Source organism: Campylobacter concisus, from assembly GCF_003049065.1.
Lineage (GTDB): Bacteria > Campylobacterota > Campylobacteria > Campylobacterales > Campylobacteraceae > Campylobacter_A > Campylobacter_A concisus_BE.
Genome location: NZ_PISC01000010.1, coordinates 1 through 57671 on the forward strand (window position 1 = coordinate 1; position 57671 = coordinate 57671).

The 57671-nt window shown below is 38.0% G+C and carries 53 protein-coding genes (1 of these 53 running past the window's edge); 6 read left to right on the top strand and 47 right to left on the bottom strand.

Annotated features, from left to right (window positions below; translation table 11 throughout):
* Positions 1–429 precede the first annotated feature (429 nt).
* From CVS81_RS08330 to rpsU, 26 genes are all read right to left on the bottom strand, one after another.
* Positions 430–1038: a HEAT repeat domain-containing protein gene (locus CVS81_RS08330; protein WP_234399545.1), complete on the bottom strand. Its 609-nt coding sequence runs from the start codon at positions 1036–1038 to the stop codon at positions 430–432.
* Positions 1039–1044: 6 nt separating this feature from the next.
* On the bottom strand, positions 1045–3414 hold the full coding sequence (locus tag CVS81_RS08335) for a tetratricopeptide repeat protein (protein WP_107965704.1): 2370 nt from the start codon (positions 3412–3414) through the stop codon (positions 1045–1047).
* 22 nt (positions 3415–3436) lie between these two features.
* Positions 3437–4927, bottom strand: coding sequence for an NADH-quinone oxidoreductase subunit NuoN (nuoN, locus tag CVS81_RS08340; RefSeq protein WP_107965669.1), 1491 nt, complete (start codon positions 4925–4927; stop codon positions 3437–3439).
* Positions 4924–6435 (bottom strand): NADH-quinone oxidoreductase subunit M, encoded by a 1512-nt coding sequence (locus tag CVS81_RS08345; protein ID WP_107965670.1) that lies wholly within the window; start codon positions 6433–6435, stop codon positions 4924–4926. Before CVS81_RS08345 ends, nuoN begins: the two co-directional genes overlap by 4 nt.
* Entirely contained in the window at positions 6435–8273 is a 1839-nt protein-coding gene (nuoL, locus tag CVS81_RS08350; RefSeq protein WP_107965671.1) for an NADH-quinone oxidoreductase subunit L, read from the bottom strand. The genes CVS81_RS08345 and nuoL overlap by 1 nt, the downstream gene beginning before the upstream one ends.
* Before the next feature lie 3 nt (positions 8274–8276).
* Positions 8277–8579 (bottom strand): NADH-quinone oxidoreductase subunit NuoK, encoded by a 303-nt coding sequence (gene nuoK / locus CVS81_RS08355; protein ID WP_004317991.1) that lies wholly within the window; start codon positions 8577–8579, stop codon positions 8277–8279.
* Positions 8576–9112 (bottom strand): NADH-quinone oxidoreductase subunit J, encoded by a 537-nt coding sequence (locus tag CVS81_RS08360; RefSeq protein WP_107965672.1) that lies wholly within the window; start codon positions 9110–9112, stop codon positions 8576–8578. The genes nuoK and CVS81_RS08360 overlap by 4 nt, the downstream gene beginning before the upstream one ends.
* Positions 9105–9743, bottom strand: a complete 639-nt coding sequence (gene nuoI, locus CVS81_RS08365; protein ID WP_107965673.1) for an NADH-quinone oxidoreductase subunit NuoI — start codon at positions 9741–9743, stop codon at positions 9105–9107. The genes CVS81_RS08360 and nuoI overlap by 8 nt, the downstream gene beginning before the upstream one ends.
* 8 nt (positions 9744–9751) lie before the next feature.
* Positions 9752–10747 carry an NADH-quinone oxidoreductase subunit NuoH gene (gene nuoH / locus CVS81_RS08370; protein WP_107965674.1) on the bottom strand — a complete coding sequence of 332 codons (996 nt, stop codon included), beginning with the start codon at positions 10745–10747 and terminating at the stop codon, positions 9752–9754.
* Complete coding sequence (locus CVS81_RS08375; protein ID WP_107965675.1) at positions 10740–13040, bottom strand: NADH-quinone oxidoreductase subunit G; 2301 nt, start codon at positions 13038–13040, stop codon at positions 10740–10742. Before CVS81_RS08375 ends, nuoH begins: the two co-directional genes overlap by 8 nt.
* On the bottom strand, positions 13037–13747 hold the full coding sequence (locus CVS81_RS08380; protein ID WP_107965676.1) for a hypothetical protein: 711 nt from the start codon (positions 13745–13747) through the stop codon (positions 13037–13039). The genes CVS81_RS08375 and CVS81_RS08380 overlap by 4 nt, the downstream gene beginning before the upstream one ends.
* Entirely contained in the window at positions 13744–13974 is a 231-nt protein-coding gene (locus CVS81_RS08385; protein ID WP_107965677.1) for an NADH-ubiquinone oxidoreductase subunit E family protein, read from the bottom strand. The genes CVS81_RS08380 and CVS81_RS08385 overlap by 4 nt, the downstream gene beginning before the upstream one ends.
* Positions 13971–15200: an NADH dehydrogenase (quinone) subunit D gene (gene nuoD, locus CVS81_RS08390; RefSeq protein WP_103570107.1), complete on the bottom strand. Its 1230-nt coding sequence runs from the start codon at positions 15198–15200 to the stop codon at positions 13971–13973. Before nuoD ends, CVS81_RS08385 begins: the two co-directional genes overlap by 4 nt.
* The gene (locus tag CVS81_RS08395) at positions 15197–15961 is read right to left on the bottom strand and encodes an NADH-quinone oxidoreductase subunit C (protein WP_107965678.1); all 765 of its coding nucleotides are present in this window, start codon (positions 15959–15961) and stop codon (positions 15197–15199) included. Before CVS81_RS08395 ends, nuoD begins: the two co-directional genes overlap by 4 nt.
* Positions 15958–16470 carry a NuoB/complex I 20 kDa subunit family protein gene (locus tag CVS81_RS08400; RefSeq protein WP_021083979.1) on the bottom strand — a complete coding sequence of 171 codons (513 nt, stop codon included), beginning with the start codon at positions 16468–16470 and terminating at the stop codon, positions 15958–15960. Before CVS81_RS08400 ends, CVS81_RS08395 begins: the two co-directional genes overlap by 4 nt.
* A complete protein-coding gene (locus CVS81_RS08405) occupies positions 16452–16841 on the bottom strand; it encodes an NAD(P)H-quinone oxidoreductase subunit 3 (RefSeq protein ID WP_004318039.1) in 390 nt (129 codons plus the stop codon). Before CVS81_RS08405 ends, CVS81_RS08400 begins: the two co-directional genes overlap by 19 nt.
* 107 nt (positions 16842–16948) lie before the next feature.
* Entirely contained in the window at positions 16949–18583 is a 1635-nt protein-coding gene (locus CVS81_RS08410; RefSeq protein WP_107965679.1) for a multidrug ABC transporter permease/ATP-binding protein, read from the bottom strand.
* On the bottom strand, positions 18583–19947 hold the full coding sequence (locus tag CVS81_RS08415; RefSeq protein WP_107937447.1) for a coproporphyrinogen III oxidase family protein: 1365 nt from the start codon (positions 19945–19947) through the stop codon (positions 18583–18585). The genes CVS81_RS08410 and CVS81_RS08415 overlap by 1 nt, the downstream gene beginning before the upstream one ends.
* 191 nt (positions 19948–20138) lie before the next feature.
* Positions 20139–21455: a hypothetical protein gene (locus CVS81_RS08420; protein ID WP_107965680.1), complete on the bottom strand. Its 1317-nt coding sequence runs from the start codon at positions 21453–21455 to the stop codon at positions 20139–20141.
* Between the two features lie 29 nt (positions 21456–21484).
* The gene (locus CVS81_RS08425; protein ID WP_107965681.1) at positions 21485–22276 is read right to left on the bottom strand and encodes a DUF2314 domain-containing protein; all 792 of its coding nucleotides are present in this window, start codon (positions 22274–22276) and stop codon (positions 21485–21487) included.
* A 312-nt stretch (positions 22277–22588) separates the two neighbouring features.
* Positions 22589–23086, bottom strand: coding sequence for a YajQ family cyclic di-GMP-binding protein (locus CVS81_RS08430; RefSeq protein ID WP_107965682.1), 498 nt, complete (start codon positions 23084–23086; stop codon positions 22589–22591).
* Between the two features lie 3 nt (positions 23087–23089).
* Positions 23090–24019, bottom strand: coding sequence for a D-2-hydroxyacid dehydrogenase (locus tag CVS81_RS08435; protein WP_107965683.1), 930 nt, complete (start codon positions 24017–24019; stop codon positions 23090–23092).
* Between the two features lie 2 nt (positions 24020–24021).
* Positions 24022–25203 (bottom strand): glutathionylspermidine synthase family protein, encoded by a 1182-nt coding sequence (locus CVS81_RS08440; protein ID WP_107965684.1) that lies wholly within the window; start codon positions 25201–25203, stop codon positions 24022–24024.
* Between the two features lie 2 nt (positions 25204–25205).
* Positions 25206–25823, bottom strand: a complete 618-nt coding sequence (locus CVS81_RS08445) for a UPF0323 family lipoprotein (RefSeq protein ID WP_107965685.1) — start codon at positions 25821–25823, stop codon at positions 25206–25208.
* Positions 25820–26452, bottom strand: coding sequence for a DNA-binding protein (locus tag CVS81_RS08450; RefSeq protein ID WP_107847934.1), 633 nt, complete (start codon positions 26450–26452; stop codon positions 25820–25822). The genes CVS81_RS08445 and CVS81_RS08450 overlap by 4 nt, the downstream gene beginning before the upstream one ends.
* Positions 26453–26555: 103 nt before the next feature.
* Complete coding sequence (gene rpsU, locus CVS81_RS08455) at positions 26556–26768, bottom strand: 30S ribosomal protein S21 (protein WP_009294994.1); 213 nt, start codon at positions 26766–26768, stop codon at positions 26556–26558.
* A gap of 143 nt (positions 26769–26911) precedes the next feature.
* Here rpsU and ccoG point away from each other — a divergent pair, with 143 nt between their 5' ends.
* The 6 genes from ccoG (at position 26912) to CVS81_RS08485 (ending at position 34919) form a co-directional block, all read left to right on the top strand.
* Positions 26912–28237, top strand: a complete 1326-nt coding sequence (gene ccoG, locus CVS81_RS08460; RefSeq protein ID WP_107965686.1) for a cytochrome c oxidase accessory protein CcoG — start codon at positions 26912–26914, stop codon at positions 28235–28237.
* A gap of 30 nt (positions 28238–28267) precedes the next feature.
* Positions 28268–28894, top strand: coding sequence for a TetR/AcrR family transcriptional regulator (locus tag CVS81_RS08465; RefSeq protein WP_107965687.1), 627 nt, complete (start codon positions 28268–28270; stop codon positions 28892–28894).
* A gap of 107 nt (positions 28895–29001) precedes the next feature.
* Positions 29002–30162 (top strand): efflux RND transporter periplasmic adaptor subunit, encoded by a 1161-nt coding sequence (locus tag CVS81_RS08470; RefSeq protein ID WP_107965688.1) that lies wholly within the window; start codon positions 29002–29004, stop codon positions 30160–30162.
* Positions 30163–30172: 10 nt separating this feature from the next.
* Positions 30173–33298 (top strand): efflux RND transporter permease subunit, encoded by a 3126-nt coding sequence (locus CVS81_RS08475; RefSeq protein WP_107965689.1) that lies wholly within the window; start codon positions 30173–30175, stop codon positions 33296–33298.
* Entirely contained in the window at positions 33288–34670 is a 1383-nt protein-coding gene (locus CVS81_RS08480) for an efflux transporter outer membrane subunit (protein ID WP_107965690.1), read from the top strand. Before CVS81_RS08475 ends, CVS81_RS08480 begins: the two co-directional genes overlap by 11 nt.
* 21 nt (positions 34671–34691) lie before the next feature.
* The gene (locus CVS81_RS08485; protein ID WP_004318043.1) at positions 34692–34919 is read left to right on the top strand and encodes a hypothetical protein; all 228 of its coding nucleotides are present in this window, start codon (positions 34692–34694) and stop codon (positions 34917–34919) included.
* A 128-nt stretch (positions 34920–35047) separates the two neighbouring features.
* Here CVS81_RS08485 and aqpZ read toward each other — a convergent pair whose 3' ends face one another.
* From aqpZ to CVS81_RS08590, 21 genes are all read right to left on the bottom strand, one after another.
* A complete protein-coding gene (aqpZ, locus tag CVS81_RS08490; protein WP_107965691.1) occupies positions 35048–35755 on the bottom strand; it encodes an aquaporin Z in 708 nt (235 codons plus the stop codon).
* 300 nt (positions 35756–36055) lie between these two features.
* Positions 36056–36508, bottom strand: coding sequence for a hypothetical protein (locus tag CVS81_RS08495; RefSeq protein WP_107965692.1), 453 nt, complete (start codon positions 36506–36508; stop codon positions 36056–36058).
* Between the two features lie 88 nt (positions 36509–36596).
* Positions 36597–37199 carry a hypothetical protein gene (locus CVS81_RS08500; RefSeq protein WP_107965693.1) on the bottom strand — a complete coding sequence of 201 codons (603 nt, stop codon included), beginning with the start codon at positions 37197–37199 and terminating at the stop codon, positions 36597–36599.
* Positions 37200–37770: 571 nt separating this feature from the next.
* Positions 37771–38097 carry a hypothetical protein gene (locus tag CVS81_RS08505; protein ID WP_107965694.1) on the bottom strand — a complete coding sequence of 109 codons (327 nt, stop codon included), beginning with the start codon at positions 38095–38097 and terminating at the stop codon, positions 37771–37773.
* Between the two features lie 33 nt (positions 38098–38130).
* Entirely contained in the window at positions 38131–40146 is a 2016-nt protein-coding gene (locus CVS81_RS08510; RefSeq protein WP_159070977.1) for a hypothetical protein, read from the bottom strand.
* Between the two features lie 121 nt (positions 40147–40267).
* Positions 40268–40894 carry a hypothetical protein gene (locus CVS81_RS08515; protein ID WP_107796807.1) on the bottom strand — a complete coding sequence of 209 codons (627 nt, stop codon included), beginning with the start codon at positions 40892–40894 and terminating at the stop codon, positions 40268–40270.
* Between the two features lie 2 nt (positions 40895–40896).
* A complete protein-coding gene (locus CVS81_RS08520) occupies positions 40897–41469 on the bottom strand; it encodes a hypothetical protein (RefSeq protein WP_107965696.1) in 573 nt (190 codons plus the stop codon).
* 60 nt (positions 41470–41529) lie between these two features.
* Entirely contained in the window at positions 41530–44322 is a 2793-nt protein-coding gene (locus CVS81_RS08525) for a type VI secretion system Vgr family protein (protein WP_199907170.1), read from the bottom strand.
* A 50-nt stretch (positions 44323–44372) separates the two neighbouring features.
* Positions 44373–44918: a hypothetical protein gene (locus CVS81_RS08530; RefSeq protein WP_234399547.1), complete on the bottom strand. Its 546-nt coding sequence runs from the start codon at positions 44916–44918 to the stop codon at positions 44373–44375.
* Positions 44915–45475 carry a hypothetical protein gene (locus CVS81_RS08535; RefSeq protein WP_234399548.1) on the bottom strand — a complete coding sequence of 187 codons (561 nt, stop codon included), beginning with the start codon at positions 45473–45475 and terminating at the stop codon, positions 44915–44917. The genes CVS81_RS08530 and CVS81_RS08535 overlap by 4 nt, the downstream gene beginning before the upstream one ends.
* Positions 45472–45966, bottom strand: coding sequence for a hypothetical protein (locus CVS81_RS08540; RefSeq protein WP_107965708.1), 495 nt, complete (start codon positions 45964–45966; stop codon positions 45472–45474). The genes CVS81_RS08535 and CVS81_RS08540 overlap by 4 nt, the downstream gene beginning before the upstream one ends.
* A 74-nt stretch (positions 45967–46040) precedes the next feature.
* A complete protein-coding gene (locus tag CVS81_RS08545; RefSeq protein ID WP_234399549.1) occupies positions 46041–46532 on the bottom strand; it encodes a hypothetical protein in 492 nt (163 codons plus the stop codon).
* 178 nt (positions 46533–46710) lie between these two features.
* Positions 46711–47232, bottom strand: a complete 522-nt coding sequence (locus tag CVS81_RS08550; protein WP_012001093.1) for an Hcp family type VI secretion system effector — start codon at positions 47230–47232, stop codon at positions 46711–46713.
* Positions 47233–47296: 64 nt separating this feature from the next.
* Positions 47297–48214: a hypothetical protein gene (locus CVS81_RS08555; RefSeq protein ID WP_107965698.1), complete on the bottom strand. Its 918-nt coding sequence runs from the start codon at positions 48212–48214 to the stop codon at positions 47297–47299.
* Between the two features lie 9 nt (positions 48215–48223).
* A complete protein-coding gene (gene tssM, locus CVS81_RS08560; protein WP_107965699.1) occupies positions 48224–51712 on the bottom strand; it encodes a type VI secretion system membrane subunit TssM in 3489 nt (1162 codons plus the stop codon).
* A 77-nt stretch (positions 51713–51789) separates the two neighbouring features.
* Positions 51790–52686: a type VI secretion system baseplate subunit TssG gene (locus tag CVS81_RS08565; RefSeq protein WP_107965700.1), complete on the bottom strand. Its 897-nt coding sequence runs from the start codon at positions 52684–52686 to the stop codon at positions 51790–51792.
* Positions 52683–54401, bottom strand: coding sequence for a type VI secretion system baseplate subunit TssF (gene tssF / locus CVS81_RS08570; RefSeq protein ID WP_107965701.1), 1719 nt, complete (start codon positions 54399–54401; stop codon positions 52683–52685). Before tssF ends, CVS81_RS08565 begins: the two co-directional genes overlap by 4 nt.
* A complete protein-coding gene (locus CVS81_RS08575) occupies positions 54401–54790 on the bottom strand; it encodes a hypothetical protein (protein WP_012001091.1) in 390 nt (129 codons plus the stop codon). The genes tssF and CVS81_RS08575 overlap by 1 nt, the downstream gene beginning before the upstream one ends.
* An 8-nt stretch (positions 54791–54798) precedes the next feature.
* A complete protein-coding gene (gene tssC, locus CVS81_RS08580; protein WP_021086376.1) occupies positions 54799–56247 on the bottom strand; it encodes a type VI secretion system contractile sheath large subunit in 1449 nt (482 codons plus the stop codon).
* Positions 56248–56249: 2 nt separating this feature from the next.
* Positions 56250–56735: a type VI secretion system contractile sheath small subunit gene (gene tssB / locus CVS81_RS08585; protein ID WP_012001089.1), complete on the bottom strand. Its 486-nt coding sequence runs from the start codon at positions 56733–56735 to the stop codon at positions 56250–56252.
* Between the two features lie 80 nt (positions 56736–56815).
* Positions 56816–57671, bottom strand: partial view of a type VI secretion system domain-containing protein gene (locus CVS81_RS08590; protein WP_107965702.1) — the 3' portion only. Its footprint extends 428 nt past the window's final position; only the last 856 of its 1284 coding nucleotides appear in the window; its start codon lies off the right edge, out of view — the gene reads right to left on this strand; the stop codon is at positions 56816–56818.

The following is a 57671-nucleotide window of genomic DNA, read 5'->3' on the forward strand; positions in this document are numbered from 1 at the left end:
CTGCGTTGGATTCGAACCAACGGCCCCCTCATTAAAAGTGAGATGCTCTACCGACTGAGCTAGCAAGACATAGTTATTTAAAAAAGAATTGAGATTATACAAAAAACATTATTATATGTCAAGAAAAAATTAAATTTTAAATCAAATTAAAGCTATTTTGTCCGCTATTTCTAAGCAAAAAATATAAAATTTTATTTTTAAATTTTGTCAATTTAAAGCCAAAATTTCTTATAAATTTAAACCATTTTTATTTTGCAACTCAACAAGCAAAACTCCTTTGAGCATCTAATCCGCTTAGTGGCAAATTTAATCCCTACCTAAAAACCTTACCGCCATTTTTCTTGCTTTTTCTATCTTTTCAGCCTCTTGATTTTTGGACTGTGCTAGATGATATCCACTTTTTACCAAACAAAATTTGAGCCGCTTCTATCATAACTGCGCAAGCGTATAGCTCTTTTTCGCTAGAGATACCTTGCAAAAATGAGGCTTTTGTTTTATCTCGCAAGATTGCTTGGCTGGCCCTGTGAAATGACATCTGCATAAGGCTAGCTGCCGCCCAAGCCCTGCAAAGGCTGTCCTTGCTCTACCAAGCATCTCGCCTATTAAAATATCTATTTGTTCTAACGTACCAACCCAGCCAAGCGCTATTATAAGCTTGCGGCGAAGTGCATCATTTGTCCCTAAAAAAGAGGTTATTTGAGGAATAAGGCGGTCACAAAACGCGGTGTAAAAATCTCTATGCTTAGATTTAGTGAGGATTTGCGCTATAAGACAGATGGTTTCTATTTTTAGTTTTTGATCGCTCTTTTTGGCTAAGCGCTCAAACAAAAACTCCAGCCCAGCGCCTCCATGCCTATCAAAACTGCTTTCTAAATTTAGCTGCCTGCCCTCTTGCCACTCTTTGCAAATGAGCTCATAGTGATACGCTATCTCATCACTTGCGCCTAAATTTGCTATAAATTTGATCCTTTTGCTATCTGGGAAATTCTCTTTTTTAAGCTCTAGATACTCTCTTTCAAGATCATTTAAACTTAGCACTAAATTTTACTTTATCATCTCAAGTTTGGCTTTGCAGGCATCTTTGTAAGCACTTATGAAATTTGAGCCAACGCATTCGTTTAGATAGGGTTTAGCTAGCTTATACTGCTTTTGCCTGATGTAAATTTCACTTGCCAAATTTAGCGCATGCAAGCGGTCCTCTGGCTCAAGCTTCATATTTAGTATAAATTTCGCCTCATCAAGCGCCTCATCGAGGTTATCTGTCTTTAACGAAGCCTCTGAGTAGTCAAAATTTAGCTTTGGTGAGAAGGTATTTATCTTGGCTCTAGTTTGCAGCTCAAGCGCCTTTTTAGCGTAGGTTGCAGCGATAGCATAGTCGTTGCTCTTCATCGCGTAGTCACATATAGCTGCGTATGCCTCGATGATCTTAAAGTCCTGCCCTCTTAGCTGCTCGATCGCGCTGATCGTTGAGACCGCCTCAGTAAAGCGCTTTAGCGCAAGCAGCGAGTAAAATCTATCAAAAAGCGATGGCGTAGGATCCGAGTACTCGACCGCTGAACCAAGCGAGAGCGCGTCATTTGCCGCAGTGATCGCATGCTCGTAGTCTTTATTTTTATATAAAATTTTGCTCAAATTTACCAGCCACTCGACTCTATCTTCTAAATTTTCATCCTTTACATGCGCCTTGGCAAGCTCTAGCGCATCGTTGTAACGTGCCGTTCTAAAGTAACAGTTAAATAGCTTAAACTGCGGCAAAGATACCTTGCTCACATCGTAGTTTTCGAGTAAATTTACAACCGCCGTGCAGTCATCTTTTATGAAAAACTCTTTTGTTAGCTCAAGCGCAGCCTCATTTACAAGCTCCATCGCCTTGCTTAAATTTTCATCTTTTGCGAGGTTGTTATAAGCTAGCGCATCGGCAAATTTACGCTCTTTTAGATCAAGCTCGAGCTCGCTAATTAATGCCTTTTGGCTGATATTTGTGCCGGCATATTTTTCGATGAGATCTTTATATCTTGCGTGAAGTGCGGTGGCATTTTTGTCGTCCTCTTCAAAAAATAACCCATCCTTTGCCTTGGCGACCTCATCGATATAATCGCCATATTTAAACTCTTTTTCGTATCTGTTTAGATACTCATACGCCCTTTTTTCATCTTTGGTTTTGGCTAAATTTAACGCTAAATTTTTTAATGCTGCCTCGTAAAAATCCTTTGTCCTGTCGCTATTATTTACCAAAATTTCATAAATTTTAGCAGCCACATCTGGCATATCTTTGCTGGCAAATGTATAGGCTAAATTCATCGATTTTGTCGGATCGTTCATAAAAAATTTTTCATTTGCATTTGCGATCTTTAGCACAAATTTCTTCGCCTCATCAAATTTCTCTTTATCGATATTTGCGTCTGCTAGACTTAGCGCAGCCCTGCTTGCAAGGTCGATGTCATTTGTCGAGTAGAGCACCTTTTCATAGTCGCTTAGCGCCTCTTTTTGCCTGCCTATTTTATATAGGTAGTCAGCATAATCAAGCGTGGCAAGCTTTGTAAATTTAGACTCTGCGTGCTCTTCACTTAGTATGTCAAGCATATATTTTGCATCACTTGCGATGCTATCTTTGAGGTAGGCTCTGGCGATGAGATATAGCACCTCTGAGTAGTTCTCATCAGATGGAAATTTCCTTATCCAGGCTCTGCCCTCGCTTACGATATCTTTTGGCTCAAGCCCCTCAAACTCGCTCTTTGTCTCAAAAATTTTATCAAGCGCTCTTAGTCTAAAAAGTAAAAACTCACTTGAGAAAAGACTGGCTGGATGCCTTTTCATCGCTGTTTGCGTATCTTTTACCACGCTTTCATAAGCGCCCTTTTCGTAAGCTCTTTTTATATTTATGTAGATGTCTATATCATTGCTATCAAGCCCAGCGATAGGCGCTTTGTTAAGATCGAGTGCTCCGATGCTTGGACTTAGCATATCTCTAAAATCAGGCGAAAAATTTAGCCCAGATACTCTTTTGCTGTTTTCACTTAGCGAAGTGTCGATGATGATGCTAAAGTGCTTTGAAATGGTCGTCTTTGGCGTATCTTGCACGCTTGGGCTGCTATAAAGCTCAGTTTGAACATTTAGAAGTTTTGAGGGTGCTTTTGGCATGATGACGATAAAGAGCTTGCCGTCTTGCTTTTTATATTTTATGTCCATTAAAGGCAATGTCGTATCTTCGATCTTTGGCAAGATCCCATCATCGAGCATACAAACGTAGCGCTTCGTGTCGTAGGCTAAAATTTGCTCCACACATTCAAATTCTTTCTCGTCGCTTAGCTGAAGGACGCTATAAGGCTTATTTGCGTTTGCGCCGCTGTTTAGGCTAAGGCTAAAGGCGGATAGATAAAGCGGTAAAAATAAGATGGTTAAGAGCTTTTTCATGCCGCCATTATAGTTAAATTTTCTAAAATCCTGAAGCAAAGACAAAATGCTCGATAAATTCCAAAATCGCTCCAGAAAATAAAAAGGCAAAGACCGTGCCAGCAACGGCAACTCCAACGATCACTTTTAGCGCCATCGAGACGTTTGAGATGTAGATATTTTTATCTTTTACGATAGGCTCTTTTAAAAACATAAAGACGATGAGCTTTAGGTAGTAATAAATAGCAATCGCTGAGTTTATCATGATGATGAGGCTAAGCACGACGTAGTCAGACTTTATGAGCGATGAGATAAGCACCATCTTGCCCCAAAATACGCTAAAAGGCGGTATGCCAGCAAGGGCGATCATGAAAATTCCCATTATCACAGCGTAACTTGGCAAAATTTTAATAAGCCCTGAAAATTTCTCATACGGATGTTTAAAGCGCTTGTCCCAGCAGACGACGTCGTCGCACCTTGCAACCCAGAGCATAGAAAATGCGCCCAAATTTGCAAACAAAAACATGATCCAGTAGAAAAACAAGGCGACATTTGCCTCGTGAGAATTTGCCACAAGTGCGCAAAGCACAACACCAGCGTGAGCTATGGAGCTAAAAGCGAGCATCCTTTTGACGTCTTTTTGCACTAGCGCCATGATGTTTGCAAGGCTCATCGTAAGCACGGCGATGATGTAGAGCATATCTTTTATCCATGAAATTCCAGAGCCCTCAAGCATCGCAAAAATTCTTAACGCGACGATAAATCCCGCCACCTTTGGCACGATCGACATATAGCCAGCTAGTGGGGCATTTGAGCCCTCATAAACGTCTGGTATCCATGTGTGAAATGGTATGAGCGAGAGCTTAAAGCCAATAGCTGAAGCGATGAAAACGCAGCCAAGAAGGATTATTAAATTTTGATTTAGGCTAAGATCTTTTATGACAACGCCTATACGAGCGATGTCTATTGAGTTTGTTGCTAGATAAAACATCGCTATCGCCATCGCAAAAAAGCCAGCTGAGAGCGAGCCCATCGCGAAGTATTTGATAGCAGCCTCGACGCTTTTTGCCTTGTTGTGAAGGGCGATTAGGGTGTAGAGGCAAAGCGAGCTGATCTCAAGGCCTAAAAAGATGATAAGTAGGTTGTTTGAGCTCACCATAAACAAAAATCCAGTGATCATAAACAAAAATAGCGCGTAATACTCGTAAATTTTATACTCAAAATACTCTTTTGTGCTAAGCGCCAGCGGGATGAAAAGAGCTGAGGCGATTAGGATAATGATCTGCGAGATGATAGAAATTCCATCAACTAAGAGCATATCCCAAAAGCTTAGGCTAAGCCCGTTAAAATCGAGTGTAATGCCTAAATTTACAAATATAGCGATGATGCAAAATACGCAGTAGAAATTCCTCGAAAGATCCTTTTTTATCGCTCCAACTATGAGGATAAAAAGTGCAAAAACCATCATGCTAAGCATCGGCGAGAGTGATTGCAAAGAGATCTCGTTTAGGTCTAAAAAGGCTATTTCGTTCATAGTTTGCTCCCGCCGTTTAAAGATGAAATTTTATCTTTTGTGCCGCTATTTACAGCTCTAGTTTGCATTTTGCTTATGATATTTTGCACGCTTGGCTCAAGCGGTTTTAGTATCAAATTTGGTGCGATGCCAAGAATGATTATGAGCAAGCAAAGTGGCACAAGAGCAGCTAACTCTTTAAAATTTAGATCTTTTAGACTTAAATTTTTCTCCTTGCACTCGCCAAAAAAGACCCTCTTATAAAGTACTAGCATATAAACAGCGCCCACGATGATGCTAAAGCCACCAAGTAGCGCAAAGAGCTTGTTTAGCTTAAATACGCCAAGTAGGCTCAAAAACTCGCCCACAAAGCCAATCGTTAGTGGCAGGCCGATACTTGCAAGCGTTGCTATAAAAAATATAAGCGCATACTTTGGCATCACCTTGGCAAGACCGCCAAATTCGCAAATTTCTTTGGTGTGAGCTCTTTCGTAGATGACGCCAACTAACAAAAATAGCGCGCCACTAACGATGCCGTGGCTTATCATTAAAAATATTGAGCCGCCAAGGCCTATTAAATTTAGTGAAAAGATGCCAAGCATGATGACGCCCATGTGTGAGATCGAACTATAAGCGATCACTTGCTTCATATCGCTTTGTGCGTAGGCAACGAGGGCTGCGTAGATGATCATGATGATAGCTATGACGCAGACAAAGCCGCTTAAAAGAAAGCTTGCATCTGGAAAAAGTGGGAGTGAAAATCTCACAAAGCCGTAAGTACCCATCTTTAAAAGCACGCTAGCAAGCAGCACTGAGCCGATAGTCGGAGCCTGTCCGTGCGCGTAAGGCAGCCATGTGTGAAATGGAAATAGCGGAGTTTTCACGCCAAAAGCGAAGAAAAATGCTAAAAATAGCCAAATTTGAGCATTTTCTCCGATGCCAAGCTTGTACCAATCAAGCAGATTAAAGCTAAAGACGCCGCTTTTTTGATAGCACAGATAGCCGATAAAAATGATCGCTACTAGCATAAAGACAGAGCCTAAAAATGTATAGATGAAAAATTTAATCGCCGCGTAAATTCTATTTTTACTACCAAATGCGCCGATGATGTAAAGTAGCGGTATGAGGCTAAGCTCCCAAAAGCTATAAAACAAGATCATATCAAGCGCGCTAAAGACGCCCATCATCGTGCTCTCTAAAAATAGCACGCTAATAACAAGGTGCTTTAAATTTCCATCATCGCTAAGGGCTGCGATAGAGATGAAGCTCATAAATGCGCTAAGGACTATAAGCACAAGCGAAATGGTGTCGATGCCGACAAAATAGCTGATATTTAGGCTTGGTATGAGCGAGACTTGATGCGTTAAAACAAAGTCATAACCCTGAAAATCGACATTGACGCAGATAAAAATGGCAAGCAAAAGCTCGATTAACGCGATGCTTGCTCCATAAAATTTGATGCTTTTATTTTCTATCAAAAAGCCAAGTATTGCGCTTATTGCTGGGAAAAATATTATGACACTTAGCATTATTTGGCTCCGTTTAATAAAAATATAAAGCTTAAAAGCAAGGCAAATCCTGCGACCATAAATCTAAGCATGACGCTTAAATCTCCGCTTTGCATTTTGTTTGCAAGATATGCAAATTTAGTAACCAAAAGTGCGACGAAATCAACACTTCGATCAACTATCATCTCATCAAATTTCTTGCAAATTTTAGAGATAAAAGCGTAGCCATTTATAAAAAATTTCTCATAAAATTTTGGTATAAAGTAGGCATTTTGCAAAATTTTGTAAATTTTACTTTCGCAAATGCTCTCTTTAAAAATTTCTTTTTTATAAGCAAACACAGCAAAGCCAGCGCTTGCAAGCACTAAGCCAAGCGTTAAAACGAGTAAGAAAATTTCACTGCTGTGAGATAAATTTAGCTTAAAATCCCCAAGGCTATTACTTAAAAACTCGCTAAAGTTACTCCAGAAAAAACCGCTGATAACTGAGAGAACGCCAAGCACGCTCATGCCAACAAGCATGTAGTTTTTGGCTTCATGTGCGTGCTCATCGCTCTTTGGCCTTGCAAAAAAGACAAGCATGACAAGCCTAAAGCTATAAAATGCCGTAAGCACCGCGCCAAAGAGCAAGATGACCCACAAAATTTGATCTTCACTAAAGGCGACTTCTAAAATTTTATCTTTTGAAAAAAAGCCAGCAAATGGATAAAAACCAGCCAGTGCGCAGCTTGCGATGATAGAAAGAAGTGCGGTTGGCTTCATAAATTTATAAAGCCCGCCCATTTTTTTGATATTTAGCTCGTCATTCATCGCGTGCATGACGTTTCCAGCGCACAAAAAGAGAAGTGACTTGAAAAATGCGTGCGTGACAAGGTGAAAAAGTGCGATCTTATACGCCCCAAGACCAGCTGCTACAAACATATATCCAAGCTGCGAAAGCGTCGAGTAGGCGACTATCTTTTTAAGGTCATTATGCACTAGCGCGATGCTAGCGGCAAATATCGCTACAAATGCGCCAAGGCAGGCGATAAAGTGCGAGACTTCAGGCACATTTGCAAAGATGAAATTTGCGCGTATGACTAGATAGACGCCAGCTGTTACCATGGTCGCAGCGTGGATGAGCGCAGAAACCGGCGTTGGTCCCTCCATGGCGTTTGCAAGCCATGTGTGAAATGGAAACTGCGCGCTTTTGCCCATGGCGCCTATGAAAAGAAGTGTGGCGATGATGCCTAAATTTAGCCCAGAAAGGTCGCTTCTAGCGTTAAAAACCTCGCTAAATTTAAGCGAGCCAAAGCTATAAAATATATAAAAAATGCCAACAAGCATCGCTAGATCAGCCACTCTGTTCATCACGAAAGCCTCGTTTGCAGCGACATTTGCGCTAGACCTTTTATACCAAAAGCCAATAAGCAGCCAAGAGCAAAGCCCAACGCCCTCCCAGCCGATAAAGAGCCCTATGAAGTTATCACTTGTTACAAGGACGTTCATGCAAAAGACAAAGAGCCCAAGGTAACTAAAAAAGCGGTTGAAACTCGCGTCATCTCTCATGTAGCCAATGGAGTAGATATGCACGATACTAGCGACCACGCCCACGGTGCTAAGCATCACAAGGCTGATGGCGTCAAGGTAGAAGCTAAAGCTAAGATCAAGCGAGCCTAAGTTTATAAACTCTTTTAGGGTTAAATTTAGTGGTTCATCTACGCTAAGACTAGCCGTTAGCATGAGTGAAGCTGTGGCGCTAACGATCATGAGAAGCGAGCAAAAAAGACCGATAAATAAATTCTTGCTGCTATGCGAAAAGATACCAGCTATGATGAAGCTAAGAAGCGGAAAAAATAGCGAAATACAAAATAAAATCATCTCTTAGCCTTTCATATTTGTCATCGAATCTAAACTGATGCTGCCAGTCTTTTTATACCAAAGCACGAGAAGACCTAGCCCCACGGCGACCTCGCTAGCTGCTATGGCTACTATGAAAAATGCGATGATCTGCCCAGTTAGGTCAAAGTAGTATTTTGAGATGGCTGCAAGTGCGATGTTTGCTGAGTTTAGTAAAATTTCGCTTGAGAAAAATAGCATTATCAAATTTCTTCTTCTCATTATGCCAACAAGCCCTATGACAAAGACTAGACTTGCTAGGATGAGGTAGTGAGTAAGGCCTATCATAGCATCTCCTCAAATTTGCTTTGTGCGTCTAGGTCTTTGTGTATCAAGATGATGCCAGCCACCATCGCCACAAGTAGCATGATAGCGCACATCTCAAAGGCTAGCAGATACTTGCTAAAGAGTAAAATTCCAACCGCTTCGATGTTGCCAAGACTAGCGAGAGTAGAATTTACCACCTCTTGCTTAGCGCTATAGATCGGCGCTAAAAAGATAAATATCAAAAGAAGCGCTATGAAGCTGCTTAGAAGATAGACGATGATCTTTGCTTTTTTGCCGCTTTTTGGCTCGCACTCCTTACTGGTGTCAAAAAACATCATCGCAAACGCGTATAAAACGACCACGGCGCCTGTATAGACGACGATTTGCACCACGCCTAAAAACTCAGCCCCAAGCAAGAAAAATATAGCTGATATAAAAACCATGCCAGCAGCTAGCGCAGAGACCGCATTTATGGCGTTTTTGCAAAGCACACTAAAAGAAAAACTAACTAATATAAGGGCGCTAAAAAGATAAAATGCAAAGCTCTCATACATCGCTTGACCCTTTTAAATTTACATCCATCACTTCTGCCTTATCTTCATTTGTAAGCGCATTTGGCGTCTTTTTTACCAGGCTATCAGCATTTTTAGGTAGTGCGCCATAGCCCTCAAACTCAGCTTGATCTTTTAAAAATTTATCATCTGTTAAAAACTCAGCCTTTGTGCCAAAGAGGATTTTGTTTTCACTTGCGACCTCGTACTCTTGCCCGCAAACTATGGCAATCTCAGGACAGACATCAGCGCAAAATCCGCAATAGACGCACCTACTTAAATTTATCGTGTAGCTTGCAACCTTTTTGCGGCCATCCTCGCCAAGCGAGGTCTTCATCGAGATGCAGTTGCTAACGCAAATTTTCTCACATAATCCACAGCCTATGCAGCGCTCATTTTCGCTTTCAACAAATTTTAAAAGTCTATGAATTCCCCTATATCTGGCGTTTAGCTGCATCTTTTGCATAGGGTATTTTAGGGTGTGCGACTTGCTAAATAGCATCTGCTTTAGCGTGATCTTTAGCCCCACCAAAAGATCAAGCTTAAAAGTAGCGGCGATGAAGTGCTTAAATTTATCAAATGCCCCTTTTGGCTCTATCTTTTCGTCTATCAAAATATATCTTTTCTCGCTCATTTTACGCCTTAGATAAGTAGTGCAAAGCCGGTGATTACGACATTTAAGATACCAAGCGGAAGTAAAATTTTCCAGCAAAGCATGCTAAGCTGATCGACCCTTAGATGCGGCCACGACGCCCTCGTCCAAAGGAAAAAGAAAAAGACTAGGCTTGATTTTAAGATGATCATCAAAGCACCTGGGATAAATAAAAACTCATTAAAACCGCCCAAAAACAAAAGCGTGATGATGATACTTGCTGCGATCATATTTGTGTATTCGCCGATAAAAAACATCGCCCACCTCATGCCGCTATACTCAGTGCCGTAGCCTGCTACGATCTCGGTCTCGTTTTCTGTTAGGCAAAATGGCGTTCTGTTGCACTCCACAAAGCTTGCCATCACGAAAAGCACGAAGGCAAGGGGCTGCTTGAAGATGAGCCAGTTAAAGATGCCTTTTTGGTAGTTGTTTATATCAACTAACGAGAGCGAGCTAGTCACCATGACAACGCTTAAAAGTGCCATGCCAGCGACCACTTCGAAGCTAAGAAGCGATACGACTGCGCGAGCGGCGCTGATTAGTGCAAATTTATTGTAGCTTGCAAGACCTGCTGCAAGTGGTGAAAAGACGCAAACTGCTGCCACGCCAGCGATATACAAAACGCCCACATTTATATCTGCAAGTATCGGTCTAATCGTATGCCCAAAAACCTCAAACTCAGGTAAAAATGGCACAGGCGCAAGCGCTGCAAATGCCGCGATAGCAGAGATGAGAGGGGCTATTAGAAAGATAAATTTATTTGCATTTACAGGCACGATGTCCTCTTTTGTAAAGAGCTTTATCATGTCAGCCACGATCTGAAGCACGCCAGCAGGCCCCACCATATCAGGTCCCACGCGGCGCTGCATGTAGGCTAGCACCTTTCTCTCAGCGTAGGTTGCAAGCCCTGCGAGGCTAGCCATGACGGCCAAGATGACGACTGCTTTAACAATAGTTGTTATCACGAAAAATAGCATTTCACTCATTCTCTGCCTTTATTATTTTTACGCTAGCAAAACTCTTGCTCTCAAAAATGGCGCTTACATCAAGCTTATCATCGTAGTCGCCAAGATAGGCCGCCACGCCTCCTAGCTCGCTATCAAGCTCCACGCAAATGGCAAGCTTTTGCCCATTTTTTTCTAAAATGACCGCTTCATTTTGTGAAATTTCAAATTTAGCCATAAACTCGCTACTTGCATAAAGTTTCGCGCGTTTAGCAGTTTGGCTAGCATAGTTTGCAAAAAACGATGGCAAATTTATAGGATTTGCAAGGCTTATTAGCGCTTCATCCTCTTTTAAATTTAGCTCATTTTTTTCTTTAAAAAGTAGCTCTACATCGTCTTTTGGCGTGAAATTTGAAATTTCAAGCTTGTAGCCTCTGTGGCTTGTGCCATCATTTGCGTAAAAATTTTCTAAATCATCAAATTTAACGCCCCTGTAACCCTTCTCTTTTGGTAGCTTTGGTGTGTAATCGATCGTATTTTTAGCCGCTAGCCCAAGCGCATTTGCGATGTCGTTTAAGAAGTAGCCGTTATGAGCCAAAGCCGCATTTGTCGGCACTACTTCGTTATTTATGCTTGTAAATGTGCCCTCTTGCTGATTTAGCGCGCCAGCGTCAAGATCGCCCTCAAAAATGCTAAATTTAAACTCGCCCATTTCGTTGTATCCTAGCGTCTTGCCAGGCTTTTTCTCGTGTGAAAGCGTACAAATTTTAGCCACGCCAAGCGAGTTTGTGCGAGGTGGTATGAGCATCACACGAAACGGCGTAGCTCTTGCGATCACTCCAGCAAGGGCTGCAAGTAAATTTGCATTTTCATGAGCGTAAAAGTCGCTACCTAAAATGAGCGTAAATTTAGCCTTGTCTTCGCTAAGAGCTGCTACTTCTAAGTCAAAGCTCTCTTCAAATTTTTCAAGTCTAGCCTGAAGTGCTGCTGGTAAATTCTCACCCCAGTTTTTAAGCACAAAGAGTAAAATTTGCTCCAATTCTCCAGCCTCATAGCTCACACAGGCGAAATTCTTTGAAAATTTCTTCACCACCTCATCAGCGATGTGATGAAAGTAAATTCCAGCAGCTTTATTCATCTTAAGGGCGTTATTTAGCTTATAGCTAGTTACTGGGCTCTCATGGCGCAAGAAGCTGCCAGCCGTGATCACAAAGTCGCTATTTTTTAGGCTCTCATAGTCTGCATTATATGAGCTAAGACCGCTAAATTTGCTAAAAATATTTAAGAAATTTTGAAATTTAAAAGCCTCATCGTTTAATAAATTTAGATCAAATTTCTCTCTCAAGCGCTCCAAAATAAGCGCTTCTTCGTTTGTTATGAAGCTATTAAATTTTATATTTTTTATGTTGCCGTTTTTAAAATTTAAGACCAGCTCGTTAAATTTCGTCTCATTTTTACGCGCGTTTTCGTTGTGAAAGTCGTAACCAAACCTTGCCACACCGCTGATCTCGCCAAAGTGAAAGTCATTGCTAACGCGGTAAATTTGCTTGCTTCTATCGCTAGTGCTTTTTTCTTTTACGTCATAAAAAATGAGTTCGCAGTCGCTTTGGTGCGGATTTGCCGCTGGGACGTGGCTTAGCTCCCAGATATTTGAGCTATACTGAAAATTTGAGCTAACAAGCGCGCCAACAGGGCAGACGCTGATACACTCGCCACAAAATGAGCAGTCCAAATTTTCGCCCGCACTTGGGGCAATTAAGCTCTTTTGCATCTTGCTAAAGACGGCGTAGGCATCTTTTGGCATGCTCTCTTTTAGCTCTTTTGGCACTTCAACGCCCCTTGGCACCGTTTTTAGCGCGCTCTCGCCGATCTTATCTTTGCAAACCGTCACGCACCTCTCGCAGACCACGCAAAGGGCTGGGTCGTAGTTTATTAGCCCCCATTTTTTGTGCGGTTTGTGCGTGTCCTCTATGGCAAAACTTTGCTCTTTTACATTTAGATGTGTTGTCAAATTTTGCAATTCACACTCGCCACTTTTGTCGCAAACGCCGCATTGAAGGGGGTGATTGACGCAGTATGTCTGCATGATCGCATTTCGCTCAGCAGCGATCTCTGGCGTATTTGTGTAAATTTGCATATCCTCTTTGGCTTTGGCGTTGCAGCTATAGATCACTTTGCCGTTTGCTTCGACCATGCAAAGCCTGCAAGCAAGCGTTGGCGAACAGCCGCTAAGGTAGCAAAGCGCAGGGATGTAGATGCCATTTGCCCTTGCGATGTTTAGGATGCTCTCGCCCTCGTTTACCTCTAAAATTTGATCGTTTATGGTGATTTTCATTTGCTAACTACTACTTGTTTAAATGCGTATCCATCAAACTCTTTTGTGCCAAGCAGGGCAACCGTGCCTTTTAGCGCTGGATCAAGCCTAAATTTAGCGCTCACACTAAAATCTTTTGCCTTTAAATTTAATGTTTCGCCATCCTTTGCCTTTGCCACGATGCCAAACTGCACGCCGCCCACGATCTCGTCGCTTGCGTTTTTGTTTAGATAGACGACGGCTCCGTCAAAATTGTCAAGCTCTCTTAGCTCGTCTACCTCGCCATAGCCTGTAAATTCATCTCTCTCGCCGCCTGCTAAGACGACATTTTTACCTAAAATTTCAAGTAGCCAAAAGATCGCATCTTTGTCTGGATGAGTAAAAAAAGAGTCGTCAATGATCACGTTTTTAACGTCCTTTATCCACTCGCCAAGCTCCTCAAACTCCTCCTCGCCCACGTTGCACTCGCCACTTATCAGCCCATCATCAAGCTCGTCAAAAAACTCATTTTGCACCAAATTTGCATACTTACAAAGAAGCGCTAAGACATAGCTTATCGATCCTATCTCGCAGCGGATCAAATTTTCGCCGCCAAGCTCGTTATCTTCAAAGCATGAGATGTATTTAAACTCGTGCTCTTTTATCTTTTTTGCTAAATTTTTGTCGCTCAAACTTAGTAAATTTGCGATACTTAGGCTCTTGCCTGCTATTAGATCATTAAATTTCATATCTTGCCCTTTTTTATCGTTAATGCCCAATCAACTTGGTTAAATTTAAGCGAGTTCATCACCTCGCAGTTTAGGTTATAAGCCAAATTTACAGCTTTCTCCACGCCGCTGTAATCTCCTATCTCAAACAAAAATATCACCACTTCGCCTGGCTCACTAGCCTTTATCTGCTGCCCAAGAGTGCTCAAAAACTCGCCCTTTAGATGCCTAAGATCGACCCTTCTCATCTATCAACCTCGCCTAAGATGATATTTGTGCTGCCAATTATTGCAGCCACGTCTGCCACATACTGCCCAACTAGCATGTCTTCATAAATAGCGCAGTGCCAAAAGCTTGGAGTACGAATTTTTAGGCGGTACGGGCTTGCGCTACCGTCTGAGTTTATATAAATTCCAAGCTCGCCCTTTGGCGACTCACTAGCAAAGTAAATTTCGCCCTTTGGTGGCTTTAGCCCCTGAGTTATCAGCACAAAATGCTGCATAAGTGAGTAGTTTTGGCTCATTATCTGCTCTTTTGAAGCGCTCACATACTCTGGCGCGTCGGCGATGATGGCAGGGCTGCTGGTCTGATACTTGCTAACGCACTGCTTTAAAATTTTCACGCACTCACGCATCTCTTTCATATAAAGCAGGTATCTCGCGTAGCAGTCGCCCTTGGTGGCATAAGGCACGTCAAATTCTAGCTCGTCGTAGATGAGATATGGCTCCTCTTTTCTGATATCACGTGCGACCCCACTTGCTCTTAGCATGACGCCAGAGCAGCCGCTACTAAGGGCTAGCTCCTTGCTAACTACGCCCACATCAACAAGCCTTGCTTGCCAAATTCTATTTTCACTTAGCAGATCTTCATAAAGCGTGATGTCGCTTGGAAATTTCTCGCAAAATTTAAGCAGCTCCTCGCACCAGCCATCAGGTAGATCAAGCGGCACACCACCGATCCTTATCGAGCTGTGAGTTAGTCTTGCGCCGCAGTATTTTTCTATGAGATCAAGGACGTATTCACGCTCTCTAAATGCGTATAAAAAGACACTCATTGCCCCCACATCAAGGGCGTGCGTAGCTAAAAATAAAAGGTGCGAGCTGATGCGATTTAGCTCTAAAAGCATCACTCTAATGATCTGCGCACGGCGAGGCACTTCTATAGCGCAAAGCTTCTCCACAGCCGCGCAAAATGCGTAGTTATTCGCACTCGATGCGATGTAATCCACCCTGTCAGTCACTGGGATAAACTCCTGATAGGTCATATTTTCAGCCATCTTCTCAACACCTCGGTGCATAAAGCCAACCTCTGGCATCGCACGCACGACCTTTTCGCCGTCAAGCTCTAGCACGAGTTTTAGCTGGCCATGTGCGCTTGGGTGTTGTGGGCCAAAATTTAGTATCATCTTGCCGTCATTTTGCTCAAATTCTAAATTTTCAAAAAATGGTTTTAAGCGGTTTGGTGCCTGGCTCAAGGTCTTTCCTTTACTATCTGGCTTTGGTTAAATTTAGCCTTTTTGACAAATCTCACGCCGCCTTCTTCTTGATACTCATACTCTTCATTTTCGTCAAACACGCGTGAAAATCCAAAGGTATCTTTCTCGTCGACAAAGGCTGGGTCGCGGTTCTCTTCGCCGATCTGCTCTCTAAACTCACTCCCAAAAATTTTATCCACCTCGTACCATTTAGCAGCCTCGTCGCCAACTAGCGGGTAGCTCTTTAAAAGCGGGTGCGAGTGCCAGTCATCGGGCATGATGAGGCGCTTTAAATTTGGATGATCTTTGATTAAGACGCCGCTTAGATCATACATCTCACGCTCCGCCCAGTTTGCGCTTTTATAAAGCTCGCAAACGCTTTTTAGCATTTCGTCCTTTTTAACAAAGCACTTTACTCGCGTGCGCCTATTTTTGCTAACACTTAAAAGCTGATAAAAGACCTCGTATCCACCTTTTTGAGCTATATAATCAACCGCCGCAAGCTCGCAAAGCTGTTCATATCCGAATTTCTTTAATGTTTCAAGCGCTTTAAAATTTTCACTTGAATTTACGTAGAGAACAAGTTGGTCAAACTCCACGTAGCTAGATAAAATTTGCACTCCGCTTTGCTCTAAAACAGCTAGCTCTTCGTCAAATTTAGAGCCACTTGCCACTTCTTTTGGCGTCTGCTTGGCGATATAAAATTTCTCGCTGTAGTACTGCTTTTTTTGCAGGTCGTTTTTTGGCTTATACTCTCTCATATATCTAGCTTTCTTGGCTTTTGCGCTCTAAATGCACTTTGTTTTCTTATCTTTTTTTGAAGCATCATAAGTGCGTATTGAAGCGTTTCTGGGCGCGGGGCACAGCCTGGGATGTAGATATCGACGGGGATTATGCGGTCTACGCCTTGAACGGTTGAGTAGGTGTTAAACATACCCCCAGTGTTTGCGCAGCTACCCATCGATATGACCCACTTTGGCTCAGGCATCTGGTCGTAAAGGCGCCTTGTAAATTCAGCGTGCTTTTTAGTTAGCGTGCCAGCTATGATCATCACCTCTGAGTGCCTTGGACTAGCCCTAAAAATGGTGCCAAATCTATCAAAGTCATATCTGCTCGCCCCACTTGCCATCATCTCGATCGCACAGCATGCAAGCCCATAGCTAAGCGCCCAAAGCGAGTTGCTTCTGCCCCACTGCACGAGCTTATCAACGGTTGTTAAAACTACTGGCAGACCGCCATTTGCAGCGTAGTTTATCTGATGCTTTGCCATTTAAAGACTCCTTTTTGCCAAGCGTAGGCAAAGCCGATGAGTAAGATCACTACAAAAAGCAACATCTCGATGAGCCCAAATAGCCCAAGCAGCCTAAAATCCACCGCCCACGGATACATAAAAATGACCTCAACGTCAAATAAAATAAATAAAATTCCATAAAAGAAGTAGTGGATATTTATCTTATTTGGCTGTTTTACGGTTGTCGGTCCGCACTCGTAAAAGCCAACTTTTAAACGCTCAGTGTTGCGGTTGGCTAGCTTTTTGCTTATTTTTGAAGATAAAAATGTTATCAGACTAAACGAACAAGTAGCTAACAAAAGTATGATAAAAGCGCCAAGATAGGTGCTGTCAAGCTCTGAGTGTGACATACTTCGCCTTTTTTAATTTTTCAAAATTCTACTAAATTTAAATTTATTTGATCTTGAAATAGCTCAAGAGTAGCGCACTCAAATCTCTTTTTGTGTAAAAAATACTCTTATTTTATCTTTTCTACGGCGTCTTTTGCGGCACTGATGCGCTCCGCCTCATCAAGCTCACGCACAAAACCATCTTTTACTAAAATGATCCTAGTTGCCACATCAAAGTAGCTATCATCGTGGCTTACAGCGATGATGCTTATACCTTTGCTTTGCAAAAACGGCAAAATTTCTTTATAAAATTTACGCTTAAATAATGGGTCTTGATCGGCCGCCCACTCATCGAGGATAAGGATAGAGCGGCGCTCTAATATGGCTATTAGCAGGCTTAGGCGCTTTCGCTGGCCGGTTGAGAGCTGCGTGGTGCTAAGCTTATTATCAATGACACTTACCTTTTTATCTATCTCAAGCATGGCTAAAAGATCGTCTATATCGCTTTGTCTAGCAAAGCCATCACGAGAGAGCGTTTGCGAAAATAGATAAAAATCAGCAAAAATAGCGCTTATTTTGGCTTGATAGCTTTGTAAATTTGCCTCATATATCTTTGTGCTATCAAGGTAAATTTCACCGCTGCTTGGGCGGATAAGTCCGCAAAGAATGTTTATAAGCGTGCTTTTGCCGCTGCCATTTTTACCGATGATAAATGTTATCTCACCGCGTTTGATCTCTAAATTTACATCATTTAGGCTAAATTTGCCGTGAGCGTAGTTGAAATTTATATCCTTTAGCCTGATACTTTGCCACTCATCGCTTAGGCTATCATCAAATTTAAAGCCTTCTTTAAAATCATTTAAATTTAAACTCACGATCTTCTCTAAACTCACCTTTGCGCTAAGTGCGGCTGGTATGGAGCCAACCATGCTCATAAATGAGCCTCTTAAAAATAGTATCGTTAGGCTGATACTTAGTGCTGTTTGCAGGCTCGCCCAGCCAAATGCCACACACAAAAATACGCAAAGACCGACTGAGCCAAGCAGCATTACGTTTGTGAAATTATCACTTAGTGCATGAAATACGTCAGCTTTTACCATGCTTTGGCGCTTTTTATCGCCTGTCAAATTTAGCTCATCAAAGCAAATTTGCGCTCTTGCTCTGTTTAGGCTAAGCTCTCTATGCCCCTCAACGATGTCGTCATAGTGCCTTTGCAGCGCGTCATCTTGCGTCCTTGAGTCTTTAAAGTAAAAGTGGATCTTTTTCATCAAAAGAGTGTTTATAAAAAGCGTAGCACCGATCCAAATGGCTAGAAATATAAAAACTTTTGGCGCGATCACGCAAAGATAGATGCTCGCGCAGATGATGAAAACTAGGCTTTGTATGAAGCCAGTAGCGCTCATAAAGGCAAATGTGATCGTCTTTATGTCGTTGTTTAGACTAGCTATGATCTTTGCCTTGCCGATCTCGTTTATCACGCTATTTGGCGTGTCTAAAATTTGCTTTACGCTTTGATACCTAAGCTCATAAATAAATTTATGCCCAAAATTTGTAAGTGAGATGTTTGCAGTAATGGCGCTTGCAAAAAAGAGGAGCAAAACAACTATAAATTTAACCGCCACGAGGGCGTTAAATTCTTTTAAATTTACAAGTTCGTTATTTATAAAAGAGAGCGTCCAGACGCCAAGCCCACTAAAGGCAAGCGTCAGGATCACTATTTTGATTATTGAAAAAAGATTGCTTTTTATTAAATTTACAAGCATTACATGGCAGCACGTGGCTGGATGATGTTTTGATCAAATTTTTGCTCGGTATTTTCACTCATTATGTGAAGCACCTTACTGCGTTTGATCTTTGCGTCATCCTTAAATATCGCGCGCACCTTGTCCATGCCAGCGTAGAAGTCGCGCATTAGCACGACGCAGATATACTTGCCAAAAAATGTTGGCTTAATAACGCCATTTTCTTCGTAGATCGCATTTACAAGTTTTAGCAAGCTAAGCTCGACAAATAGGTCTTTGTTGATGTTTGCATTGTTTTGCTCGTTGTAGGTTTTGATATCCACGGCGCCGTCAAAAAGCCTTGTTAAAAATGTATATTTTAGTCTCTCTTTTTTGCTAAATGCGCATTTTGCGATGACTGGGCTTTGTCTTTCTTTGACCTTTCTGCCGTAGTCAAGTAGGTTAAAGGCATTTATCACAAGCTCGCCATTTAAGAAGCTAAACGCGCCACTACCAACGCCCACGTACTCTAAATTTGAGCCTACATATTCGTCGCGAAGGTCTGCGCTTTTTTCATTTGAAAACGCCCAAGCGTTGCTTTGCCTATATCCGCCTTTAGCAAATTCACTTACGATGATCTCGTAAAATTCGCGCTCATTATCGACGTTTGAGACGCCAAGTGCTCGAGCGATGTTCTCTCTTGTTAGCTCTGATTTCATGAGCGGATAGAAGGTTATTTGCTGTGGTGATATTGATTTTGCAGTGTTTATGTCGTTTATTAGCTGCTCTTTTGTCTGATTTGGTAGGTTAAAGATGAGATCAAGGCTGATGACTGGTATCTTGCCGATAGCCTGCTCGAGCTTTCTTTTCGTCTCCTCGGCTGAGCCAAATTTCTCGTATCTGCCAACTCTTTTTAGAGTCTCATCATCAAAGCTTTGCACGCCTACGCTTAAGCGGTTGATGAGCCCATCAAAACGGCTTAAACTCTCTGGTGAGATGTGATTAGGGTCGCTCTCTGCTGAGATGTCCTCTATGCTAAAGAGATCTTTTGCGAGTTTTAGCGTCTTTTCAAGCTCTGGCTCGTTTATAAGCGTCGTGCCACCACCCACATAAAGCGAGCTAAAGTCAAAGCCAGCCTCTTTTATCTGCCTCATCTCCTCGCGTAAATTTTCAAAGTAAATTTTTGCAAGCTCCTGCTCGTAGTGGTACTTGTGAAACGAGCAATACGGGCAAAATGTGTGACAAAACGGCACGTGAGCGTAGAGCATATACTTTTTGTCTTTTTTTGGAGTTTTGGTGTAAGTCGTGTTTAAAATGTCTATGTTAAATTCGTTATATAGCGATTTTTGTATAGAATTATGAGCGTAATTTACAGCAAAACTCTCAATGATATTTTTAAAAATCATAATTAATCGCCTTAAATAAGTTAGTTTTAATTTAGTCCATTAGGATAGCCAAATTTTAATAAATTTAGCCTTGCATTAACGTAAATTTTGAGTAAAAAATGCAATCATTTTTTAAATTTTCTATTTTTACAAACCTGCGATTTTTACATATCTAGCTCGCTTTTGCTCTATAAATTTAAGCTTTAGCCTACTTACTCTTTTACTCTTGAGATGACCTTGCTTGAGTCAAGCTCAAATTTCACTCCGTCTTTTGTCTGCAAGTAGTAAAATTTACCGATATTGCAAAGTGACTTCACATCATAAATTTTAACCGCCTTTTCATCTATCTCGCAAGGCGTTTGCTCTTTGCCTTTTGTCTCACAAAGTGAGCTAGGTAGCGCCTTTAACGCACTTTTATCTACAAGCAAAAATTTATAATCCACATCGCCTATATTAAAGGTTTTTGCTGTGTATTTGATAAACAAAAGCGAGTTTGAAACGATCATAAGCGAAAGTGCAGCATAAAAAACAAATGAAAAGTCCTTTGTCTCTTTGATGCTCGCAACGCCCAGCATAAAAGAGAGCATAAACGAGCAAAAGAGTATCCAAAGTGCCAAAAATCCGCCATCTTTTAAGACAACAACTGAAATGATAAAGAGCAAAAGCATGAGAAATGACAAAAGATAGATGATGAAATTTGATCTATCTTTAAAGAAAACTGCCAAATTTACCCCAGCATAAGAGAGCAAAAGTAGCGATAAAATGGCGCTTTTGCTGTAGTTTAGCTTGAATGCTGCAAAGGCTAAAATGGCAAATGAGATGAGCGTTAAAAAATAGATGAAATTTGAGCTATAAAAAAATAGGAATTTTGGCTTTTTAAATTTATATTTTTTATCGTCATTTTGGTAAAGGTAGGAGACAAAGACCAAGATAGCGATCTCAAAAGCTGTCACGATCGCGGTCGCGCAAAATAGCAAGATGCCTGTAAATATCATCTCTGAGCTATCTAAACTCGGAAAATAGCCGATCACAAAGCCAAAATACAAAAAGTAGCAAAGCATGCTAACGACTGGGACGATGAAATTTGAGTGCTTAAAGAAATTTGTAGCACACTCTTTTATGAAATTTGCCTTTAAATTTGCCGAGTGCTCGCCAAGACGGCTCTCAAAATACGAATTAAAAAGCAGCTCATTTTTTATCTTTTCAAGGCCCTCCTCATCGCTATTTGCTGCGCCTTTATAAATTTCATAGTTTTGCTCGCTAAAATCCTTTGTGATCTCATCTTTTATGTCTAAGATCACGAAGCAAATTCGCTCTTTTAGCTCCTTTAACGCCTTTGAAATTTCAGCGTAATTTGTCCTATTTAGCCTGTCAAAAAGATCGTTTTCTTCGTTTAAAAGAGCGATCAAACGCGCTTGTTTGCTGCTTCTTATCTCGTAGTTTGAAAAATTTGCCTTTATAAAATTTACAAATTTCTTAGCGTTTTTAACGCTCTCATCTTTTTCATCTAAAATGTCTTGATAACTCAAATTTAAATCCTAAAAATTTACACGAAATGCTATTTAAGCACCTTTGCGATTTCGCTCCAGCCTATTTGCTTAGCAAATTCAGCTGCGGTTTTGCCACTTTTTGTGCGGGCGTTTTTGCTAGCACCATTTTCTAGCAAGAGATTTACGATCGTTAAATTCCCAGCAAGTGCCTCGTGGTGAAGCTGCGTAAAACCAAGCTCGTCGGTGTCTGCGACCATACTTGGATGCGCTTTTATATACTGCTCCACCTGACCGCGCATATTTTTGCTCATCGGATGTTCTATCAAATTTTCTGGGTGCTCTTTTTGCTCGAAAACTACCAAAATGTCTTTAAAATCACCAAAATCAAGCCCCCAAGCCACATCATGCTCGGCTAGCTCATCTTTTTGCATGCGTGAGCGCATCGCCTGCACGCTAAATCCGCCATAAGCACGTCCGCCAATGGCAAAAAGCCAGTCGCTCATATCGGTAAATTTTGCGCTTATCTGATCGCCAACTTTGACGTTTTGCACGCTATCTGGCTCATTTACGAGCGTGCCATATATCGTCTCTCCGTCAAATTCAACGTCATTTACCCACATGTGCTCGCCCACCTCTTCGCCGTTTATGACGTCTAAAAAGCAAATTTTTACCATCGCATAATCAAGCATAGGCGCGATCCTGCGGCGCTCCCAGTAAAGCTCACGCCAAAAATACTTAAAGCTCTCTCTGGCTTGCTCAAATGCGCGCTGCATGTAGTCTTCGTCGCTACTTACAAAATAGATCGGCATCTGCTCGCCAAGGTCTATTTGCTTACCAAGTATTTTCTCAAAAAAGCCCATTTTTACTCCTCTTTAGAATTTAGATAGATCAAATTTAAATAAAACGATAAGGCGAAATTTCACCCACGAACCAGCTAAATTTCACAAATTTAGCCCAAAATCCTGCGAAATTTTAAATACAAAATTCGCACAATTATTTCGCAAAATTAGGCGAGGCGATTTCAAAAATTTAGCCTGCCAACTTGCCAAATTTAAACAAAAATATCGTGAGATGGATTTAAATGTTGCGACGAAAAATCAAGCGTGCGCTAGGCATATAGCCTGCGGAGTGAGAATTTTTCTAGCTCATTTAAAGGCACTCACGAGAAGTCATTATTTTAGGTTTTTAAAGCTTATCGGAAGCTCTAAATTCAACCCCCTAACCAGCTTTATACACTCCTGCAGATCATCTATGCTTTTGCTTGTCACCCTGATCTCTTCGCCCCTGATCTGCGCGCTCACCTTGATCTTTGAGTCTTTGATTGCTTTGGTGATCTTTTTTGAGTTTTCGCCATCAAGCGTGTCGTTTAGCTTTAGTGTCGCCTTCAAATTTCCACCACTCGCTGGCTCTCTTTTTATCTCTGTGATCGCCACTGGTGGGATGTTGCGCTTGATTAGTTTTGAGATAACTATATCTTTTAGCGCGTCGATCTTGTTGTCACTTGAGCTTAAAAGCGTTATAAATTTCTCTTTTTCATTTAGCTCAACTTCGGCCGCAAGTCCCTTAAAGTCATACCTCGCTGCGATCTCTTTTTTGGCCGTTTCAAGAGCGTTTTTAACCTCCATCATATCGACCTCGGCACTTATATCAAAGCTATGTTCGCTTGCCATTTTCTATCCTTTTATAAATTCTTCTATATTTTTAACTATGAGTGAGATTAGCCGTTTTCTAGCCTCCAAGCTACCCCATGCCACGTGCGGTGTGATGAGTAAATTTGACTTCTTTTTTACATTTAAAAATGGGCTATTTTCGCTCATTGGCTCGCTTTCTAAAACGTCGGTGCCAAAGCGTAAATTTCTCTCATCTATCGCTCTTGCCATCGCAGCTTCATCCACTATGCCGCCACGTCCTAAATTTAGCACTATCGCATCATCTTTTAGTAAATTTATCTCGTTTGCGCCAAGTAAATTTCTAGTCTTTTCATTTAGTGGTGCATGGATGCTGATGATGTCGCTACTTCTTAGTAGCTCCTCTAAGCTTTTTTGCTTAAATTCGCTATTTGTATTTGCTCCGCTTGTAGAGTAATAGCTCACATTTGCGCCAAATGCACGTGCCACTACCGCCACGCCACGACCTATCTCACCAAGTCCGATGATGCCAAATTCTTTGCCAGCGATCTCGCTGATGTCTGCGCCAAGATAGGTGAAAATTTCGCTTTTCACCCACTCGCCACTTTTTACGTATTCATCATAAAATTTGATGCGATTTGTTAGCTCAAAAAGCATCGCAAACGTGTGCTGCACGACGCTTGCGGTTGAGTAGCCAGCGACGTTTTTAACAGCTATATTTTTAGCTTTTGCGTGCTCTAGATCGACATTGTTCATGCCAGTTGCGCTTATACAGATAAGCTTTAAATTTAACGCATCCATCACGGCTTTGTCGATGATAACCTTGTTTGTGATGACGATATCAACGCCCTTTAGACGAGGCACGACCTCTTCGCTTTTTGTTTTTTGGTAGCTGATAAACTCGCCAAATTTCTTAAAAACACTAAGATCTACGTTTTCTCCAAGCGTTGCCGCATCTAAACAAACGATCTTCATCTTTAATCCTTAATAAAATGTCCTACAAATTTAGAGTAGTTATCTAAAATTTTGCCGCCCTTTCTATATCCAAGCGCGCACGCTTCATAAGCGTAAAATACGCCTGCTTGGTAGCTCTCGCCCCTCTCATCTTGGTTAAACTCGTAAAATTCTTGATAGATGGCTTTGTTTGAGTCGTATTCGCCATCTTTGCTTGCTATTTGTGTGCCGTTTTCATCGTATATAGAGACGTTTGCACCTTCTCTGCCAAATACCGGCTTTTTCACATATTTTTTGCCTTTTAGCGGCTCATTTGAGGTCTCAAGCAAGAGCGGATGATTAGGATATAGATCCCAAAGGATTTTTAAAATCCCTTTGCTTTGGAAAAGCAGCGTGTAGGCTGGATTTATGATGATAGCTTTTTGATTTTTGACGATGTTTGAGAGTATGAGAGCCAGCTCGCCCTCATCGATCGCTATGCTCTCCCAAGGGACAAGCTTAAACCAGTACTCGAAATTTTCTTCACCTTTAAAAATGCCCTCATTATCGTCAAAAACGACCTCATCAACGTAGGCAAAGTCTGTTACAAAACCAGCCTCTTTTGCGATGTATTGCAGAAGTTTTACGGTCTGCTCGTCCTCGATACTGCCTGCGATGCTGCTAAAAAGTATCCCCCAGCCCTCGTAAAGCTCGTCAAAGTCCGCATCCTCGTCGCCAAGCGTGATGAGGCGTTTGAAATTTTGCTTTAGCGACTCGTAAAGGTCGTTAAACTGGGCTGCTTCGTCCATGTGATTTAGCTTTAGCATCGCCCACTGAATGATCGCCGTCTCAAAAACTGCCGTTGGCGTGTCGGCGTTAAATTCAATGAGCTTTATAGGCTTGCCATCAAGCCCACCAGCTAGGTCAAATCTGCCGTAAAGGTGCCAATGAACGTCATTTTCCCAGCTATTTTTTATGATATCAACAAGATTAAATGGTATGCCTATCTCGTGAAAAAGGTTGTTGTCGATCACGTGCTGAGCGGCATTTACATACATATCATATAGCTCATTTGCAGCCTCATAGTAGGCATTTGCCTCTTTTTCGCTTACTTGCACGATCTCATCTGCGATATACGAGCTGTTGTCGTTATCTGTGTGCCATGCAAAGCCGATTTTCTCCATAAATTCGTTGTTTAATGGGGTGATTTTTTTTAAATTTATCATTTTTATCCTCCAAAGCTTGATGAGCTAGAGCTTGACTTTGAGCCACCACCGAAAAATCCACTCTTACCACCGCTGCTTCTTGCAGCAGAATTTGCCGCTTTTTGCTTGTTGAAGCTATCCACACTTCTTGTGTAGGCACTTGGATTTTTATATGTGCTTTGGCGATTTGCTTGGAAATTTTGGTTGCCAAAGAGCTTACTGCCTATCCAGCTACCAAGTATCGCGCCAGCTGCTGAGGCAAGGATCGTCTCGCCAAGGCTTAGCCCACCACTACTTAGCTGTGCGTCGCTAGTTCTTGTCAAATTTGAAGTGTTATTGTCGATCTTTGCGTTTGCTTGCGCTAGAAGCTTATCGATCTCGTCTTTGCTTAGCACACGCTCAGTGCCGTTCATATCTTTTAGCACGATTCTAGTTTCAGTGCTTGGGTACTCTTCTAAAATTTTATAAACACCAGGTGCGCTCTCCTCAATGATGACAAAGGCTCCATTTTTTTGAGCAACTTCGTTTAGTGCGTTTTCATTGCCGCCATCGTCGCTTCCACAACCAGCAAGTCCAGCCATGATAATGGCACCAAATCCTCCAACCGCAGCATAAGTTGCTATCTTTTTAATGTGTTTCATATCTCTCCTATCAACTCTTTTAAATTTTTATGTCTTCTAACAAGTATCACACCGCGTTTAAATTTGATAAATTTGGAGTGATGTATCGCTTTTATTATCTTTTCACTGATCTTTTTTGTCGCTTTTGGCTTTAAATTTAACTCCTTTAGATATTCGCTTAAATTTATCCATTTTGACTCGTCCTCTATCTGCGCATCTATCGCCACTTCGCTTGCGGCACTTTCGTTTTTAGGTGCTAAAAGCGGCCTTTGCATAGCATTTAGAAACTGCATGAGCTTCTCGTCTCTGTCCTTGTAAATTTGCAAAATTTCATTTTTGCGCTCGATGAGCATCTGCTCTTTTTCTTTAAAAAGCCTATCTTTATCGGCTTGCAAATTTAAATTTAAGCTCTTTAGCTCATTTAGCTCATTTAGCAAATAGCTTACAAACTCGTCGTTTTGGGATTTAGTTTTTGTGCTTTTTGAGGCGGTTTTTGCGGGTTTTTCACTACTTGGCTCCTCGTCAAGGATGACAAATTTAGTGCCATTTTCAATGACCGTTTTTAACGAGCCTCGGCGAATTCTATTATAGACTGCTTCTTTTGTTATGCCTAAAATTTCTGCAGCTTCATTTACAGCTAGCTTTTGCATCGGATTTCCGTTTAAAATAAAATAAAAAAATTGCTTTGATTATAAAAAAATAAGGCTAAAAGAAGAGTTAAACAAAGAGAGCAAAGCCCTCTTTGTCTTGGTTTTAGAGTCTTGACTCGTAGCGTCTAAGCATATAAAGACGTTTAAGCATTTTCTTGCGAGCTGCAATTTTTTGTTTCTTGCGGATCTCTGTTTTAGGCTCAAAGAAGCGTCTAGCTCTTGCTTCAGTAACGACTAAATTACGATCAGTTTGTTTTTTAAACTTTCTGTAACCCTCGTCAAATGACTCGTTAGGATGTACCTTAATACCAGGCAACGTCCTCACCACCTTTCAGATTAAAATAAGCCGTGAGTATAGTTTAACTTTCATAAATTTAAGCTTTTAGACAAATTTAAAATATTTAATACTTTTTTAATAACCCAAAATTTATAATCTTAAAATTTCAAAAAAGGCTTACCATGTCAAAGGATGTTCATCTTACCTACGCCAAGAGGCGTTACATTTTTTTTGCCTGTATCACGTTATTTGTATTTATTTTGCCATTTATAAGGATAAATGACGCGCAACTATTTTTGCTGAGTTTTGATAAGAGCAGAGTTGATCTATTTTTTACAAAATTTGATATGCAAGAGCTATATTTGCTGCCATTTTTGTTTATCACTTTGTTTTTAAGCATATTTTTCTTAACGACGCTTGCAGGGCGCATCTGGTGCGGCTGGAGCTGTCCGCAGACCATTTTTAGAACGCTCTTTCGTGACCTTTTGCAGACTAAAATTTTAAAGATCAGAAAAAATATCCAAAACAAACAAAACGAGCCACAAGGTCAAATTTTTAAGCGTGCATTAGCAGTTGGAATTTGGTGCGTTTTAGCCCTTATTATAGCCGCAAATTTCATGTGGTATTTTGTGCCGCCATTTGAGTTTTTAGCCTATATAAGCGAGCCAAGCGAACATAAAATTTTACTAGCATTTTGGCTTAGCATCGCTGCTTGGCTAGTCTATGACGTGGTCATTTTAAAAGAAAATTTCTGCGTCTATGTCTGCCCGTATGCGAGGGTGCAGTCAGTTATGTTTGATAGCGACACGATACAAGTTATTTACAATCAAAAACGAGGCGGCGTCATATATGATGGCAAAGAGAAATTTAAAAAGCCAAAAGAAGAAGGCGCGCTTTGCACTGGTTGTGAGGCGTGCGTGAGGATATGTCCGACGCATATAGATATAAGAAAGGGCATGCAACTTGAGTGTATAAACTGCCTTGAGTGTAGCGACGCGTGCGCTAAAGTGATGGGGCATTTTAACGAAAGCTCGCTTATAGAGTGGAGAAGTATAAATTCTCAAAATGAAAATAAAAAGGTGAAAATTTTTAGGTTTAGAACAGTTGCTTATCTTATTATTTTGTGCGTAGTTTTGGTAGCTGCGGCGCTGATGAGTAGTAAAAAAGAGAGCATGCTTTTAAATATAAATAGAACTAGCGAGCTTTACAAGGTTTTAGACCAAAACGAGGTTGAAAATTCTTACGTTTTTTTAGTGCAAAATACCCAAAGCAAGGATCATAAATTTTACTTTGAGATAGATGATAAAAGCATAGAAATTTCTCGTCCAAATAAGCCTTTTACGCTAAAAGCTGGCGCAAAACAAAAGGTCATCGTCACGCTAAAATCAAAAAATGAAAACACAAGCGAAAAAGATCTTTTAAAACATATAAATATAAAAGCTTACGCCACTGACGAGCCAACTATTAGTGTGCAAAGAGCCAGCACCTTTATCTATCCTAAAAGATGATAAAATGGCGAAAATTTAGCAGGAATTTAAATGGCGATATCAGAAAAAGGCAAAAAAAGATACGAGCTCATCGTAAAAACAGCGCTTGAGCTATTTTTAAAAAATGGCTACGAAAAGACAAGCCTTAGCGATATCGTGGCGATAAGTGGCGGCTCGCTTGCTAGCATTTACACATTTTTTGAGAGCAAAGAGGGGCTTTTTCAAGCGATCATCGAGCAAGAGATAGACGCTCTTATAAAAGAGATTGATGAGAAGATAGATCTTAAAATTTCTCATAGCTTGGAGGAGTTTTTAACCAAATTTGCAACCATTATTTTTTCTATCGTCTGCACCAAGAAAAATATCTCACTTGGCAGGATAATGATGAGCGAGGGCTCTAAAAATGGCGGTAGGCTTGGCAGGGTATTTTTAGATCAAATTTTAAATAAGATCGACCTTGTGCTTATAAATTTCTTTGAAAGAGATGAGATAAAATCACAGCTAAATCCAAAATTTCCAGCCAAATTTGCTGCAAAATGCTTTATAGAAAATGTAAAGGGGTCACATTACTACAACGCTCTCATATTAGACGAGGAGCCAAAACTAAGCAAAAAAGAACGCGAAGAGCACGTTGCTTTGTGCGTGGAGCTATTTTTAAATGGCATCATTAAAAAGTAGAATTGACTTTTAATTTATATTTAGTTATAGTCAGTGACTTTTATAATTTGTAATGAAAATTACAAAACTAAATTTGGGATTAAAATTTAAAATTAAGAGAGGTTTTTATGTTGAAATTTAAAAGTTTTCTTGTGCTTTCAGCTGCCGTTTTTTTGCTTTCTGGCTGCTTTGAAAGTGGCGACAAAAAGGCTGCTGCAGGCCGCCAGATGCCGACATCTCATGTTGATATATTTGTGGCTAAAAAGACGGATGTGCCTATTAGCTTTGACTACACAGCCACAGTTACTAGCAACCAAGATGTCATCATCTATCCAAAGGTTGGCGGCACGATCATAAAGCAGTTTTTTAAGCCTGGCGATAAGGTAAAGGCTGGGGAGAAGCTATTTCTCATAGATCCAGAGAAATATCAAGCTAGCTACGACTCACTTGATGCAGCTGTTGGCGTTGCAAATGCAAATTTAAAAAATGCCGAGACAGAGTTTAAAAGAATTTCTGCCCTTTATAAGAAAAATGCAGTCTCTCAAAAAGACTACGACGCAGCCGTTGCAGCTTACGATATCGCAAATGCAAATTTAGTAAGCGCAAAAGCAAATTTAAAAAATGCAAAAATAGATCTAGGCTACACAAGCATAGTGGCTCCATTTGACGGCGTAGTGGGCGATAACAAAGTAGATGTTGGCTCACTTGTAGTAGCGAGCCAAACTCAGCTTGTAAGACTAACTAAGATAAATCCAATCGAAGCTGACTTTTACATCGCAGACGTGGATAATCTAAGCAGAAAAACAAATTTAGATAGTGGCGCTTGGCAGCAACTAAATAGCGAGGCTGTCTTAAATTTAAACAATGAAGATTTCACTGGCAAAGTGACTTTTATAGATAACGTCGTAAATACCGCAACTGGCAGCGTTTTGGCAAAGGCTAGCTTTGATAACAGCGAGGGTAAAATTTTACCAGGTGCGTTTGGTCATATAAAGATGAGTGGATTTGTTCAAAAAAATGCCTTTAACATCCCACAAGTTGCCCTTCAACAAAGTGCTACAAACACTTATGTTTTAGTCGTAAAAGATGGCAAAGTAGGCCAAAAAAATGTAAAAACAGGATATCAAACAAAAGATATGGTCGTAGTGACTGAGGGTCTTGAAGAGGGCGATAAGATAATAGTTAGTAACTTCCTTAAAATCGGAGTTGGCGCACCAGTTGAAACTGACAAAGACCTAAGTGCAGAATTTATAAACGGCAAAGATGCAAACGCTACAAGTAGCAAGTAAAGGCAGATAGATGTTTTCAAGATTTTTCATAAACCGCCCGATATTTGCAACTGTTATATCTATCATCATAGTTATAGCAGGTTTTATGGGTATCAAGGGGCTTCCGATAGAGGAGTATCCAAGTCTTACTCCGCCTACTGTCTCTGTAAGTGCGACATATAGCGGTGCTGATGCACAGACGATCGCTGACTCAGTCGCAAGTGCCATTGAAGATCAGATAAATGGCGTTGAAAATATGCTTTATATGCAAAGCACCTCAAGCTCTGCAGGTACTATGAATATAAGCGTATATTTTAAGATCGGCTCGTCAGCAAAACAAGCAACGATCGATGTAAATAACCGCGTGCAAGCTGCCCTTTCAAGATTGCCTCAAGAGGTGCAAAGCATGGGCGTAACAGTTCGCGAAAGAAGTGGCTCGATCCTTCAAGTAGTTGGCTTTACAAGTCCAAATATGAACCAAGTTGAGCTATATAACTATGTAAATTTAAATATCGCAGACGAGATCAAAAGGGTAAATGGCATCGGCGATACGGTGCTAATTGGCAACAAAGAGTACTCGATGAGAATTTGGCTAAAGCCAGACAAACTCGCTCAGTTTAAACTAACTCCAAGCGATGTCATCTCACAAGTAAAAATTCAAAACTCACAATACGCTGCTGGCAAGATCGGCGAGCAGCCATCAAAAGGTGAAAATCCTTATGTTTATTCAGTAGTTTCTGAAGGACGTTTTAAAGATCCAAAGCAGTTTAGTGAAATTTTGATAAAAAGTGATGACGGCACAGTCGTCAAGCTAAAAGAGGTCGCTACAGTCGAGCTTGGAGCTGCTAGCTACGCATCTGAAGCTATGCTAAATGGCAAGCCAGCAGTGCCACTTTTGCTATTTTTGCAAAACGACGCAAACGCACTTGCAACTGCTGAAGCGGTCAAAGCAAAGCTTGAAGAGCTAAAGAAAACCTACCCAGTTGGCTTAGAGCACACGATAGCTTATAATCCAACTGAATTTATCACCGTCTCAATAGACGAAGTCATAAAAACTTTTATCGAGGCAATGGTGCTAGTTCTTGTCGTAATGTACTTCTTCTTAAAGAGCTTTAGAGCTACAATCATACCTATGCTTGCTGTGCCAGTCTCTATCATAGGCACATTTGGCGGGCTTTATGTGATGGGCTTTAGTATAAATTTGATAACACTTTTTGCCCTGATCCTAGCCATCGGTATCGTCGTAGATGACGCGATCATCGTTATAGAAAACGTCGAGAGAATTTTGCACGAAGATAAAGAGATAAGCGTAAAAGACGCGACATTTAAGGCGATGGAGGAGGTACAAACCCCAGTCATCTCTATCGTGCTCGTGCTTTGCGCGGTTTTCGTGCCAGTTTCATTTATGGAGGGCTTTGTTGGCGTTATACAAAAGCAGTTTGCGCTAACACTTGTTGTCGCCGTTTGTATCTCAGGCTTTGTCGCTCTTACTCTTACGCCAGCACTTTGTGCGGTTATGCTTAAAAAACAAGAGAACAAGCCATTTTGGATAGTTCAGAAATTTAATGACTTCTTTGACTTTAGCACTAGGCTCTTTACAGCAGGCGTGGCAAAAATTTTAAAACACGTCATCATTAGCTTTATAGTCATTGGCATAATGGGATTTGCGACGTATGGCCTTTTTCAAAAGGTGCCAAAAGGGCTTGTGCCTTCAGAGGATAAGGGCGCTTTGATGGTTATCACCTCGCTTCCACCTTCAACAAATATGCTAAAGACTAAAGAAGAGGTAAAATCTATTAGTAATGCCATTTTGAGCAACCCAAATGTCGAATTTACTATGGGCTTTGCAGGTTATGATATGCTCGCTAGCTCACTTAGAGAAAACTCAGCCATTAGCTTTGTCAAGCTAAAAGACTGGAATGAAAGAAAAGGTGCAACAGACGGCGCAGATGCTTTGGTAGGTCAGTTTAATGGCATGCTTTGGGGCTCTAAAAACTCGATGACCTTCGTCGTAAACGTGCCACCTATCATGGGTCTATCAATGACTGGTGGCTTTGAAATGTATCTACAAAACAAAAGTGGCAAAAGCTACAACGAGATAGAAGCGGACGCTAGAAAGGTAACTGCAGCAGCAAATGCAAGACCTGAGCTAACTGGTGTAAGAACGACGCTTGAGACGAACTACCGCCAGTTTAAGATAACTGTTGATAAAGAGAAAGCAAGGCTATTTGGCGTAAGCGAGAGTGAAATTTTCAGCACGATAGCGGCTACTTTTGGCTCTTACTACATAAACGACTTCAACCTTGCAGGCAAATCTTACCGCGTATATGCAAGGGCAAGTGATAACTTTAGAAACAACCCTGAGGATCTAAGGAAAATTTTTGTTCGCTCAAATGATGGTGGCATGGTGCCATTAAATTCAGTAGCGACGCTTACAAGATCGATCGGACCTGATATCGTTGATAGATTTAACCTCTTTCCAGCGGCTAAGATCATGGGCGATCCAAAACCTGGCTACACATCGGGTGATGCGATAAGAGCGATCCAAGAGGTCGTAAATGACACGCTAAGTAGCGACGACTACGCCATAAGCTGGGCAGGAACTGCGTATCAAGAGGTAAATTCTCAAGGAACAGGCACGGTTGCCTTTATCTTTGGTATGGTCTTTGTCTTTTTGATCCTTGCTGCTCAGTACGAAAGATGGCTCATCCCACTTGCGGTTATCACAGCTGTGCCATTTGCAGTATTTGGCTCATTGCTGGCTGTTTGGATAAGAGGGCTAACAAACGACATCTACTTTGAAATCGGTCTTTTGCTACTCATCGGTCTGGCGGCCAAAAACGCCATCTTGATCGTAGAATTTGCTATGCAAGAGCGCGAGAGCGGAAAAAGTATATTTGACTCAGCTGTAAATGCGGCCAAACTTCGCTTTAGACCTATCGTTATGACATCTATCGCATTTACCTTAGGCGTTTTCCCAATGGTTATAAGCACAGGTGCAGGCGCTGCATCTCGCCACTCACTAGGAACTGGCGTGGTTGGCGGCATGATCGCTTCTACTACGATAGCGATATTTTTCGTGCCTATGTTTTACTATTTGCTTGAAAATTTAAATGAAAAATACTGGAAAAAGGGAGCAAAAAAAGATGAGAAATAAGGCGTTTATACTTATAACAGCGGCGTTTTTGGCTGGTTGCTCGTTTCGCCCAGATATGCCAAATGTGGATACAAATTTCACCTCAACATATACTTTCGAGACAAGCGATATAAGAGATCTTTGGTGGAAGGAATTTCACGATGAAAATTTAAATTCTCTAGTTGAAAGCGCACTTGAGAAAAATACAAATTTACGCATTGCATATTTAAATTTACAAAAAGCAAAGGCAAGTCTTGGCGTTGCTGAGGCTGACTTGCTGCCAGGGGTAAATTTAAATGTAAGTTATACCAAGGCAAAGACCAGTGGCGAAACTTACACTGGGCAGCCTCAAACACGTTATAGAAGCTCGAGCATAAATTTAGGACTAAACTACGAGATAGATCTCTGGGGTAGAGTGCGAAATAGCGTGCTTGCAGCTAATGAAAATTTAAATGCGAGCAAATTTGACTACGATAGTGCCAGACTAAGCCTTAGCTCAAGTGTGGCAAAAAGCTACTTTGCTCTAGTATCGCTAAACATGCAAGAAGCGGTGCTAAAAGAGACTCTAAAAACCTACGAAGATACACTAGCACTTCGCAAAACGCAGCTTGATCTTGGTAGTATAAACGAGATGACCTATCTGCAAAGTAAGGCTGAAGTTGAAAGGGCAAAAACTAGCCTAACTTCAGTGCTAAACTCAAAGTCGCAAGCGCTTACTTCACTTGCCATCCTAACTGGCAAGAGTAATGATGAAATTTTAAAAGGAGCTGTTGCTAGTGCGCAAAATTTACCAAGCTCACCTGAGATAAACGCTGGCATCAGCTCAGATGTTTTGCTTAGAAGAAGCGACGTGGCAAAAGCTCTAGCAGATCTAAAAGCTACAAATGCTCTTGTTGGCGTAGCAAAGGCTGATTATTTTCCTACAATCTCACTTACTGGACTTTTGGGCTTTACAAGTATTGATTTTGAAAATATATTTGTAGGAAATGCCAATACTTGGAATATAGGTGGCTCTTTAGCACAAAAAATATTTGACTACGGCAGGACAAAAAATAATGTCCGTGTTGCTGAGACAAACGAGCAAATCGCAGCTATCACTTACGAAGCGACTGTTAGATCAGCCCTTGGTGAGGTTAGAGATGCCCTTATATCAAGGCAAAACGCAAAGCTCTCTTTGGATCAGGTAAAAAATTTGCTACAATCGCAGCAAAAAATTTATTCGCTTGCTAAAGATCAGTATAACGCTGGCTATATTGGTCACTTAGAGCTTCTTGATGCACAGAGGAATTTGCTTCAAGCAAAGCTTCAAGATATCTCAGCTAAGCTTGATGAGGTAGATAGCGCGGTTGAAGTTTATAAAGCACTTGGCGGCGGATTTAAAGTAGATAAATAAATTCAAAAAGGAGAAAAGTTGATGACTAAGATTTTAAATTTCTTATTTTCTTGGGGATTTTTTGTTTTTGCTATCGCTCTTGGCGTAGCATTATGGTTTGCGATAAATTACGTGGATACCATTAGGCTTGAGTCAAGCTTTTATGATATCGGCGAGATATTTATGATGGCAGCTGTCTTTGGTATCGTTTTTTACCTTATCGCAGCGATATTTGTTATACCTATTAGGGCTATGACAAAAAAGGCCTAAAACCTCTTTTCATCTAAGAATTAAATTTCTTAGATGACCCTCAAAATACATTATAAATTTCTTTTTTACTTATTTAAATTTGAAAGAGTAGAAAGGGCGAAGATCGCCCCTTGAAGTATAAAATTTGATTATTTTGCGCTTTTGCAGCCGCATGTGCAGCCTAAAATCCTATAAATGATAGCTCCAATGATCGCTCCAACGATAGGTGCAACCCAGAAAAGCCAAAGCTGCTCTAGTGCCCAAGTGCCTTGAAATATCGCAACGCCAGTTGAGCGAGCTGGATTAACCGATGTGTTTGTGATAGGTATCGAGATAAGGTGGATAAGTGTCAAACCAAGGCCAATAGCGATCGGTGCAAAGCCCTTTGGAGCACGCTCATCGGTCGCACCTAGGATGATGATAAGGAAAAACGCAGTTAGAACTATCTCTGCAACAAGCGCTGAGACTAGACTGTAGCCATTTGGTGAGTGCTCGCCGTATCCGTTGCTAGCAAAACCGCTTGCAGTAGCGTCAAATCCAGTCTTGCCTGAAGCGATAAGATATAGCACAGCAGCAGCTGCGATCGCTCCGATAACTTGTGCAATGACGTAAGGCACTAGATCTTTTTTATCAAATCTTCCGCCAACTAGCAAGCCAACTGAGACAGCAGGGTTGAAGTGTCCGCCACTGATGTGACCAACTGCGTAAGCCATCGTGAGAACTGTAAGACCAAAAGCAAACGCAACACCTACAAATCCAATACCAAGCTCTGGAAAAGCTGCTGCAAATATCGCGCTACCGCAACCTCCAAAAACTAACCAAAATGTGCCAAAAAACTCGGCTAAATATCTCTTCATTTTCTCCCTTTTAGGTAAATTAAAAGGGGCGATTTTAGCAAAAATGTGTGACATTACAAAATATTGTAAAGGTAAAGTTTTATGTAAATTTGATTGTGGTTTTGGATTTAAAATTTTAATACTTTATTCGGCCAATATTTATTGCTTACTATATCATCGTAATTTTTTAACCCTAACTGGCATAATATAGACAATTCACATAAGTTAATATTAAAAAATAGGATATAAAATTATACCAACCTTATATCGGCTACCATCAAGATTATATTCTTTCTCTAAATCCTAGTAAGCTCACCACTTTTATGCACCGCTATCGCCATCCAAAATTACTTCTATTCCATTATTAACTTTTTTAAAATCAACATTGAAGAGAGATTCGTTAGAGCAGTCATTGTATTCTAGTTTGAGATAGTTTTTACCAGCTCTTGTTAGGTTGAAATAGCATGTGTTTTCACTATCTTCTGGTCTACTTTTAAATTTATATTCAAGCCTTGTGGTTTTATTTAAATTTGGCATTTTCATCTCTTTGGAAGCGCTCTTATATATCTCTTTTGTGTCGTCTTGAAAGTATTGTTTTAAATAGTGCTTGTAAGCCCCAAGCAAATCTGTATTTTTATATATACACTTTGACGCAACGCAGCTATAATCGCCATTACAAATTTTTTCTTCATAGCCCTCATCACAATCAACTACAATCTCATTTGCCCAGCAAAACATAGATACTACACTTACTGCAAAAAGTATTTTTTTCATAAATTCCTCCAAAATACTCTTATAAATTTACAACTACTTGCCTGATTTTATCCTTTCTAATTGCCTAAATATTTCTTTTTATATTATCTTAATAGTATATTTTCTCATCATATTTTGGCACGATAAGTTGGTTTTCTCCTAGTTTTATTTCATTCATTTTTGTTTGGTTATTATTTTTTACATCAAACATAAAATTTTTTATGTTTTTGCATTTGTTTGCCTCTTTTGTTAAGCACTCTACCTTGTACATGGCTTTCTTTGTTAGAAGGTTATAGTCCAAGTTTTGATCTCTTACATTTTTATCTAGCATATCTACGGTAACGCCTATTAATTTCCAAATTTTATCTTTTAACTCTAGTCTGTATTTATAGGCACAGCTCCACTCAAATCTACCGCCACCGCCACTATGATTTATTGTGATCACTCTATTTTTTATCTCCAAACCTTCAAAAGGATCTCCCATGGCACCACCTTCATCAGACTTCATTATTACATTACCAAATTCTTGCCATTTGATCCATTTATTTTCACTATCTCTTTTGAAAATTTGCAAAACTCTATGCAAGTCACTATCTTGCCAAACCACTACTCTTTCATCCACACTATCACCATCTAGATCACCAAAAGCTTCTAAAATTTCAGAAGCAAATAAAAATCTACTTAGTAAAACTACTATATAAAATATTTTCATTTGAGCACTTTCTATAATTTTTACAAACTAGCTTTATCGATCATAAAAAAGCCATTTGCATCAAGATAAAGCGGTAAAGATACGCTAGTAGGCATATTGTAAAGCAAATTTTAAAAGATCTTTCATATCCTTTAAAAAAGGAGTAAATGCCGATTATTGCAATGGCGATAAAGAACAAAGATATAAAAAATATTTCTATTGGGAGCAAAGTATAATCTTGCTTAAGAGTTGTAGGAAATTTTAAACCAAAAAATTCTAGTGATATTAAAATACAAGATATTATGGTATCAAGGAAATAGGACACGACAAGGTATTTGATAAAGAGATTATTATAAAATTTATCTAGAAAAATAAAAACTAGGCCAAGTACCCCAAAAATAAAATATCTGCCTATGATTTCATGTTGCAAAAGAGTAGAAAATGGTAAGGATGATGCAAATACCATAGAGCAAGATAGAAGCAAAAATAAAAAGAAAAATGCATATTTAAAAATCTTGGTCATAATCTGTTTCTTCTGTGCAAAATTTTAACTTTAAATCACTATTACATTTTATATTTTTTTGCTTATATTTTATAAAGCTATACTTTTAGGAAGTATCGTCGAAATTCTAACATTACCCCAAGATTTCTTGCCACCAGGCCAAGAACCCATCGCAATACTTTCTTTAAAATGTTGAGCATTATCTAACTTTTCCCAATATTGAATTGCATCATCTTTATTGCTAGACAAAGGCGTTATATAATACAAACCTTCAGGAACTGGCCCCTCGTTTACCAAAAGTTGTCTTTTTTTACTGTAGTCAAAGTAATAATTTGAACCACTTTTTATTGGCGCACCTGAAACCGCCTTAAAGGAATGAACTTGTTTTAATTCATTATAAATTATATGTATCGACAAAAATTCTCCGTCAAATTCTAAATATAATGATTTTTAGTGATTTACATCAACCCTTCCATGAGTTTTTCCATATCTCGTTGTATATCTTGGTGATTTTATATATGCAAAAAACACTAATGTACTATCGCCTTCTTTTAGCTTATCCAGTAGCTTTTGATCTTTTATATCAGTTTGTGGAGTGAAGCTTATCTCTTTTCCTTTAAATTTCTCTCCCTCCAGCTTTATATCATTTGCTACAAAATTTGCCTTTACTTCTTTGTTATACTCGCCTTGCTTGATAATTTTATAAGACCAATTCACCTCTTTATAATTATCATCACCCTTATTTGGCTTATAGACAGCTTTTAAATTTATAGTGTCCTGTATGGTTGTTTGATCTATGTTTTGCACATCTACAACTACGCCAGTTATATTATTTGCCACCTCAATAAGTGAAGTTTTTAGATCATATGTGATACTGCCTTCTGCTTTTTTCTTTGTTTCAAGAGAGATGACGCTATTATCACTCATGCTATGGATATCGCTAGTTGAGTAGTCTTTACTTAGATCACGGTAGGCTAATATAAATTTAGTTGTTCTTTTAAAGACACTTTGGTCTTTATCAAGGATGAGATTTATATTAAATTTAGCCGTGTATGAGTTTTTATCTGCTTCATCATTATCATTTTTCTCAAGAGAGCAAGAGCGATATACTCTTTTGTCTTCGCAGTTATGCAAATAAATTTCTTTGATATCACTGCTATTTAAATTTTCATCAGTGATTATTAGATTTTTTACTATGAGATTACAATTCCCACTATTTGTAGTTGGTTTGCTCTCTTCTTTGTCTGCTAGTTTTAATTTTACATCAAACATGGCTGAGGATTTATCACTTCTTAGGCTTAAGCCATTTTCTTTGGCAAAATTTAGCAGGTTAAAGTTTAGATTATTAAAGAAATTTAAAGTTACTTTGGAGCCATCATAAGAGTATTTTTTATCTTGTGAGATAAATTTATTGTTGCCATCTTTATAAAGCGTGATATCTCCGCTTGTCGCTGAATCTACAAATTTTATATCTTCTTCTTTGCTGTTTGCTTCGTATGGGTTAAATTTATAGTTAGTTAGTATAAGCTTACTTTCATCTTTACTTCCTTGTGGATTTAAATTTACGCAGTCTAGGTATGTCTTATCTGCCAAGATGATAGTAAGTTTTGTATTTTTAGGCTGATATGGAGCTATGATCTGCGCTGAATGATAGGGGCATATCAGTAAAATTTCTTCTTTATTGCCCGCTTTAAACTCAGAATTTTCTTCTCGCTTTTTTAATGCTTTGTTTATCTTTGAGATGTTGTTAGTTCCGTCAGAGCTTATGCTAACTACGTATATGTTTTTAAGAGAGAAAATAGTACTAATGGCTTCTTTTATAAAAGAGTGGAGTTTTTCTGAAAAAGAAGATAGCGAAGTTTCAGCATCTATGCCATTTTCGTTAGCGTAGGCACTAAAAATTTCATAAAGAGTTTGCTTATCTTCTATAAGTTCTTGTTTGTCATTATTGTATTTCAAAGCTTTATTGTACTCAGAAGACATAGGCGTATTTAAAACTGCAAAAAAGTCGCATATCTCTTTAAAGCTTAGCTCAGAAATTTCTTTTTCTTTTACGCTATTTTTTAGCGTTTCATAATGGTTATACTCTGCTTCATTGCTTGCATAATATAGCGGCTGATGAGTTGGGGTGGTTACCATTTCACCATTTCTATTTATAGGTACTTTTGCATAAGGCACCTTTTGCAACTGCCCTCCGACCATAGCCTGAAAATCTTTTTTATAAGTATAAGTATAAGAGTTATTTTTATCATATAGCTTCATTGATTTTAGAGCATTTTTTAAATGAGAGCCAAGGTGATTACCAGATAAGACTAGTGCTGAATTTATTTGAAAACTAAAACTTACAGTAAAAGAAGTAATAATCGCACTACCGATAAAATCTCCAACTATTCCAACAACTTGTTCATCCCATGTATCACCCCTGGCAGTATCGACTATGACTCCTCCAGCGTTAGATTGTATCATTAGTGCAATTTTTGCATATTTATTAGATGATATTATTTGTGATTGAGAAGCTACGTCGTGCATTAGCGTCCAGACATTTTTTGCTTGATCTAAATTATCTAAAAATTTACTATCGTTCATATTATTTACCTATTTCTATTTTTTCTAAACTATGGCGTGAATTTTTATATATATCTAGTCTATCTATGTCTATTTTGAATTTATCCAGAAAGTATTTTTTAACCAACGCCCTTTCATATCTTGAAGTAGCTAGTATATTTAGCACTTTATCATTTTGTAAAACGAGAACACAGTCATAAAATTTATAATAAGTACCTTTGGTTTTAAAAAGATAAAATAAAATCTTACTTAATAAAAAAAATGGATAATGACCAATCCATAGCAATAATATGCTTATCCATTTTACTTTCTTTTGAAAATCGCTTAAATTTTGAGATTTATGATAATAGTCGTCATATGTCTTGTAAATTTCAAATTTTTCATTTAAATTTATGGTTTCTATTGGTTCATTGTTTTGAAGAAATTCTATTTTTTCGTTAGACATTTTTATGATGCGTTTGCGACCATAAAAGAGGTAAGGTCTGATATAAAAGTAAAAGGCTTGTGAAACTAAAAATATAAGTATAATTTTATTGCTATGAAAAAAACTTGCAATAAAGCATATTATAGTAGTGGGTAAAAACTCTATAAACATAAATATAGAATTATAGTCCTTTATAACTATTGGTCTTTTATCATAATCTCTCATCTTTACTCCCAGTCAAATATAAGCAATTTTTCTGCTTTTTCTATATCGCTATTAAAATTATCTTTAAAAAATTTTCTTATCAGTGTTCTTTTGTAATTGGTATTTGGACTAATACTAATTATCACGCTTTTTTGTTTTAAAATAATATACTCATAAAATTTATAATTTACTTTTCTTTTAAATAAAAGCCAAAAAATAAAATTTGACATTATTGTCAAAGGATAAAGAGCTATTCTTGCTGGCATTGTCAAATACCTCCTAGCTCCTTTTAACTCCTTACTTAGATTTTCAAAACTTTTATAAATTTCGAAATCTTCGTTTAATTTTATCTCTCTTATAATATTGCCGTTTTCCAAAAATTTCACACTATCAGAGTTTATGGCGATATAATTTTTATTTTTAAAATACGGCAATATATAAGCTACAATACCAAATGCTATGATAGCCGACAAAAAGCGATTGGCGCCAAGCAACAAATAAATAAAATCTACAATAAGCACTGGCAGAACAAAAATAAGCACAAAGAGCAAGCTATTGTCCTTTATAACTAGAGGTCTTTTATCATAATCTCTCAATTTTATCCTTGCTTGCCTAGCTACCTTATACTATTCTAAGACCTCTTTGCTTTTTATATTTTATAAAGCCTTTATATCTCCGCCGATGACTCTTAGTCCCATGCTGTCAAATATCGCTTTTATGCCACCAACTTCTATCACGACACTTGTGCCATTTATGGTTACTTTGGTGCTGTCTACTTGGTGGATGATCTCATTTTTAGCATTGACCTCGTATGTCGTCTCGATCTCGCTAAACTTTGAGTCTGCCATCTCGGTGTGCTGTGCGGCTGTTTTTGTTGTGAAATTTGACTTAGCATTTATGTCGATGTAGTTGTTTGCCTGAAGCACGATGTGCTCGTTACTAAACTCATTTATACCCTTTTGAGAATTTAGCTTGTAGCTACCATCTATGTTTTGCTCTTTGGTACCTTTTATCTCTTTAGTTTCGTCGTTGTGTATAGTTGTGTTGAGGTTTGATTTTATCTCGACAAATTTGTCATTGCCGACAAACTCATGTCTATCTTGACCAACTCTAGTTGTATCATCAACAGCTACATTTAGTGTATTTGAGACGCCTACTACCGTATCTTTCGAAAGTCCAACCGTCGTTAGATATTCACCTCCGACATTTACGTTTTTGGCAAGATCTATCATTTGGATGTGCGCTTTTTTAACCCTTTCAGTGTAGCTACCATGCACTTGAGAGCTTTTGTCGTTTAGTATCGTTTGAGAAAAGTCGTTATTTACTAGCTCGTCGTAGTCTTTCTCAGCTTTTACATAAATTTGCTCTTTGTTTTTTAAGTTTGACAAAGTGATCTCGTTTATGCCAGTCTCGTTTGCACCGATCGTTTTTGAGCTAAGCGATGTTTGATGGTAGTTGTTATCTACATTTACTAGTGGCATATTTGAGGCATTATAGAGGCTGCCACTTACCACTGGGTTGTCTATGTCGTTTTGCAAAAATGATATGATCACCTCGTCACCGACCCTAGGTATCGCAAAGAAGCCAGAACTGTTGCTTGCGATAGGTGTGATCACTCTTAGATAGGCACTTTTATGATAGCTTGCGTTTATGGTGTCGTCTTTATCTATCTGCTCTTGTGTGCTAAAGGCATTTAGTCTTACCTTTACTCTGCCGTAACTATCCGTATGGATGGTGTTTGTTTGGCTATTTAACCCATCTTGTCCTACGACAAGGCCTAGAGTGATGTCAGGCGCTTTTGGCTTTTGTTTATAGCTTGGTACAAATTTTACGCTGCTTGGGATGATGCTTAGTTCATTTGTATATGAGCTTATAAATTTCTTATCTTTTAAAGGGACATTGTCACCTAAATTTAGAGTATTTTCTAAAACGCTTTCGTCTACATAAGTGTGTTTTATAGCTATTATTTTAAACTCATACTCACCACTACTTTGATCTATTGCTACTGAGATATTATCGTTTAAATTTAGAGCAAAGACATTTGAGCTAGCGACAAATTCTTTCAAAAGCATATCGCTTCTTAGCTTTTTAAGATAGGTGCTGACCTCAAGCAACCTCGTATCACTAAATGAATACTCATCTAAATTTATATGCTTATCATAGATATTTACTTGCTCGTCAAATATCTTTTCGTTTTTGCTCTCTAGCACGTTTGGATAGGCTGTGTTTTGAAATGAGTGGGTGAAGCTGTTTGCTTTTAGAGTTTCGCTCTTTGTGATTTTATTTATGTGTTCGCTTGCAAGGTTGTTATTTAAATTTACATTAAAGCTTACTTTTCTAGCCTCTTTACCTTTGCTAGGTTCGCTTTGTGCTAGGCCTTCAGCTTGGTTGCTGTAAGCTAGGATAAAGGTATCATGAAAGTAAATTTTCTCATTATCTTCGTAAAAATATATACCACTATCATGGCAAAGTCTTGTTATAAAGGCTAGGTCACTTTCGTTGTACTGCGCTATAAATTCTTTTTTATTGTAGCTATTTTTGATGTTTGAGAAGTCTAGCTCTTTAGTTAGCCTTTGCTTGTTAAAAGACAAAATTTCTTTTACTACTTCAAGCACGCTTTGATCTGTGTAAATTCTATTTGCTCTATTTATACTTAGTCTATATAGCGAAGATGTGAGTTTAAATTTGAAAAAGTATTTTTTGTCTATATTTGTGCTACTATCGTCATCAACGCCTAGATACTCGACATCGCTTACTATGCCGCTAAAGTAGATATAGTCACTACCATTATTGCTTGGGATGATACTCTTGTTTGTAGAAGATGGTCTTTTTATGCTTAGCTTCATACCCTTATCAAGGTATCTATATATGCCAGTTTGAGCGTTATCGTTATAAATGCTCTCTAAATTTTCATAAAGCGGGTTTTTGACTAAATTTATATAGGCAAAGCACTCTATGCTAAATATATCTTCTAAACTCTCATTTATATCAGCCCTTGTGACTATAAATTTATCGTTTGCTATCTGAAGAGTAGAAAAGGCATCGTTAGATATGCCATAATCTACAAAGCCGTCTGTTGCCACCGAGTTGCCAGATGCTAGCATGACTGGCTTAGTTAGTGATGATGTTGGTGATGTTATATTTTTGTCCATTTGTTGCTCTTTCAATCTTTTTTCGTTTTCTTCTTCTTGTAATCTTTTTTCAAACATTTCAATATCAGCGTCTGTGAGGTTACGCATAGTTTTTACACTTTCTTCTATTCCGCCTCTTTTTGCTTCTTTGTATTCATTATAAAATTTTTCTTTTTGATCATCTATTCCAGTTTTCGCTACTTCAGTAGAAAGCTCACATGTTTTGCAACCCAAAGCGCCAAATACCTTACCAGTATTGTCAATTACTTCGTTAAATTTTGTAAATGTATCTTGTTTTTCATAATTTTTTATTTCCAAATTATCGTTTGCTGTATCTAATTTTTTTTTATTAATATTAAAGAAATCCATTATTTATTTCCACCATTCAATAATTTTTCTAAGTCTTTTTCATCATTTATAATTTTCAGAATAATCTTTAAAACTTTATAGTCTTTTGGATCTTGCCCATGGTCTAATAGTTGTTTGATTAATTTAAACTTTTCTTCTTTAAATTCTTTATATTTTTGAGTTTTTATAAATTCAAGTAGCTCGGGGCTTGCCTTTTTATTGTCTATGCCGACACCATTTTCTCTAAAGAAAAATGCAAAGCTCATACCTATGGATGTTGCTAAACTAGCATTAGCCGCTGTACCTTTTTCCAAAAGAGTATCAAAAGTTTTTGTTTTATTTGCATCATAAGCATACTCTAATAAATTTGGTCTTATTGAAAGGTCTGGAATTTCAATAGTCATGTTAGCATCACAACCAATCTTATCTATGTAATATTCTATGACTTTAGCGGTATTTTCATCGGTTGTATTTTTGTCAAATACCACAGCAAACATATTTAAGCAGTTTACTTCATGCGAATATAAAGATGTTATGAGAAGTATGATTATTGCTAATTGCCTCATTGTGCTAATTCCTTTTTTGTTCCATTATTTAATAGGTTATCTAAATCTTTTTCATCACCTACTATCTTTAATATAACCCTCAAATAGCCATAATGATAAGGATCTTGACCATGTTCTAAAAGCTTTTTGATTAATTTAAATTTTTCTTCTTTAAATTCTTTATATTTTTGAGTTTTTATAAATTCTAGTAGCTCAGGGCTTGCTTTTTTGTCTTTTATGCCATCGCTATTTTCTCTAAAAAAGACTAGGAATTCTGTTGCGATGTCTCTTGTTAGCCACTTACTAGGGAAGGTACCTTTTTGTAAAAGTAAATCAAGTGTTTTAGGCTTATTCATTGCATAAGTACTGTCAAGTAGATTTGGTTCATAATGCAATTTATCATTTTCTAAAGTAATGTTAGCATCACAACCAATCTTATCTATGTAATATTCTATGTCTTTAGCAGTATTTTCATCGGTTGTATTTTTGTCAAATACCACAGCAAACATATTTAAGCAATTTGCTTCGTGTGAATATAAAGATGTTATGAGAAATATGATTATTGCTAATTGCCTCATTGCGCTAATTCCTTTTTATTTCCATTATTTAATAAATTCTCTAAATCTTTGTCATCATTTATGAGTGTCAAAATATATTTTAAATATTCGTAGTCTTTTGGATCTTGTCCATGATCTAATAGTTTTTTGATTAGTTTAAATTTCTCTTCTTTAAATTCTTTATATTTTTGAGTTTTTATAAATTCTAGCAGCTCAGGGCTTGCTTTTTTGTTGTCTATACCGACACCATTTTCCCTAAAGAAAAATGCAAAGTCAAATCCTATAGATGTAGCTAATTGCATATTTGGCTTAGCACCATTATCCAAAAGCAGATCGAAAGTCTCATTTTTTTTATAATCATGTGCAAATTCGAGTAAATCATATGTTCTATTAGAAAGCTTTTTATTTTTTAAAGTTATATCTGTCGTACATCTATATTTTTTAATATATTCCTCAATATATTTTCTTGTATCATTGTCGCTTATATTTTTATCAGCTATTATGTTAAACATATCAGCACAATTTATTGTATGTGAATATTGTGAATATAAAGATGTTATGAGAAATATGATTATAGTTAGATGTTTCATTGTGCTAATTCCTTTTTAGCTCCATCTTTTAATAAATTCTCTAAATCTTTTTCATCATTTACAAGCGTTAATACTTTCTGTAAAAGGATATAGCCTTTTGGATCTTGTCCATGTTCTAGTAGTTTTTTGATTAGCTTAAATTTCTCTTCTTTAAATTCTTTATATTTTTGAGTTTTTATAAATTCTAGTAGCTCAGGGCTTGGTGACTGCCCTTCTAACTTAACACCATTTTCTTCAAAAAAAAGCAAAAAGTCTAATCCTATTGAGCCAGCCAACCACGCATTAGGTACCGCGCCTTTTTCTAAAAGTTTGTCAATGCTTATTGGTTTATTTGCACTATAAGCAAATTCTAATAAGCTAGCTTTCATCGTTAAATTTGGTAAATTTATACCAGCATTAGCATCACATCCGAGATCATCTATGTAGTATTTTATATACTTAGCCGTTTCAGCGTCACTTAAATTTTTATTATAAATGAGTCCAAACATATCCGTGCAATTTGCTTCGTGTGAATATAAAGATGTTATGAGAAATATGATCATAGCTAAGTGTTTCATATCGCATTTCACATATCATGGTGTTTTAAAAGATAATGATAAAAAGGGCTCATTTGTGTCCTTCCAACGAGAAGATTGATATCCCTAGGGAGGATCCCTAGGTTATTTTTTAAGCTTTTTTAGTAGCTTCTCTCCAGTCATCGCTTCCGCTTGTACCTGCAGCTACGTGCTCCCAAACTATCTTTCTATAGTTCATTGAAACTTTGAAAAGCTCAGTTTTGTCGCTGTTTAGCTTGTCTTGAGCATTTGGGCTTACTAGAGTGATATCTGTTATAGTTGCATCTTCTAGTTTTGTAGTAAAGAAGTGCTCAGCACCGCCGCTAGTTGATGTTCTATACCAGTGGATCTCAACCTCTGGAAGTCTCTCGCCTTGAGTTAATGCGTTGTAAAGAAGTGGAACAGCTTTGTTTAAAGATGTTGTAAAGCTAAATGGCTTATGTACTCTTTGTCCTGATGGTTGGCCACTTTGTGGATCTACTGGAACAGTTACGATGTGAGAAACCTCTTGTGCCATGATCTCATCTTCGTGACCTGACTGATAGCGATTACCGATACTAGCTTCTGTTGAAGCACCACTTGAGATAAGTCCTTGAGTAGAACCTTTCACCTTAATATACACTGGTTGTGACATATTTACTCCTATTAAAAAATTTGGTTATTTTAACTTTTATTAACTTTCTATTTCATTAAAAACATTACTTTTTTAACATATAGCTTTCAAGTGCTTTATGTAATAAATAATTAAACGCCTCTTTATCTTCTCTGGTGCTTTTTGTTACAGCACCAGAGAGATATTTGAAAAATGAATTATTCTCGACTATATCGTACATTTGACTATATAGCTCCTTACATATTAGTTTAAGCAAAACAGCATTAACAAGCGTCGTGTTGTCGCTTAGAGGCAGCGTTTTTATAATAGTTTCCATATCTTTTGTATTTAACGTCCTGCTCTGCTCGCTTATAGGGCTCATGTTTGGCTGCACTTTTATGCTCTCAACTAAATTCATCAAAAGCTCATCCATACTCTTTGCTGTTAGCATCCTTTGACTATTTATATCTTCTTCATCGAAATTTTGAGCGCTCTCATTTAAATTTAAAGGCACATCATTAACATTTTCGTTTAAAGTGATATCTTTTTCTTCATCTATGAGAGAATTTATCTTTGGCTCTTCTTTAAAATCAACATTTGATATTTTCCCAACTGGCTCAAATTCTTTATTATCAAGCTCATCAAAATTTTTGGCATTTTCTATGATCTTGTGAGCTTTGCCGACATATTCGTCTATCCTAGAAGGATCTATAAATATAAATTTAAGCTCGCCTATCCTAAAAATATCTCCTGGATTTATCACGCTTTCATAATCATCAGGCAACTTCGAATAAGAATCGCTATAAAATATCTCGCATCCTTCGTATCCGCAAATGGTAAAAACACCCTCTTCAAAGCCTATATGAGCGTGCTTTGAAGCTATAGAGCCACTTGTATCGCTGCACGGAAATTTAACCGTATCTAGCGAGCCTATGTCTCCGCCGTTTTCATCAAAAATGACATACTGCGCCAAAAAGCTTGAAGCTTTATCAAAATTTTGTATAACCGCTGCTATTTCTTGCATATCTTTTCCTTAATAAAGCATCTTTCTTGGTAAATCAATCGTTGGTATGATATTCATAAGCTCTAAAAGTTCTCCGCCATTTGGTGTAACTTCAAAGCCAAAATATGACTCTTTTTTACCATCAAAGTTAAGCGTACTAACGCCAATGCTACTGAAATTTGAAGCCTTTAAGAGCTTGTACCAGCCCCACTCACCATCAAAGCTGATCTCTTTTTTGTCGCTACCCGCATTTGAAACCGCATTAAATTTAAACTGTGTTGAGATATCAAAGCTTTTACTTGAGACAAGTAAATTTGATGGGATCGTGTGATCATACGCCAAAGAGTTATTTCCGTAGCCTATATTTATGTGGCTGAAATTTGCCGATAGATCAACCGCTTTTAAGTTATAGTTTAGTTTTAGCTCATCATTTGAGTCAAGCATCAAATTTGAAATTCTATCGATATAAGCGATATTTTCAAGGAAACTTTTATTAAATCTTAGCTCTTTTGCATATTTTGGTCTTACCTTATAACCACTGCCTGTTTTACTTAAAATTTGTTTTAGATATTTATCATAAAAGCTATTCCAAGTTCCGTCTTTGCCAAAAAATCTCTTAAATTCTTCGATACTAACAGCTTTTGATGAGTTTTCATTAAATGGATAATAAGGCTTTATAAGACTTTCAAAGTCATCAAGAACATCATCTTTATAAGCTGTTGCTAAAAGCGATGAAGCTCCGTTTTCTACCTGTTTCCAAGCAAGTTTTGATAGCTTTTGATAGTACTCATTTAGCTCATCTGGAAGCTTTTTAGCGTCATTGTTTAGCACGATAAATGGATCATTCTCATTTTTTATGCCATTTATCGCATAAACGATCTTATCGTCACTGCTTTGAAGCATCTCAAAGTTATAGTCACTAACTTTTTTATATACATTTGTGACGTCATTGCTAATAAGATCTAGCGATCCGTCAGAATTTAGCGCATGATAGTTTGTAAATTTAGTGCTAAAATCTGTAAATACACGTTTTATCTCGCTTGAAGCAAAGCCTAGAGAGTAGATGTATTTTAGTAAATTTTCATCATTTAAATTTGTATTTTGATTGGTTAGTTTTATAAGAGAATTTAGAGGGTTTTCTCTTTTTGACAAAATTTCAAGCTCGTCTATGACCTCTTTTTTAGTAGCAAATTCATTTGGCTCGATCGCTCTTAAAATTTGGTTCCATTTATCAGCATAGTTTTGCAAGTAAAGCTCTACAACTGCGATACTTAGCTCTTTTTTCTCATTTGAGCTGATATCTTTTAAAGATGAGTTGGTATCCATCAGCCATGACTCTATGCCTGCAGTCTCATCGATGTTTGAGCTAAGTTTTGCCAAGAAGTCTCTTAAATTTTCTTTTGTATAAATTTTATTAAATGGATTAAACGCCTCTTTTTCTTGAACTACTTGGTTTAAATTTTCAACCTCTTTTTTGATGTCGTAGAATGATTTTTCATCTTTAAATGATATAAACTCAAGTATCGAGTAGAGCCTTTTTGCTCTTTGAACAGGTGTTAGTTTAGTATTTGCAGCACTTTGAGCACTCTGATCTGCTGAAATGCTTAAATTTTTAGCATTTAAAATGGCTTCGATGTGCGCTAAAAACTCATTTTTAGCAACACCATATTTTTCAAATTTATCCCAGTTTGCAGCTATCCAAATTTTAAATAGATCTACGTTTGTATAGTTTTTATCAAAAAGTGAATCATACATATAAAAGGCTTTTATAAGCTTATCTGGGTCACTCTCTGTTTTTAGGATATTTTCCATCTCAGTTAAAACTGTATTTTTGAAAAAGTCAGCGCTAAGATCGTAATAAAGCGCTTTAACAGGCGCAAAACCCTTATAAGAGGTATCAAGGGTGATGTACTCAAATTTAGTATCACCGCTAAAGATCCTTGGATAGTCGTTTAGACTTTGTTTTAGCAGATTTAAAAGCTCGATCTTTTGTGTAGCGGTAAGGTCTTTATACTTTTTGCTATCAAGATAGTTAGAGATTTTATCTACGTTGTTAGCCGCAATTTGCTCTTTTGTATTTTTGATATTTAAAATATAACTAGAGCCAAAATAAACTCCCACACAAAGTGCAGCCACTAGGGCGAAATTTATAAATTTAATAAATCTATTTTGAGCGCCAAATTTAGTTACATTTGCTTTAAAAGCGATCTCTTTTAAAAATGATTTTACAAAGTAGCTTTGTTTGCTGTAATTATTTACCGCTCTAAGAAGTGGTTTTTTGATGCTATATTTATCACAAATTGTATTTGTAAGGTAGTTTATAGGGATATTTTCTTGATATGCACTTACAAAATAAACTCCATTTATAACAGATGTGTTTTTAAGAGCATTTTGAGAGCTTAGCTTTGTGACAAAGTCTTTTACAAGCACGAAGAAATTTTCAAGCTGTTTTAAGAACAAATATGAGCGTTTTTTATCTTCTAGCATGTGCGAGATCGAGTTTTTGCTCATTAGGTGTTTAAATAGTGAGTCGCTTAATCCCTTAAGCTCTGTCTCAAGCGTTTGAGCGGTGAAATTTGAGTCTAAATTTATACCAAGAGCTTTATTTGCCACGTCTTCATTAAATAATTTGAAATAATCACCCATGCCATCTATAAGATCAAGCTTGCTAAAGACTACGTAAATAGGAAATTTAATGCCAAGATGCTTCTCACAGTCATTTATCCTCTTTACCATATATCTTATAAGCTCGTCAAAATACTCTTGAGTGCCTTCTAGGAATTTTTTAGTATCGATGATAAGCACGGCGCCGCTTAGTCTTGAGTTAAAGTCATTTCTCTTTAAAAAGTGTAAAAACTCGTTCCAAACGCCTTTTTTAAGTAGATAGTCTCTGTTTTTCTCTACATCATCTTCAGGAAGCTCCTCTGTTGCAGTTGGCTGATAGAGACTCTCTTGTGCAAAGTGAATGCCCTCAGTATCTAATAGTGCTCCAAATTTTGATACATAAAGGTTAAAATTTGTCGTACTTTGGTGTATCTTTTTATAAGTATCTAGGCTGTCAGATAGAGGAAATTCGATATTTGAATAGTTTATAAAAGCACTTTTGCCAGCGCCCTCGTTGCCTATTATCATTATTAATGGCAATTTTTTGAAATTTATATCTTTCTTCCAAGTCGTTTTGGCGTCTTTTAGCGAAAGTAAGAAATTTCTCTTTGCCTTGCCAAAACTATCCATTGACTCTTTTTTGATCTCTTTTAGTTTGTCGTTTTTCTCATCTTTGCGTGATGCAAAATAGTTCATCAGCGGTCTGAGCAAGACAAAAAACAATATAACTGCCCAAAAAGCAACTAGCACGCTAACTCGTGAACTAACGCTAGCAAAGCTATATATATCGTTAAATGCTACAAGCGGGGCATATAGCCAAAACAAAACACTAAGAGCGATAGAAGTTACTAAAACAACACTGTGTTTAAACCTAAAAAATGTGAAAAATCTGCGTAAGTAGTCGATAAATGCCATAGCTGCAAATCCTTTTACAAATAAATATATTTCTTTTATGTAATTATATCAGATTTTTTTGATTTTGGAGTTAAATTTTATGAACAAAGTCTAAATTTTATAAAATTTGACATTTTTTTATCATTTTTAAGCCTTGAACCAAAGCCAATTTGACTACTTGTATATTTTGACCCGAGCTTAAACTGCATCTTGTGAGAGTAATTTATCTTTAAATATAAATCAGAAACAAATTCATCATTAGTAAAATAAGAAAGAGTCTCTTGAAGCTCTTTAAATTTATCTTTTTTGGGGAAGAAATTCACAGCCTCTTCGTACTCTATGCCGTTTATAAAGACTGCGATCTTGGTTTGTTTTTCAAAAAGCTTTTTGCCAAGGATGAAATTTTTACCAAGCGTCCTATTTTTATGGCCTAAAGAGTTTAAATTTGATGGTGCTATGAAAATTTGATTTGGTAAATTTTCAAGTATAAAAAGCTTATCTTTTAGCCCAAAGTGGCTCTGAAGCGCAAATTCAACCTCTTTTTTTGGCCTTCTTTGACTAACTGCAAGTGGCGAAAATGGCAGAAATTTCTTTGCCAGCTGCTTTTCTTTTATATTAAGCATATCAAGTAAGATCTTTGAAATTTTATCATCAAGCTCATCTTCAAAAGATCTTGCGTAGTTTTTTAGACTAATGCTGTCAAAAAATAGCCAAAGCAAGTAGTTGTCAAAAAAATCAAAAAATAGTTCATAGCTATTGTCATTAGTCTTTGAAATTTTCTCTAAAATGTAGCTTGTTAGGTGCGAGCCGCTTCCTAAAAGACCCATAAAATTTACAATTATCTTTGTAAGCTCCTGCTCATCTAAGCTCTCGAGCTCTTTGATCGGGTAGGCAAAACTCGAGCTATTTTTTAAAAATATCTCGCCCCTATCCCTATTTTTTAGGATGTTTTTTATCAGCTTAAAAAAGGAAGCTTGGCTTATCTCTTCGCTCATACAAGCTCTTTCGTGCCGCTTAAAAACCCATAATCAAATAAAATTTTACTCTTTACGCACTTGATCTTAAGCTCGCAAAATGAGTTAATAGAAGCAAATTTTGATAAAAACTTAGCCAAATTTATACCTAAAACATAGACATTTCCAAGACTTTCAAACTCGCTCTCATCTATATAAAATATACATAGCACTCCTCTTTTTGCAAAGCCGCCATCGACCCTATGTATCTGTTTTGTCTTTATCTCATGAAGCGAGCTAGAAAATTTCTTCAAAAACTCATCATCAGGCAGCATAAAGGCATTAAGCAGTGCCAAAAAAGAGCCCTTGTTTAGTATGCTTTGATAGCTAAATGACAAGATGCTAACCAGCCTCCAGAGTAAATTTCCATCTACATTTACACGTTTTACGCTAGTTGGGATGGTTAAATTTTTAGTTGTTACACCTTGGTGATTTTGGATTTTGTTTATCTCGCCTAGTTTTAGGTTTGTTGGTAGATCGCCGTTACAGCAAAGCGTCTCGATGCTCACGGTCTGCTCTTTAGCGTCATTTTTAAAAAATGAAATTTCTTTGTAAGAGTTTAGCTTCATATCTATTTTGTTACTTACAAAGTAATAATCCTTTGATCTTTGGCTATTTAAAAACTCAAACCTCTCAAAGCTTTTGTAGTTTTTAAGTATCCTTTTTTCATTATTGCTGCTGTGGGCGACGACCTTTGTGATAGAGACTATCTCGTAAGCGTTTATGTTTGAGCGGTCTATGAAAATTCTATACTCGCTGCGTTTGTTGTTATTTTGTATAGGCTCGGCACCTTTGGCAAACAAATTTATCGCTGGCGTGGCAAAAAGAGAGAAATACTCTAGCCTTGGCACATAGCCATTTGGCATATCTTTTGAAAAGACAAATTTGATGTTAAAGCTTTTTGCGTCAAATCTTTTTAAAAAACCAAGTCCATTTATACGGATAAAATTTAGTTTAGATGAAAAATATGAAAGCTCTTTTATAAGCTCAAATGCCTCAAAACCAAACTCATCGCTCTTTATCAAAGCTTCATCAAATTCATCCAAGCTAAGCTTATCAGCTCCAAGTTTTATCTCCTCATCGCTATCTTCAAAGCTTATGACTATAAATTTTAAGTAGTTTTTTAGCCACATCAAAAGAGTTGAAGAGAAGTATATGTTATCACCAAGGTATAAATTTAAAAAGCTGGTATCAAGCTCTTTGGTACTAAGTTCATCCTTGGTGATAGATATGTTTAAATTTAAAAGATAGTCGCTTTTGTTGTTTGACATGAAAGCTTTTGATATCTTTAAAGGAAGCAAATTTACGTCATATATCGTCTGGAATTTACAAGCCACGCCGTTTATTGGCTTTGACTCTATGATACTGCCCTTTGGTATAAATTCCTTTTTTTCTGAAAAGTCATCTCTTAGAGCAAATTCTTGCATGCAAACTGAGGGAAAAGGATTTGTATAGCTTGGCATTAAGATATTTATCAAAGACTCAGCTATTAAAGGTATATTTTCATCTAGCTCTTGTCTAATCCTTGATGTCAAAATAGCCATATTTTCTATGATACTCTCAACATCAGGATCTTTGCTCTTAGTATCTAAAAATGGCGCGACTTTTGGGAAATTCTTTATAAAAAGTGCTCTTGTTTCATCAAGATACGCCATCTCTTTTTGAAAATAAGCTAAATTATTTTCATTATAATCCATTATAAAATCTCACAATATCTATTGTTTTTAAAAATAACCTTTAGCAAATACTCTTTGAAATTGTCGTTTTTATGCTTATAGTTTATGTTAAAGATGATGCGCCAAGGCTTTAGCGAGTCATCATAGCCGATAGAAGTTATCTCTATTCTATTTTCGTTTGAGGTGATTAGCTCATATATCGCCATACCAAGTCTATGGCCAAGCTCGTTTATCTCGACCCCAACCGACCAAAGATCGATGATACTATCATTTAAACGGCCGTAGTTTCCAAGTCTTGAGTTTAAGATAGTATCAATATGATCTTTGATGTCGCTGTCTAGATCTTTAAAATATGGACGAAATTTTGACTCATCACTAAATTCATATAAAATTTTATCTATCAGCGACATGCTTAAATTTACTCTTTATCCAGCTTACCAACCAAAGAAAGCTCGAAATTTGCCCCCATAAATTTAAAGTGAGGTCTAGCTAGAAGCTCTATCTTATACCAGCCTGGCTCGCCAGCTATATCGCTAACGATAACTTTTGCACTTCTAAATGGTCTTCTACTTCTTACATCAGCTGGTGGATTTTCCTGATCTGAGATGTACTGTCTTAGCCACTCATTTAAGCCACGCTCAACGTCACTGCGCTCTTTCCAAGTACCGATCTCTTCTCTTTGAAGTACTTTTAGATAGTGAGCCAAACGAGAGATCAAAAATACATATGGAAGCTGTGTGCCAAGTCTGAAATTTGTCTCAGCAGCTTTACCTTCTGGAGTATTTGGGAAAACTTTAGGTTTTAGCACAGAGTTTGCAGAGAAAAATGCTGCGTTGTTGCTATCACGTCTTAATGTAAGCGTGATAAAGCCATTTTCTGCAAGCTCAAATTCTCTTCTATCTGTGATCAAAACTTCGGTTGGAATTTTTGTCTGAACGCTTCCGTAGTTTTCATAAGTGTAAGTTGGTAGGTCTTTTACAGCGCCGCCACCTTTTGGTCCGATGATGTTTCCGCACCATCTATAGTCCGCAAAACTCTCTGTAAGTCTTGTAGCAAATGCATAAGCGCCGTTGCCCCAAAGCATATCATCGTGCTTATCGACGCTTTCGCGGTAGTTAAAGCTTTTTATAGGGTTATCTTCTGGGATATATGGAGATCTAGTAAGAAATCTATTTACCATACAACCTGTATATTTTGCATCTTCGTTCTCTCTAAAAGTTCTCCATCTTGTGTATTGAGGACCTTCAAGTAGGCTCTTTAGATCTTTTATGTTTTCAAGCTCGCCAAAGTTATCAAGTCCAAAGAATTTAGAAGATAGCGAAGTTAGAAGCGGAGAGTGGCTCATCGCTGCAATTGAAGACATTTTGTTTAAGAAAGTCATATCTTGGTTTGACTTATCTAGCTCATAGTCAGCAACTATCGCACCAACTGGCTCACCACCGAATTGACCATATTCAGCTGAGTAAATTTGCTTATAAAGTGTGCTTTGAGTTATATCTAGATTGTTTTCAAAGTCATCTAAAATTTCTTCTTTTGTTGCGTCTAAAAGGTCGATCTTTACGTTTTCGTTGAAATTTGTTCTCTCAACCAAAAATCTAATGCCACGCCAAGTAGACTCTAGCTCTTGGAAAGATTTGTTGTGTAAAATTTCATCCATCTGAGCTGATAAAAGCGTGTCTATATGAGCTATCATCTCATCAAGTGCAAGCTTATTTATCTTCTCTTCAGCGTTGTTTGTTGTGATGATATTTGAGATAAACTCAGCAACTCCTTGTTTTACTACGCTATAACTTTCATCATCTTTTGTATATTTGCTCCTTTGCATTATGCTTTCAATGATAGGAGTTTTTACTTTAGTTTCAGACATTTTTATTCCTTATCTTTTTCGTCTTTAAGCTCTAAAAGAAGCTGTTTTCTACTATCTTCATCCTTAATAGCCTCTAAAACCGCTTTTCTAAAATCAGGCATATTGCCCATAGGTCCTTTTAACGCAACTAAAGCTTTTCTAAGCTGCAATAGCTTTTTTAGCTCAGGTACTTGGTTGATGATATTGTCTGGATTGAAGTCCTGAATGCTTTCAAAATTTAGATCGATATTTAGATCTTCGCTACCAGAATTTAGTCTATTTTTCACTGAAAATTCAGTATGAATGTCTAAACTTTTCATAACTTGATCGAAATTTATCTTATTTATAGAGACAACTTCGCGATCTTCAAGTGGAGTTTGGTTTTCACCAGTTAAATTTGAAACTACCATCAGCTTTAATGGAAGCTCGACATCTGCTTCTTGGTTGTTTGTTTTGGTTCTATAAACAATGTTTATACGTTCTTTTGGTGGGATTGAATTCTCTGCCATAATAACATCCTTTTTTTGAGTAAATGATTTAAGAATTATAATTAAATAAAATTAAAGAAGTTTTAAAAAAACATATTTTATCACAAAAATGTTTTTGCCTTTATATAAATATCTGATAAATAATCCTTAAGCTCGGTGTTTTCTATAAATTTAACTATTTGCGAATATACAACTTTCGCATTGTTGTCCATGCCTTGGCTTGTAAAAATTTTGGAAAGCTCTAACAAAAAGCTAAGCTCACTTTGCGAATTTGTTGTATATTTGCTTCTATCAAGGGCTTTTATCAGCTCTTCAAAGCTCATATCCTTTTTCATTTTGTTACTAGAGATAAAATTTACACTCTCTTTTTTACTAAAAAATTTAACACTCTCCTCACTGAAAAATGCCTCTTCACTTTGAAATTTGAGCTTTTTCATATCTGGTAATTTTTCTATAAAATTTAAAGTCATACTAGAAACTAGTTCGCCTTGCTCGCTTAGTCCAGATGATCTTAAAAACTCACAAAATATCCTAACGCCATCTATCCAAAATGGATTAAGAGCTAAATTTCTTATAAATTTCTCTAAATTACCAAGGTTTGCTTCTTTCATATTTTTAAAAAGTAAGATCAAATTTTCATCAGGATAACGTATCTGCGTCACTTGCTCGCTGCTAACTGGCAAAGCCTTGATCCTGCCCCACATCGCCTCAAAAATAAGCGAGTAAGCGGTCAAATTTTTTATGTCATTTTTTAAAAGCGAGATGGATAAATTTACAAAATACTCTCTAAACTCTCTATCGCTAAATGTGCTAATGTCGCTACTGCCAAAAGAGACACTTTGCGTGTAGCTTGGCTCGGTCTTTTGCGGTTGCTGCTTTGGCTCCTCTACTCTTTGAGTTTGCTCGCTTTTTTCTTCTATATAAAGCGTGTCAAAGTGCGTGCTAAGCTCGCGTGAG

Bases quoted from the DNA above. Each gene is read 5' to 3' on its own strand.
- CVS81_RS08335 (WP_107965704.1), bottom strand. From the start codon at position 3,414: ATGAAAAAGCTCTTAACCATCTTATTTTTACCGCTTTATCTATCCGCC.
- nuoN (WP_107965669.1), bottom strand. From the start codon at position 4,927: ATGAACGAAATAGCCTTTTTAGACCTAAACGAGATCTCTTTGCAATCA.
- CVS81_RS08345 (WP_107965670.1), bottom strand. From the start codon at position 6,435: ATGCTAAGTGTCATAATATTTTTCCCAGCAATAAGCGCAATACTTGGC.
- nuoL (WP_107965671.1), bottom strand. From the start codon at position 8,273: ATGATTTTATTTTGTATTTCGCTATTTTTTCCGCTTCTTAGCTTCATC.
- nuoK (WP_004317991.1), bottom strand. From the start codon at position 8,579: ATGATAGGCCTTACTCACTACCTCATCCTAGCAAGTCTAGTCTTTGTC.
- CVS81_RS08360 (WP_107965672.1), bottom strand. From the start codon at position 9,112: ATGTATGAGAGCTTTGCATTTTATCTTTTTAGCGCCCTTATATTAGTT.
- nuoI (WP_107965673.1), bottom strand. From the start codon at position 9,743: ATGAGCGAGAAAAGATATATTTTGATAGACGAAAAGATAGAGCCAAAA.
- nuoH (WP_107965674.1), bottom strand. From the start codon at position 10,747: ATGAGTGAAATGCTATTTTTCGTGATAACAACTATTGTTAAAGCAGTC.
- CVS81_RS08375 (WP_107965675.1), bottom strand. From the start codon at position 13,040: ATGAAAATCACCATAAACGATCAAATTTTAGAGGTAAACGAGGGCGAG.
- CVS81_RS08380 (WP_107965676.1), bottom strand. From the start codon at position 13,747: ATGAAATTTAATGATCTAATAGCAGGCAAGAGCCTAAGTATCGCAAAT.
- CVS81_RS08385 (WP_107965677.1), bottom strand. From the start codon at position 13,974: ATGAGAAGGGTCGATCTTAGGCATCTAAAGGGCGAGTTTTTGAGCACT.
- CVS81_RS08395 (WP_107965678.1), bottom strand. From the start codon at position 15,961: ATGAGAGAGTATAAGCCAAAAAACGACCTGCAAAAAAAGCAGTACTAC.
- CVS81_RS08400 (WP_021083979.1), bottom strand. From the start codon at position 16,470: ATGGCAAAGCATCAGATAAACTACGCTGCAAATGGCGGTCTGCCAGTA.
- CVS81_RS08405 (WP_004318039.1), bottom strand. From the start codon at position 16,841: ATGTCACACTCAGAGCTTGACAGCACCTATCTTGGCGCTTTTATCATA.
- CVS81_RS08410 (WP_107965679.1), bottom strand. From the start codon at position 18,583: ATGCTTGTAAATTTAATAAAAAGCAATCTTTTTTCAATAATCAAAATA.
- CVS81_RS08415 (WP_107937447.1), bottom strand. From the start codon at position 19,947: ATGATTTTTAAAAATATCATTGAGAGTTTTGCTGTAAATTACGCTCAT.
- CVS81_RS08425 (WP_107965681.1), bottom strand. From the start codon at position 22,276: ATGGGCTTTTTTGAGAAAATACTTGGTAAGCAAATAGACCTTGGCGAG.
- CVS81_RS08430 (WP_107965682.1), bottom strand. From the start codon at position 23,086: ATGGCAAGCGAACATAGCTTTGATATAAGTGCCGAGGTCGATATGATG.
- CVS81_RS08435 (WP_107965683.1), bottom strand. From the start codon at position 24,019: ATGAAGATCGTTTGTTTAGATGCGGCAACGCTTGGAGAAAACGTAGAT.
- CVS81_RS08440 (WP_107965684.1), bottom strand. From the start codon at position 25,203: ATGATAAATTTAAAAAAAATCACCCCATTAAACAACGAATTTATGGAG.
- CVS81_RS08445 (WP_107965685.1), bottom strand. From the start codon at position 25,823: ATGAAACACATTAAAAAGATAGCAACTTATGCTGCGGTTGGAGGATTT.
- CVS81_RS08450 (WP_107847934.1), bottom strand. From the start codon at position 26,452: ATGCAAAAGCTAGCTGTAAATGAAGCTGCAGAAATTTTAGGCATAACA.
- ccoG (WP_107965686.1), top strand. From the start codon at position 26,912: ATGTCAAAGGATGTTCATCTTACCTACGCCAAGAGGCGTTACATTTTT.
- CVS81_RS08465 (WP_107965687.1), top strand. From the start codon at position 28,268: ATGGCGATATCAGAAAAAGGCAAAAAAAGATACGAGCTCATCGTAAAA.
- CVS81_RS08470 (WP_107965688.1), top strand. From the start codon at position 29,002: ATGTTGAAATTTAAAAGTTTTCTTGTGCTTTCAGCTGCCGTTTTTTTG.
- CVS81_RS08475 (WP_107965689.1), top strand. From the start codon at position 30,173: ATGTTTTCAAGATTTTTCATAAACCGCCCGATATTTGCAACTGTTATA.
- CVS81_RS08480 (WP_107965690.1), top strand. From the start codon at position 33,288: ATGAGAAATAAGGCGTTTATACTTATAACAGCGGCGTTTTTGGCTGGT.
- CVS81_RS08485 (WP_004318043.1), top strand. From the start codon at position 34,692: ATGACTAAGATTTTAAATTTCTTATTTTCTTGGGGATTTTTTGTTTTT.
- aqpZ (WP_107965691.1), bottom strand. From the start codon at position 35,755: ATGAAGAGATATTTAGCCGAGTTTTTTGGCACATTTTGGTTAGTTTTT.
- CVS81_RS08495 (WP_107965692.1), bottom strand. From the start codon at position 36,508: ATGAAAAAAATACTTTTTGCAGTAAGTGTAGTATCTATGTTTTGCTGG.
- CVS81_RS08500 (WP_107965693.1), bottom strand. From the start codon at position 37,199: ATGAAAATATTTTATATAGTAGTTTTACTAAGTAGATTTTTATTTGCT.
- CVS81_RS08510 (WP_159070977.1), bottom strand. From the start codon at position 40,146: ATGATACAATCTAACGCTGGAGGAGTCATAGTCGATACTGCCAGGGGT.
- CVS81_RS08515 (WP_107796807.1), bottom strand. From the start codon at position 40,894: ATGAGAGATTATGATAAAAGACCAATAGTTATAAAGGACTATAATTCT.
- CVS81_RS08530 (WP_234399547.1), bottom strand. From the start codon at position 44,918: ATGAGGCAATTAGCAATAATCATACTTCTCATAACATCTTTATATTCG.
- CVS81_RS08535 (WP_234399548.1), bottom strand. From the start codon at position 45,475: ATGAGGCAATTAGCAATAATCATATTTCTCATAACATCTTTATATTCA.
- CVS81_RS08540 (WP_107965708.1), bottom strand. From the start codon at position 45,966: ATGTTTAACATAATAGCTGATAAAAATATAAGCGACAATGATACAAGA.
- CVS81_RS08545 (WP_234399549.1), bottom strand. From the start codon at position 46,532: ATGTTTGGACTCATTTATAATAAAAATTTAAGTGACGCTGAAACGGCT.
- CVS81_RS08550 (WP_012001093.1), bottom strand. From the start codon at position 47,232: ATGTCACAACCAGTGTATATTAAGGTGAAAGGTTCTACTCAAGGACTT.
- CVS81_RS08555 (WP_107965698.1), bottom strand. From the start codon at position 48,214: ATGCAAGAAATAGCAGCGGTTATACAAAATTTTGATAAAGCTTCAAGC.
- tssM (WP_107965699.1), bottom strand. From the start codon at position 51,712: ATGGCATTTATCGACTACTTACGCAGATTTTTCACATTTTTTAGGTTT.
- CVS81_RS08565 (WP_107965700.1), bottom strand. From the start codon at position 52,686: ATGAGCGAAGAGATAAGCCAAGCTTCCTTTTTTAAGCTGATAAAAAAC.
- tssF (WP_107965701.1), bottom strand. From the start codon at position 54,401: ATGGATTATAATGAAAATAATTTAGCTTATTTTCAAAAAGAGATGGCG.
- CVS81_RS08575 (WP_012001091.1), bottom strand. From the start codon at position 54,790: ATGTCGCTGATAGATAAAATTTTATATGAATTTAGTGATGAGTCAAAA.
- tssC (WP_021086376.1), bottom strand. From the start codon at position 56,247: ATGTCTGAAACTAAAGTAAAAACTCCTATCATTGAAAGCATAATGCAA.
- tssB (WP_012001089.1), bottom strand. From the start codon at position 56,735: ATGGCAGAGAATTCAATCCCACCAAAAGAACGTATAAACATTGTTTAT.